At 60.2% G+C, this 53,866-nt stretch carries 52 protein-coding genes (1 of these 52 only partly in view); 35 read left to right on the plus strand and 17 right to left on the minus strand.

Annotation, left to right across the window (positions count from 1 at the left end):
* A protein-coding gene (locus F475_RS30875; protein ID WP_256597246.1) for an NAD-binding protein crosses the window boundary here: on the plus strand, nucleotides 1-216 show its 3' portion. The gene continues 141 nt to the left of window position 1, outside the view; the window shows 216 of its 357 coding nt (coding positions 142-357); its start codon lies off the left edge, out of view; the stop codon is at nucleotides 214-216.
* Here F475_RS30875 and F475_RS25915 read toward each other — a convergent pair.
* Together F475_RS25915 and F475_RS25920 are read right to left on the minus strand one after the other, a co-directional pair.
* The gene (locus tag F475_RS25915) at nucleotides 107-2,383 is read right to left on the minus strand and encodes a bifunctional diguanylate cyclase/phosphodiesterase (RefSeq protein ID WP_111455061.1); all 2,277 of its coding nucleotides are present in this window, start codon (nucleotides 2,381-2,383) and stop codon (nucleotides 107-109) included. The two genes, F475_RS30875 and F475_RS25915, sit on opposite strands and share 110 nt — an antisense overlap.
* 148 nt (nucleotides 2,384-2,531) lie before the next feature.
* Nucleotides 2,532-2,897, minus strand: coding sequence for a YkgJ family cysteine cluster protein (locus F475_RS25920; RefSeq protein ID WP_111455062.1), 366 nt, complete (start codon nucleotides 2,895-2,897; stop codon nucleotides 2,532-2,534).
* Between the two features lie 263 nt (nucleotides 2,898-3,160).
* On the opposite strand from F475_RS25920, the gene F475_RS25925 reads away from it, so the two are divergent.
* A complete protein-coding gene (locus tag F475_RS25925; protein ID WP_256597247.1) occupies nucleotides 3,161-4,528 on the plus strand; it encodes an MFS transporter in 1,368 nt (455 codons plus the stop codon).
* Nucleotides 4,529-4,716: 188 nt separating this feature from the next.
* Here the strand turns inward: F475_RS25925 and rapA are convergent, their stop codons facing one another.
* Nucleotides 4,717-7,563, minus strand: a complete 2,847-nt coding sequence (gene rapA, locus F475_RS25930) for an RNA polymerase-associated protein RapA (RefSeq protein ID WP_018926884.1) — start codon at nucleotides 7,561-7,563, stop codon at nucleotides 4,717-4,719.
* A 229-nt stretch (nucleotides 7,564-7,792) separates the two neighbouring features.
* Between rapA and F475_RS25935 the strand changes: the two genes are divergently transcribed.
* From F475_RS25935 to ccoM, 3 genes are all read left to right on the plus strand, one after another.
* Nucleotides 7,793-8,134 (plus strand): hypothetical protein, encoded by a 342-nt coding sequence (locus F475_RS25935; RefSeq protein ID WP_018926883.1) that lies wholly within the window; start codon nucleotides 7,793-7,795, stop codon nucleotides 8,132-8,134.
* A gap of 104 nt (nucleotides 8,135-8,238) precedes the next feature.
* On the plus strand, nucleotides 8,239-8,400 hold the full coding sequence (locus tag F475_RS30535) for a hypothetical protein (RefSeq protein WP_007935839.1): 162 nt from the start codon (nucleotides 8,239-8,241) through the stop codon (nucleotides 8,398-8,400).
* A 144-nt stretch (nucleotides 8,401-8,544) separates the two neighbouring features.
* On the plus strand, nucleotides 8,545-8,661 hold the full coding sequence (gene ccoM / locus F475_RS30920) for a cytochrome c oxidase subunit CcoM (protein ID WP_018926882.1): 117 nt from the start codon (nucleotides 8,545-8,547) through the stop codon (nucleotides 8,659-8,661).
* A gap of 192 nt (nucleotides 8,662-8,853) precedes the next feature.
* On the opposite strand, the gene F475_RS25940 is transcribed toward ccoM, so the two are convergent.
* Both F475_RS25940 and F475_RS25945 read right to left on the minus strand, forming a co-directional pair.
* Nucleotides 8,854-10,329, minus strand: a complete 1,476-nt coding sequence (locus tag F475_RS25940; protein ID WP_018926881.1) for an inorganic phosphate transporter — start codon at nucleotides 10,327-10,329, stop codon at nucleotides 8,854-8,856.
* Between the two features lie 377 nt (nucleotides 10,330-10,706).
* The gene (locus F475_RS25945) at nucleotides 10,707-10,907 is read right to left on the minus strand and encodes a hypothetical protein (RefSeq protein WP_018926880.1); all 201 of its coding nucleotides are present in this window, start codon (nucleotides 10,905-10,907) and stop codon (nucleotides 10,707-10,709) included.
* A gap of 210 nt (nucleotides 10,908-11,117) precedes the next feature.
* On the opposite strand from F475_RS25945, the gene F475_RS30265 reads away from it, so the two are divergent.
* From F475_RS30265 to pcaC, 12 genes are all read left to right on the plus strand, one after another.
* Nucleotides 11,118-11,303: a hypothetical protein gene (locus tag F475_RS30265; protein ID WP_138866217.1), complete on the plus strand. Its 186-nt coding sequence runs from the start codon at nucleotides 11,118-11,120 to the stop codon at nucleotides 11,301-11,303.
* Between the two features lie 261 nt (nucleotides 11,304-11,564).
* Nucleotides 11,565-12,407, plus strand: a complete 843-nt coding sequence (gene pcaR, locus F475_RS25950; RefSeq protein ID WP_007935836.1) for a pca regulon transcriptional regulator PcaR — start codon at nucleotides 11,565-11,567, stop codon at nucleotides 12,405-12,407.
* A 288-nt stretch (nucleotides 12,408-12,695) separates the two neighbouring features.
* The gene (locus F475_RS25955; protein WP_019647901.1) at nucleotides 12,696-14,042 is read left to right on the plus strand and encodes an MFS transporter; all 1,347 of its coding nucleotides are present in this window, start codon (nucleotides 12,696-12,698) and stop codon (nucleotides 14,040-14,042) included.
* A gap of 220 nt (nucleotides 14,043-14,262) precedes the next feature.
* Nucleotides 14,263-15,120: a CoA transferase subunit A gene (locus tag F475_RS25960; RefSeq protein ID WP_111455064.1), complete on the plus strand. Its 858-nt coding sequence runs from the start codon at nucleotides 14,263-14,265 to the stop codon at nucleotides 15,118-15,120.
* A complete protein-coding gene (locus F475_RS25965) occupies nucleotides 15,120-15,899 on the plus strand; it encodes a CoA-transferase subunit beta (protein ID WP_111455065.1) in 780 nt (259 codons plus the stop codon). The genes F475_RS25960 and F475_RS25965 overlap by 1 nt, the downstream gene beginning before the upstream one ends.
* A complete protein-coding gene (gene pcaF, locus F475_RS25970; RefSeq protein ID WP_173861175.1) occupies nucleotides 15,896-17,101 on the plus strand; it encodes a 3-oxoadipyl-CoA thiolase in 1,206 nt (401 codons plus the stop codon). Before F475_RS25965 ends, pcaF begins: the two co-directional genes overlap by 4 nt.
* Before the next feature lie 37 nt (nucleotides 17,102-17,138).
* On the plus strand, nucleotides 17,139-17,843 hold the full coding sequence (gene pcaH / locus F475_RS25975; protein ID WP_111455066.1) for a protocatechuate 3,4-dioxygenase subunit beta: 705 nt from the start codon (nucleotides 17,139-17,141) through the stop codon (nucleotides 17,841-17,843).
* A 1-nt stretch (nucleotide 17,844) separates the two neighbouring features.
* Nucleotides 17,845-18,411, plus strand: a complete 567-nt coding sequence (pcaG, locus tag F475_RS25980) for a protocatechuate 3,4-dioxygenase subunit alpha (protein WP_018926873.1) — start codon at nucleotides 17,845-17,847, stop codon at nucleotides 18,409-18,411.
* A gap of 136 nt (nucleotides 18,412-18,547) precedes the next feature.
* Nucleotides 18,548-19,843 carry an MFS family transporter gene (locus F475_RS25985; RefSeq protein ID WP_064619884.1) on the plus strand — a complete coding sequence of 432 codons (1,296 nt, stop codon included), beginning with the start codon at nucleotides 18,548-18,550 and terminating at the stop codon, nucleotides 19,841-19,843.
* 45 nt (nucleotides 19,844-19,888) lie between these two features.
* Nucleotides 19,889-21,253: a 3-carboxy-cis,cis-muconate cycloisomerase gene (locus F475_RS25990; RefSeq protein WP_064619881.1), complete on the plus strand. Its 1,365-nt coding sequence runs from the start codon at nucleotides 19,889-19,891 to the stop codon at nucleotides 21,251-21,253.
* An 11-nt stretch (nucleotides 21,254-21,264) separates the two neighbouring features.
* On the plus strand, nucleotides 21,265-22,071 hold the full coding sequence (gene pcaD, locus F475_RS25995) for a 3-oxoadipate enol-lactonase (protein ID WP_111455067.1): 807 nt from the start codon (nucleotides 21,265-21,267) through the stop codon (nucleotides 22,069-22,071).
* Between the two features lie 10 nt (nucleotides 22,072-22,081).
* Nucleotides 22,082-22,474 carry a 4-carboxymuconolactone decarboxylase gene (gene pcaC, locus F475_RS26000; protein WP_028939260.1) on the plus strand — a complete coding sequence of 131 codons (393 nt, stop codon included), beginning with the start codon at nucleotides 22,082-22,084 and terminating at the stop codon, nucleotides 22,472-22,474.
* A 58-nt stretch (nucleotides 22,475-22,532) separates the two neighbouring features.
* Here pcaC and F475_RS26005 read toward each other — a convergent pair whose 3' ends face one another.
* Entirely contained in the window at nucleotides 22,533-23,792 is a 1,260-nt protein-coding gene (locus tag F475_RS26005; protein WP_018926868.1) for an OprD family porin, read from the minus strand.
* 620 nt (nucleotides 23,793-24,412) lie between these two features.
* Between F475_RS26005 and F475_RS26010 the strand changes: the two genes are divergently transcribed.
* The 4 genes from F475_RS26010 (at nucleotide 24,413) to F475_RS26025 (ending at nucleotide 28,425) form a co-directional block, all read left to right on the plus strand.
* Complete coding sequence (locus tag F475_RS26010; protein WP_111455068.1) at nucleotides 24,413-24,676, plus strand: Os1348 family RiPP precursor; 264 nt, start codon at nucleotides 24,413-24,415, stop codon at nucleotides 24,674-24,676.
* Between the two features lie 110 nt (nucleotides 24,677-24,786).
* Nucleotides 24,787-25,263, plus strand: a complete 477-nt coding sequence (locus tag F475_RS26015) for a GNAT family N-acetyltransferase (protein WP_111455069.1) — start codon at nucleotides 24,787-24,789, stop codon at nucleotides 25,261-25,263.
* A gap of 14 nt (nucleotides 25,264-25,277) precedes the next feature.
* Entirely contained in the window at nucleotides 25,278-26,438 is a 1,161-nt protein-coding gene (locus F475_RS26020; RefSeq protein ID WP_111455070.1) for an HEXXH motif-containing putative peptide modification protein, read from the plus strand.
* A 16-nt stretch (nucleotides 26,439-26,454) separates the two neighbouring features.
* The gene (locus F475_RS26025) at nucleotides 26,455-28,425 is read left to right on the plus strand and encodes a DUF692 family multinuclear iron-containing protein (RefSeq protein ID WP_111455071.1); all 1,971 of its coding nucleotides are present in this window, start codon (nucleotides 26,455-26,457) and stop codon (nucleotides 28,423-28,425) included.
* A gap of 72 nt (nucleotides 28,426-28,497) precedes the next feature.
* Here the strand turns inward: F475_RS26025 and emhC are convergent, their stop codons facing one another.
* The 3 genes from emhC to F475_RS26040 are packed head-to-tail and all read right to left on the minus strand — an operon-like array spanning nucleotide 28,498 to nucleotide 34,280.
* Nucleotides 28,498-29,958, minus strand: coding sequence for an efflux RND transporter outer membrane subunit EmhC (gene emhC / locus F475_RS26030; RefSeq protein ID WP_018926863.1), 1,461 nt, complete (start codon nucleotides 29,956-29,958; stop codon nucleotides 28,498-28,500).
* A complete protein-coding gene (gene emhB, locus F475_RS26035) occupies nucleotides 29,958-33,119 on the minus strand; it encodes an efflux RND transporter permease subunit EmhB (RefSeq protein WP_111455072.1) in 3,162 nt (1,053 codons plus the stop codon). Before emhB ends, emhC begins: the two co-directional genes overlap by 1 nt.
* Nucleotides 33,120-33,122: 3 nt before the next feature.
* The gene (locus F475_RS26040) at nucleotides 33,123-34,280 is read right to left on the minus strand and encodes an efflux RND transporter periplasmic adaptor subunit (RefSeq protein WP_018926861.1); all 1,158 of its coding nucleotides are present in this window, start codon (nucleotides 34,278-34,280) and stop codon (nucleotides 33,123-33,125) included.
* A gap of 264 nt (nucleotides 34,281-34,544) precedes the next feature.
* Between F475_RS26040 and emhR the strand changes: the two genes are divergently transcribed.
* A complete protein-coding gene (gene emhR, locus F475_RS26045; RefSeq protein WP_018926860.1) occupies nucleotides 34,545-35,177 on the plus strand; it encodes an efflux system transcriptional repressor EmhR in 633 nt (210 codons plus the stop codon).
* Nucleotides 35,178-35,477: 300 nt separating this feature from the next.
* Here the strand turns inward: emhR and F475_RS26050 are convergent, their stop codons facing one another.
* The 3 genes from F475_RS26050 to F475_RS26060 are packed head-to-tail and all read right to left on the minus strand — an operon-like array spanning nucleotide 35,478 to nucleotide 38,043.
* A complete protein-coding gene (locus tag F475_RS26050) occupies nucleotides 35,478-36,527 on the minus strand; it encodes an alkene reductase (protein ID WP_018926859.1) in 1,050 nt (349 codons plus the stop codon).
* 21 nt (nucleotides 36,528-36,548) lie between these two features.
* A complete protein-coding gene (locus tag F475_RS26055) occupies nucleotides 36,549-37,715 on the minus strand; it encodes an MFS transporter (protein WP_064619867.1) in 1,167 nt (388 codons plus the stop codon).
* Nucleotides 37,716-37,740: 25 nt separating this feature from the next.
* Nucleotides 37,741-38,043 (minus strand): helix-turn-helix transcriptional regulator, encoded by a 303-nt coding sequence (locus tag F475_RS26060; RefSeq protein WP_018926857.1) that lies wholly within the window; start codon nucleotides 38,041-38,043, stop codon nucleotides 37,741-37,743.
* Between the two features lie 155 nt (nucleotides 38,044-38,198).
* On the opposite strand from F475_RS26060, the gene F475_RS26065 reads away from it, so the two are divergent.
* The gene (locus F475_RS26065; RefSeq protein WP_111455073.1) at nucleotides 38,199-38,777 is read left to right on the plus strand and encodes an ACP phosphodiesterase; all 579 of its coding nucleotides are present in this window, start codon (nucleotides 38,199-38,201) and stop codon (nucleotides 38,775-38,777) included.
* Nucleotides 38,778-38,822: 45 nt separating this feature from the next.
* Here the strand turns inward: F475_RS26065 and F475_RS26070 are convergent, their stop codons facing one another.
* Together F475_RS26070 and olsB are read right to left on the minus strand one after the other, a co-directional pair.
* A complete protein-coding gene (locus tag F475_RS26070; RefSeq protein ID WP_111455074.1) occupies nucleotides 38,823-39,614 on the minus strand; it encodes a 1-acyl-sn-glycerol-3-phosphate acyltransferase in 792 nt (263 codons plus the stop codon).
* Nucleotides 39,614-40,369 (minus strand): L-ornithine N(alpha)-acyltransferase, encoded by a 756-nt coding sequence (gene olsB, locus F475_RS26075; RefSeq protein ID WP_019580897.1) that lies wholly within the window; start codon nucleotides 40,367-40,369, stop codon nucleotides 39,614-39,616. Before olsB ends, F475_RS26070 begins: the two co-directional genes overlap by 1 nt.
* 154 nt (nucleotides 40,370-40,523) lie before the next feature.
* On the opposite strand from olsB, the gene F475_RS26080 reads away from it, so the two are divergent.
* From F475_RS26080 to F475_RS26100, 5 genes are all read left to right on the plus strand, one after another.
* On the plus strand, nucleotides 40,524-41,411 hold the full coding sequence (locus F475_RS26080; protein ID WP_111455075.1) for an acyl-CoA dehydrogenase family protein: 888 nt from the start codon (nucleotides 40,524-40,526) through the stop codon (nucleotides 41,409-41,411).
* 65 nt (nucleotides 41,412-41,476) lie between these two features.
* Nucleotides 41,477-42,571, plus strand: coding sequence for a serine hydrolase (locus F475_RS26085; protein WP_111455076.1), 1,095 nt, complete (start codon nucleotides 41,477-41,479; stop codon nucleotides 42,569-42,571).
* A complete protein-coding gene (locus F475_RS26090; protein ID WP_111455077.1) occupies nucleotides 42,568-42,897 on the plus strand; it encodes an amidase in 330 nt (109 codons plus the stop codon). Before F475_RS26085 ends, F475_RS26090 begins: the two co-directional genes overlap by 4 nt.
* Nucleotides 42,898-43,107: 210 nt before the next feature.
* Nucleotides 43,108-43,698, plus strand: coding sequence for a YceI family protein (locus F475_RS26095; RefSeq protein ID WP_096479639.1), 591 nt, complete (start codon nucleotides 43,108-43,110; stop codon nucleotides 43,696-43,698).
* A 1-nt stretch (nucleotide 43,699) separates the two neighbouring features.
* Nucleotides 43,700-44,857 (plus strand): phosphatidylserine/phosphatidylglycerophosphate/cardiolipin synthase family protein, encoded by a 1,158-nt coding sequence (locus tag F475_RS26100; RefSeq protein WP_111455078.1) that lies wholly within the window; start codon nucleotides 43,700-43,702, stop codon nucleotides 44,855-44,857.
* A gap of 57 nt (nucleotides 44,858-44,914) precedes the next feature.
* Here the strand turns inward: F475_RS26100 and bglX are convergent, their stop codons facing one another.
* Nucleotides 44,915-47,206 carry a beta-glucosidase BglX gene (gene bglX / locus F475_RS26105; RefSeq protein ID WP_111455079.1) on the minus strand — a complete coding sequence of 764 codons (2,292 nt, stop codon included), beginning with the start codon at nucleotides 47,204-47,206 and terminating at the stop codon, nucleotides 44,915-44,917.
* 247 nt (nucleotides 47,207-47,453) lie between these two features.
* Between bglX and F475_RS26110 the strand changes: the two genes are divergently transcribed.
* The 4 genes from F475_RS26110 to F475_RS26125 all read left to right on the plus strand — a co-directional run bounded on the left by F475_RS26110 (nucleotide 47,454) and on the right by F475_RS26125 (nucleotide 51,016).
* Nucleotides 47,454-48,065, plus strand: a complete 612-nt coding sequence (locus F475_RS26110; protein WP_026286479.1) for a LemA family protein — start codon at nucleotides 47,454-47,456, stop codon at nucleotides 48,063-48,065.
* A 43-nt stretch (nucleotides 48,066-48,108) separates the two neighbouring features.
* On the plus strand, nucleotides 48,109-48,849 hold the full coding sequence (locus tag F475_RS26115; RefSeq protein ID WP_019580890.1) for a YgcG family protein: 741 nt from the start codon (nucleotides 48,109-48,111) through the stop codon (nucleotides 48,847-48,849).
* Between the two features lie 48 nt (nucleotides 48,850-48,897).
* Nucleotides 48,898-49,515 carry a TPM domain-containing protein gene (locus F475_RS26120; RefSeq protein WP_111455080.1) on the plus strand — a complete coding sequence of 206 codons (618 nt, stop codon included), beginning with the start codon at nucleotides 48,898-48,900 and terminating at the stop codon, nucleotides 49,513-49,515.
* A 274-nt stretch (nucleotides 49,516-49,789) separates the two neighbouring features.
* Nucleotides 49,790-51,016 carry an SAM-dependent methyltransferase gene (locus F475_RS26125; RefSeq protein ID WP_064619840.1) on the plus strand — a complete coding sequence of 409 codons (1,227 nt, stop codon included), beginning with the start codon at nucleotides 49,790-49,792 and terminating at the stop codon, nucleotides 51,014-51,016.
* Here F475_RS26125 and F475_RS26130 read toward each other — a convergent pair.
* Nucleotides 51,006-51,920, minus strand: coding sequence for a DMT family transporter (locus tag F475_RS26130; protein WP_111455081.1), 915 nt, complete (start codon nucleotides 51,918-51,920; stop codon nucleotides 51,006-51,008). The two genes, F475_RS26125 and F475_RS26130, sit on opposite strands and share 11 nt — an antisense overlap.
* Before the next feature lie 333 nt (nucleotides 51,921-52,253).
* On the opposite strand from F475_RS26130, the gene F475_RS26140 reads away from it, so the two are divergent.
* The 3 genes from F475_RS26140 to F475_RS26150 all read left to right on the plus strand — a co-directional run bounded on the left by F475_RS26140 (nucleotide 52,254) and on the right by F475_RS26150 (nucleotide 53,592).
* Complete coding sequence (locus F475_RS26140; protein ID WP_018926842.1) at nucleotides 52,254-52,835, plus strand: DJ-1/PfpI family protein; 582 nt, start codon at nucleotides 52,254-52,256, stop codon at nucleotides 52,833-52,835.
* Between the two features lie 14 nt (nucleotides 52,836-52,849).
* On the plus strand, nucleotides 52,850-53,155 hold the full coding sequence (locus F475_RS26145; RefSeq protein WP_007935755.1) for a ribbon-helix-helix domain-containing protein: 306 nt from the start codon (nucleotides 52,850-52,852) through the stop codon (nucleotides 53,153-53,155).
* A 92-nt stretch (nucleotides 53,156-53,247) separates the two neighbouring features.
* The gene (locus tag F475_RS26150; RefSeq protein ID WP_064619834.1) at nucleotides 53,248-53,592 is read left to right on the plus strand and encodes a YegP family protein; all 345 of its coding nucleotides are present in this window, start codon (nucleotides 53,248-53,250) and stop codon (nucleotides 53,590-53,592) included.
* Nucleotides 53,593-53,640: 48 nt separating this feature from the next.
* Here the strand turns inward: F475_RS26150 and F475_RS26155 are convergent.
* The coding region (locus F475_RS26155) for a transposase (RefSeq protein WP_146602955.1) at nucleotides 53,641-53,866 on the minus strand (226 nt) is incomplete at its 5' end.

Genomic DNA, 53,866 nt, shown 5'->3' on the forward strand with positions numbered 1-53,866 from the left:
ATGGCCGAAAGCCGTTTCGAGCCCGTGAAATGGCACGTACGTACGTTGCTGAAGGATCTCGATACCGCCGTGAAGTTTTCCCGCGAACAGGGTTCGGCCACGCCGATCAGCGGATTGGCCGCACAACTGATGCGCCTCCATGGGGGGCAGGGGTTCCTGGAAAAGGATCCTTCGACGTTAGTGCAGTTGTACCGTGAGCCAGACTCAACGGATTGACGGCATGCGTGTGCTGGTTGATTTCGGCCAGTACCGGCCGCAACTCAGCCAGCGGCACCGGATGGCTAAGCAGGTAGCCCTGGACGAAATCGCAGCCGTGGCGTTGGAGAAAGTCATATTGCTCGAGGGTCTCGACACCTTCGGTGACGACCTGCAAATGCAGGGTATGGGCCATGACGATAATGGCCTGGACGATTTCCATGTCCTGGGTCGTCTTGGGAATGTCCTGAATGAACGAGCGGTCGATCTTCAGCGTGTTTAATGGCAGGCGCCTGAGGTAGGCCAGGGATGAATAGCCGGTGCCGAAGTCGTCGATCGACAATGAAACACCGAGGGCGCGAATCTGCCGCAGCAACACCAGGGTGTTGGAAATATTGCCCATCAGCGCATTCTCGGTCACCTCCAGCTCCAGTCGCTGGGGCGTCACCCCGTAGATGCGCAGGGCGTGTTCGATTTCATCGGCCAGTTCTTCTCGCGCCAGGTTCAGGGGCGAGCAATTCACTGCGATCTTGAGGTCTTCGCAATCGTGGCGGGACAGTTCGCCCAGGTCTGCGCAGGCTTTGCGCAATACCCAATTGTCCAGTTCGGCGATCAGGCCGTTGGCCTCGGCGATGGCGATGAACCGGTCCGGCGTCAGCAGTCCGTGAACCGGGTGTTGCCAGCGGACCAGCGCTTCCAGTTTGGTGACTCGGCCGATTCTCAGGTCATAGATCGGCTGGTAATACAGCATCAACCCGGAGTCTTCGCGCAGGGCGTGACGCAGTTCTTCTTCGAGTTGCAACTCCAGGGTGGCGCGGGCTTTCAGGTTGGAACTGAAAAAGTGCAACCCGTTACGACCGCTGCCCTTGGACTGATACAGCGCCAGGTCGGCGTTCTTCAGCAGTTCTTCGCAGGTTTTGCCGTCTTCCGGAAACAGGCTGATGCCGATGCTGGTGGTCATGACCATGCGCCGTCCGGACAACTCGATGGGGTCCTTCATTTTCAGCATGATGCGCTGGGCCATATGCCGCGCTTCTTCACGGTCGTACAGGTTGATGAGGAGGCAGAATTCGTCGCCTCCGAAACGCGCCACCACGTCTTCGTGGCTGCGCACCGAGGCCTTGATATGACTGGCGAGGACTTTGAGCAGTTCGTCGCCGGCATCATGGCCAAGGCTGTCGTTAATCCGCTTGAAGTGGTCGATGTCGAGGAATATCACCGCGAGCATGCCGCCTTCGTTGGTTTTTTCGATGAGTTTTTCGGCGAAGAGCTGGTTGAAGCCCCGGCGGTTGAGCAGGTTGGTCAAGGGGTCGTAATGCGCCACCTGTTGCAGCGACATGCGTGCCTGATCCAGTTGACCGAGCAGGGCGTTGACCCGCTGCAGGTCGGACTCCTTGTGTTGCAGCTTCTTGTCCGCCAGTGCGGCACTGATGCTGCTGCCGATGATCAACAGCGCCATCACTGCCACTGTCAGCCCCAGTTGCAGGTGATTGTTGTCGCCGGGCAGCGGTTGAAGGCTGTCGTCGGGCAGCACCAGGTTGAGCGATGCCATGCCGGTGAAATGCATGCTGACAATGCCGGCCCCGAGCACCAGGCTGGCGGTGTATTTGAGCAGTAGATGATACGCACCGGTGTCATCGCGCAAGTGACTGGAAATCAACAGGGCAGCCAGGCTGGCACCGATGGCGATCACGACGGAGAGCACGAACAGGGCGGGTTGGTAATAGACCAGCGCATTCGATCGCAGTGCGGCCATGCCCACGTAGTGCATGGTCGCGATGCCCAGGCCGATCCACACCGCGGCCCGCAGGTATTGCAAGAAATTCAGTTGGGGATGGCTCAGGGTGTACATGGCCAGCCACGAGGCGGTCAGGGCGAACAACAGCGAGATCAGGGTAGTGGGCAGGTGGTAATGGATTTCGATCGGCACCTGGAACGCCAGCATGCTGATGAAGTGCATGGACCAGATACCGCCCGCCAGACACCCGGCGCCGACCCAGCGCCAGAGTCGTTGAGAGGCGGACTTTTCCACATGACCCACCCGCTCGGTCATGTCCAGCGTGGCGAAACCGGCCGTGCAGGCGACCAGATAGGCCAGCAACACCAGAAACGGGTTATGGGTGCAATTGAGTATGACCTGCCCGCTTTCCGGCAGCCCGGTCATGAAATGCAAACCAAGCCACTCCATAGCATGTCCCGTCTGTGAGTCATCTTGGCCTGCGTCATGCGCGCTGGCGAATGCTGGCAGTATAGAGGGCTTACACGGAGCGCAAGGGGTGGTGGCGCAATGATGTCAAATATTTTTCGAATGGCTTGATTGCGGTCGCTGCCAAGCCTTAGGCGATCTGCTCAAAAGGCGTTTCGAATTCAGGTTGCAGGGCGGGCAGCCCGAACGCGGCCCGTGCCGCATCGCAATCCACGTTCGCCTCGCCATTGGCCCAAGAGGCGTCGAACTCCCGACAAGTGCTGGAGCGCTGATCGTAAATCGAGCACTGCACGGTGCTGCCCACTTCACCCACCAGACCGACACAGCGAACAGGTTTGCAGTCTGTGCCCAGCATGGCCACCCGGCTGGGGCTGATGGACGTGACCAGTTCGTCAGGCACCGTGCCCCCGGCCGAGGTGCATTCACCCCAGAAAAAAGACACGCGGAAATGAGAACAGCAGGCACCGCAATTCAGACACGGACTGGCTTCGGGCATGGGCAATGATCAAAGGAGGAATGGGAACGGGGGTGGGCAGACAAGGCCGCTATTCTAGGCTTCGCCATGCCGTTGGGAAGGGGGGCGCAGAGGTATTTTTCCAGCCTGCGACTGATGGTGAAAAACCTGGCTTCCTGACAGCACTGATCCCACAGGTTATGTGTGGCGCCATGGGCTGATATCAGCCTTGCGAATAATGACAGACAGCCCTGACGGGCCTGACTAGATTGGAGGTTCCGGGGACAGTGACGGCCCCAACAACAATAAAAAGAGACGGACCCATGCAGAACTCGACCCAAGCGGCGAATGCCTGGCGCATTCTGTTCCTGTTGTTCCTGGCCAACCTGTTCAACTTCTTCGATCGCACCATTCCGGCGATCATCATCGAGCCGATCCGCATGGAATGGCACCTCAGCGACTTTCAGCTGGGGATCATCGGGACTGCATTCACCATCGTCTACGCTATTGCCGGCCTGCCTCTGGGGCGATTGGCCGATACTGGCTCGCGCAGCAAACTGATGGGCTGGGGCCTGGCGGCATGGAGCGGGCTGACCGCGGTCAACGGGTTGGTGGGCAGTTTCTGGAGTTTCCTGATCGTGCGGATGGGCATCGGCATCGGTGAAGCCAGTTACGCGCCGGCTGCCAACTCGCTGATCGGCGACTTGTTCCCGGCGCATCGTCGGGCGCGGGCCATGGGCATTTTCATGCTCGGCTTGCCGCTGGGCCTGCTGCTGGCGTTCTTCACCATTGGTGCGATGGTGAAGGCGTTCGACAGCTGGCGTGCGCCGTTCTTTATCGCGGCGGTGCCGGGGTTGATCCTGGCGGTCTTCATGTTCTTCATCAAAGAGCCGAAACGTGGCGCGGCGGAAAGCGTGCAGGTTTCACAGGAGCGTGTGGACCGGCCGATCCGTCGAGTGCTGGCGGTGCCGACTTTTCTGTGGCTGGTGATGGCGGGGCTTTGTTTCAACTTCGCCACCTATGCCTGCAACTCGTTTCTGGTGCCGATGCTGCAGCGTTATTTTCTGATGCCGTTACAGGACGCGGCGGTGGCGACCGGGGTGATCGTCGGAGTGACCGGGTTGTTCGGCCTGACATTAGGCGGATGGATTGCCGACAAGATTCACCAGCGGGTGGCCAACGGGCGACTGCTGTTCGCCGCATTCAGCCTGGTCGTTTCGACGTTGTGCACGGCTTGGGCGCTGCATGCCGGGCGGATCGAGATCGGGGTATTTGTCGCGGTATTCAGCCTGGGGTGGTTATTCGCCTACAACTTCTACACCTGCGTGTACACGGCGATTCAGGACGTGGTCGAACCACGCCTGCGGGCGACGGCGATGGCGTTGTTCTTTGCCGGGTTGTATCTGTTGGGCGGTGGTTTGGGGCCGGTGGTGGTGGGCGGTCTGTCCGATCACTTCGCCCATACCGCGATGCTCTCGGCGGGTGCCGAGCAGATGACCGAGGCGTTCAAGGCAGTTGGCCTGCATGACGCGATGTACCTGATCCCGGTGGCGCTGTTTTTCACCATGGTGTTTCTGTTTTTGGCGTCGCGGTGTTTTGTCAGGGATGCCAAGCGGATGAAGGAAGGGTTGGTGGCGGTGGTTGAACCCGGGATTGCGGCGCCCGCGGTTTAAGATCAAAAGATCGTCCGATCGCGGCCCGAGCCTTCGGCTGCTCCTACAAGGGCATCGTGATCGACGCGGCCCCTGTAGGAGCTGCCGAAGGCTGCGATCTTGGCTGCGGTTGTTTCACCACAGATCCTCAGAAAGCAAAAAGGCCCGCATCGCTGCGGGCCTTTTTTATAGCGGCGGAGCAGGGCGGTTTAGCCCGCCACCAACACCCGAATCGCTTCCAGTCGCAATGCCGCTTTGTCGAGCATGGCCAGGCCTTGCTCGCGTTGCTTGCGCAGGGCAACCAGTTCGCTGTCGCGCACGGTCGGGTTGACCGCTTGCAAGGCGGTCAGGCGCGCCAGTTCTTCGTCGGTATCGGCCGCCAGGCGACGTTGTGCCTCGGCCACGCGCTCGGCGTGACGCGGGGTGATCTTCTCTTCGCCGGCGTTGATCCGTGGCGTCAGCTGGTCGCGCTGGGCCTGGATGAACTTGTTGGCGCTGGCGCGGGGCACGCTTTCCAGTTGATCGTTCAGGGTTTCGAATGACACCCGGGCCGACAGGTCATTGCCATTGGCGTCGAGCAGGCAGCGCAGGGCGGCCGGCGGCAGGTAACGGCCCAGTTGCAGCGAACGCGGGGCAACCACTTCGCTGACGTAGAGCAGTTCCAGCAACACGGTGCCCGGTTTCAGCGCCTTGTTCTTGATCAGCGCCACGGCGGTGTTGCCCATCGAGCCGGACAACACCAGGTCCATGCCACCCTGAACCATCGGGTGTTCCCAGGTGATGAACTGCATGTCTTCACGAGACAGCGCCTGGTTGCGGTCGTAGGTGATGGTCACGCCTTCGTCGTCGCCCAGCGGGAAGCTGGCGTCGAGCATTTTTTCGCTGGGCTTGAGGATCAGAGCATTTTCCGAATGGTCTTCGCTGTCGATGCCGAAGGCGTCGAACAGGGTTTCCATGTAGATCGGCAGGGCGAACTGATCGTCCTGTTCGAGAATCGCTTCGACCAGCGCATCGCCTTCACCCGCGCCGCCGGAGTTGAGTTCCAGCAAGCGGTCGCGACCGGTGTGCAGTTCGTCTTCCAGACGCTCACGCTCGGCGCGGGCCTCGTCGATCAGTGCTTTCCACTCGCCATCGTCGGTCTCTTCCAGCAGCGGCAGCAGGCGCGGGCCGAACTGATGCTGCAAGGCGTTGCCGGTCGGGCAGGTGTTGAGGAATGCGTTCAGCGCTTCGTGGTACCACTGGAACAGCCGCTCTTGCGGGCTGGTTTCCAGGTATGGCACGTGCAGTTCGATGACGTGCTTCTGGCCGATCCGGTCGAGACGACCGATGCGTTGCTCCAGCAGGTCCGGGTGCGACGGCAGGTCGAACAGCACCAGATGGTGCGAGAACTGGAAGTTACGGCCTTCACTGCCGATTTCCGAGCAGATCAGCACCTGGGCGCCGAATTCTTCGTCCGCGAAGTAGGCGGCGGCGCGGTCACGCTCAAGGATGTTCATGCCTTCGTGGAACACCGTGGCCGGAATGCCGGAACGCACGCGCAGGGCGTCTTCCAGGTCCATGGCTGTTTCGGCGTGGGCACAGATCACCAGCACTTTGGTGCGCTTGAGCATTTTCAGGGTGTCGATCAGCCACTCGACGCGCGGGTCGAATTTCCACCAGCGTTCTTCTTCGTTGGCGTCCGGCTGGGACTGGAAGCTGACTTCCGGGTACAGCTCGATGTGATCGCCCAACGGCAGTTCGAGGTATTCGGCCGGGCACGGCAGCGGGTACGGGTGCAGTTTGCGCTCCGGGAAACCCTGCACGGCAGCGCGGGTATTACGGAACAGCACGCGGCCAGTACCATGGCGGTCCAGCAGTTCGCGGACCAGACGGGCGCAGGCTTCGGTATCGCCATCGTTGACTGCGCTCAGCAGGGCTTCGCCTTCGTTGCCGAGGAAGCCGTGAATGGTCTTGTGCGCTTCAGGCGACAGGCGCCCTTTGTCCAGCAACTCCTGAACGGCTTCGGCCACCGGGCGATAGTTTTCGCTCTCGGCGCGGAAGGCATGCAGGTCATGGAAACGATTCGGGTCGAGCAGGCGCAGACGGGCAAAGTGGCTGTCTTGGCCCAGTTGTTCCGGGGTTGCGGTCAGCAGCAATACGCCCGGGATCGTTTCAGCAAGCTGCTCCACCAGGGAGTACTCAGGGCTGACCTGGTCTTCGTGCCACACCAGGTGGTGCGCTTCGTCGACCACCATCAAATCCCAGCCGGCGGCGAACAGCGCGTCCTGGGCTTTCTCGTCTTCCACCAGCCATTCGAGCGCCACCAGGGCAAGCTGGGTGTCTTCGAACGGGTTGGTGGCATCGCTTTCGATGAAGCGTTCTTCATCGAACAGTGCAACTTGCAGGTTGAAGCGGCGGCGCATCTCCACCAGCCACTGGTGCTGGAGGTTTTCCGGCACCAGGATCAGCACGCGGTTGGCGCGGCCCGAGAGCAGTTGGCGATGGATCACCAGACCGGCTTCGATGGTCTTGCCCAGGCCCACTTCGTCGGCCAGCAGAACCCGCGGCGCGATACGGTCGGCGACTTCACGGGCGATGTGCAACTGGTGTGCGATCGGTTGCGCGCGCACACCGCCCAGGCCCCAGAGCGACGATTGCAACTGGCGGCTGGTGTGTTCCAGGGTGTGATAACGCAGGGAGAACCAGGCCAGCGGGTCGATCTGGCCGGCGAACAGACGGTCGCTCGCCAGTCGGAACTGAATGAAGTTCGACAGTTGGGTTTCCGGCAGGGTGACCACTTCGTTCTGCCCATTGAGGCCGTGGTAGACCAGCAGGCCGTCAATGTCGTCGACTTCCTGTACGGTCAGTTTCCAGCCCTCGAAGTGAGTAATCGAGTCACCCGGCGAAAACCGCACGCGGGTGAGGGGCGCATTCCGTAGCGCGTACTGGCGAGTGTCGCCAGTGGCCGGGTAGAGCACGGTCAACAAGCGGCCGTCCTGTGCCAGAACGGTGCCTAAACCCAGCTCGGCTTCGCTGTCACTGATCCAGCGTTGCCCCGGTTGATACTGCTGCGCCATGCTGCCTGACTCCCACCTTGAAAAAGCGGGCTATCTTAACGGAATGAGCCTTCAGGGCCAAAGGATTACTCAGTAGGAGCTACCGAAGGCTGCGATCTTTTGATCTTCAAGTCCTGAAAAGATCGCAGCCTTCGGCAGCTCCTGTCTGTGCGCTGGGTCACAAGTTTTCGACCGATGGCTCAAGTCGCCATCCCCGCAGCCGACAGCCTGCTGACAGGAGACCAAAAATATGCTGCCACCGATGCTCCCCTTGAGCGCCGTGCCGATCACTTCACAGCAGGATCCGATCCGCCAGCGCCCGGATATTCCCCCCGTGGTGTCGGTGCAGGAAAGCTCCAATGAAAGCACGATCGACCTGCAAAACCGCGACCCGGAAGAGGCGGGCCTGCAGCTGCGCGAGGAGCAGCGTCGGCAACAGGAACGGGAGCGGCGCCGTCGCGAGGCCGATGAGGATCCTGAAGAGCATTTGGCGATCCCCGGTAATGAGCTCAATGCCGACAATACCGTGCCGGTGGTGCCGTTGATGGAGAGTCAGCCACGTCAGGGGTTGTGGGTCGATATCGAGATCTGAAGTGTCGGAGGCTGGTCAGCGCCCGCGCCAGACCGCATTATTGGCGTAATCCTGTCGCCTTTAGCCGGCAGCTGAATTCATTTCCAAGCGATGCACTGAACGCCATGAGCCAAGATGACAAGCTGATCGACCTCAATTCTGAACGTGCCAAACGGGTTCATGACCTTAATGAAAAGCGCCTGAACGAAGTGCGCCAGGCATTTGAGCAGGCCATGCCGTTGGGTAAAGCGAAGAAAAAGCCGAAGAACAAACCGAAAAAGCGTTGAAACACCCTGCATCTGTTGATGCAGGTCAGTTATTTCCCTTCCTTTACGCCCAGTCTCGGGCGGCATTGATCCCGGTCAATTTTCTCTCCTGCCCGATTGGTTAACTTAGCCCCATCGCAACAGAGCATGTGCAGGAGGCCAGTCATGTTTTTCGATAACGTGGTGATCGCCGGAGTGCTGACAGTCGGCCTCATGGTTCTGTTTTTTGCAGGGTTTGGTTTTTTTATCTGGAAGGATTCGCATAAGCGGAGAAAACCGTAGTTCTTTCTGGAGCAATGAGCACGCAAGGCATTTTGGGCGACTTCGGTCGCCCTTTTTTTTGTGCGATCGAAAGGGACGCGGAGCGTCCCGGGCTGCATTCCCACGCAGAGTGTGGGAACGATCTAATACCGAAATGCGGGCAATAAAAAAGGCGCGAACCTCACGGAACGCGCCTTTTTCAGTAGCGGTGTATCAGCTGCCCAGTGCCTTGGAGGCCAGCCAGAACAGGCCGGCCGACAGGGCTACGGTGGCTGGCAGGGTCAGGACCCAGGCCAGCAGGATGGTTCTGACAGTACCGCCTTGCAGGCCGCTTTTGTTCGCGACCATGGTGCCGGCCACGCCTGAGGACAGGACGTGGGTAGTGGAGACGGGCAGGCTGAAGATGTTGGCCAGGCCGATCATGCTCGCGGTGGTGATCTGCGCCGACATGCCTTGGGCATAGGTCATGCCTTGCTTGCCGATTTTCTCGCCGATGGTCAGTACCACGCGCTTCCAGCCGACCATGGTACCCAGGCCGAGGGCCAGTGCGACCGCCAGAATCACCCAGAACGGGGCGTATTCAGTGGTGGTGGTCAGGTCCTTGCGCAGTTTGTCCAGGTCAGCCTTTTCACGGGCAGCGAGGCCAGGCAGCTTGCTGACTTTCTTCGCCGTGTCGTCCAGGCAGAGCAGGTAACGACGCACTTCGATGCGGCTTTCCGCCGGCAGCGAGTGGTAGTCAGCTACACCCTTGAGGGTGTCGAGCAGGGCGGCGATGGTCGGTTCGGTCTGTTGCGGGTTGCAACGGAATTTCTCCGGCAGATCACCTTCCACGCTTTTGCCCAGGGCCAGGAATTCACCCAGCGTATCGGCATTGCGCTTGTAGAACTGGCTCAGGTGCAGGGTTGCATCGCGTGTCCGTTCGATCTGGTAGGTGGTGCTGCCCAGGTCGAGTACGAACTGCGCCGGGACAATACCGATCAGCACCAGCATGATCAGGCCGATACCTTTCTGGCCATCGTTCGAGCCGTGCACGAAGCTGACCGCCATGGCCGAAATCACCAGTACCAGACGGTTCCAGAACGGCGGGTGTTTCTTGTCGTCGATCTTGCGGCGCTGTTCCGGTGTCTTGTGCATCTTGGACAGCGGACGCCACCATTTAAGGCCGATCAGCACCAGGGCGGCAACGAGGAAGCCGGCCATCGGCGAGAACACCAGGGACGCGCCGATGTCGATCGCTTTCTGCCAGTTCACGCCGTCGGCCAACGGAATGTCGTTGATCAGGGCGTTGGCCAGGCCGACACCGAGGATCGAACCGATAAGCGTATGGGAACTGGAGGCCGGAATACCGAAGTACCAGGTGCCCAGGTTCCAGGTGATGGCGGCGGCGAGTAACGAGAACACCATGGCCAGCCCGTGACCGGTGTTCACATTGATCAACAGTTCTACCGGCAGCAGATGGACGATGGCATACGCCACCCCCACACCGCCCAGCAGCACGCCGAGGAAGTTGAACACACCGGAAAAGAACACCGCCAGATGAGGCGGCATGGCTTTGGTGTAGATAACAGTGGCCACCGCGTTTGCGGTGTCATGAAAGCCGTTGATGAACTCGAAGGCGAGGACAAAGGCCAGGGCGAGCAAGAGGCTCACAAGCACCCAAGCATCCAGTCCGCTGAATAAATCGATCATGAAGGTTTTCTGACCCGTTCGTAAGGGGGCGCGATTATGCCAGAAAAGACTGATAATCGATGCACTTGCTGCTCATCGGTTACATTCTTCAATGAATTAGTGGGTGGCAATCCCCTGAATCCCAGGGTTTTTCAGGGGCCTACAAGTCATTGAATTCGCTTGGAAAGGCAGCTGCCACAAGGGTTTCTCTCGTTGGGACGAGAGGCTTGAACGCTTGTGTGAAATATCTGAGAAGAAGGTCAGGCAAGAGCCGTTTGCCTCATCGAATGGATGAGGAAGCCGCTGCCCGCTTGTAGCGGGCGCGAAAAGCACCATCGATACAACCCGTTTTTAACGGGTGCAGACGCAGGCTCTTGAAAGGATTCAAGTCGAGGCGGTCATGGCTCTTCGGCTTTGAGTTCCTTTTCCATCTTCTGCAATTCCTGGGTGAAGGCCTGATCCTGAACGGTGGCGCGTTTACGCCAGGGTTTGCGTTCGGGTTCGGGCTGAGCGGCGTAGGTGGTGATTTCCCCGCCGTAAACTTCCTTGTAACGTTGTTCCTGGCGCTCAAGTTCCGCGCGCAGTTCGTCTTTCGTCACAGTGCTACCTAATTGAGTTGAGATTAATTCTGGTGAAACGCGCTGCATCGATCTATTGACCATGCTCGTCGAAAGGACAATGCCTGATACGACATCGTTCCCACGGCACAATCAATACTTCAATGTTGCAGGCGGCCACGGCACCAGAGAAAAACAGCTGACGCAGCATCAGTCTCCTGTTTCAGCGAGCGCGTTGGCGGAACATATTAAATGAGCGTCAAGCGCTTGCTGCGGACAGCGGCGATGGATATCGCGCTGCCGGCGGGCGGAATCGGTACAAAAAAACCGGTCGCCTCTGAAATGCATTATAGCGGTCGATTCGAAGAACACTATCTCTTGGCAGTTAAAAGTAGTTCCTCATGTGTGATTGTTTTGTTGCTCGCAACTTGCCGGTAACTACGGTGGACTGATGCCAGTTGCAGTGGTGACTTTCTGGCGCCATTAAGCCGGACAAATTATTACATCGTTCTCCTTTAAACCAGTGACCGAAAATAACAACCGTATTGTGGGTGAGTGAAAGCAGGATGGCTGAATGCACGCAGCACGATTGCGATTATCGGTCTGTGGTTCGATAATCGCCCAATCCTGGCAGCCGCTGGCTTGTGTGTCAGACCGGGGCCGCTTGTAATAGTCGCTGATCCGTGTGGGGAACCTGATATGAACGATCAAATGCGCAATTCCTTCGCTTCAGTGGCGCCGCCGATCGTCGCCTCGCCCGCCAAGCGAATCCAGGCCCTGACCGGTGACCCGGATTTCATGACTTCCCTGGCCCGTGGCCTGGCGGTGGTGCAAGCGTTCCAGGAGCGCAAGCGGCACCTGACCATTGCACAGATCAGCCACCGCACGGAAATTCCCCGCGCCGCTGTGCGACGTTGCCTGCATACGCTGATCAAGCTCGGCTACGCCACCACCGACGGGCGCACCTATTCGCTGCTGCCCAAAGTCTTGACCCTGGGCCATGCCTATCTGTCGTCGACTCCACTGGCGGTGTCTGCCCAGCCGTACCTGGACCGCATGAGCGAGCAACTGCACGAGGCCTGCAACATGGCCACGCTGGAGGGCGATGACATTTTGTACATTGCGCGCTCGGCGACTACCCAGCGGCTGATTTCCGTCGACCTCTCGGTGGGTGGGCGCTTGCCGGCCTATTGCACCTCCATGGGCCGGATTCTGCTCGCCGCGCTGGACGACACGTCGCTGCGCGAATACCTCGACCATGCAGACTTGCAAGCCAAGACCAGTCGCACCCTGCATACCCCCGAAGCCTTGCTCGAATGCCTTCAAGAAGTACGGCGACAAGGCTGGTGCATCGTCGATCAGGAACTGGAGCAAGGCCTGCGCTCGATTGCCGTGCCGGTGTATGACGCTTCTGGCCAGGTAGTGGCGGCGCTGAACGTCAGCACCCATGCCGGCCGGGTCAGCCGCAGCGAGCTGGAGCAACGTTTCCTGCCAGGTCTGTTGAGTGCCAGCCGCGACTTGAGTGCGCAGCTGTTCGCCTAAGCTGTTCGATAAACGCACAGAGTCGCGTTTATCGAATTGACGCTGTTTCTCTCGGATCATTAATGTCGCGGCAGCGTCATCCGGCGCTGCTGGCCCTCGGCCGGTTGCCGGACGACGACCCAATAATAATGAGAAGAGGCATCGTCATGTGCACGTTTCCCCACTGTCGCTGTTCCCACCGGCTTAGCTGCCGAAACCGGATCGCCTGATCCCGACCTTCTTTTCTTGTGACAGCGTCAGCCTCGGCTGGCACTTGTTCGACTGCGTTCTTTGCGTGGAATAAAAATAATGAACCAGCCTCAGTCTGCTGTAGGGAACTGCCTCGACGTGCAGTCCTTCATCAACGCTCAACCCATTTCGCGCTACCAATGGCGGGTGGTGATCCTGTGTTTCCTGATTGTCTTCCTCGATGGCCTCGACACCGCGGCCATGGGGTTTATCGCGCCGGCATTGTCCCAGGACTGGGGCATCGATCGTGCCAGCCTCGGCCCGGTGATGAGTGCGGCACTGATCGGCATGGTCTTTGGCGCCTTGGGTTCCGGGCCGTTGGCTGACCGCTTCGGGCGAAAAGTCGTACTGGTAGGCGCGGTGTTGTTGTTCGGTGCGTTCAGCCTGGCATCGGCTTACAGCACCAATGTCGATCAACTGCTGGTGCTGCGTTTCCTCACCGGCCTGGGCCTGGGCGCCGGCATGCCGAACGCGACCACGCTGCTGTCCGAATACACCCCGGAACGCAAGAAATCCCTGCTGGTGACCAGCATGTTTTGCGGCTTCAACCTCGGCATGGCCGGGGGCGGTTTCATCTCGGCCAAACTGATCCCGGCCTTCGGCTGGCACAGCCTGTTGATGATCGGCGGGATTCTGCCGCTGATGCTCACCGTCGTTTTGCTGTTGTGGTTGCCAGAATCGGCGCGTTATCTGGTGGTGCGCAATCGCGGTACCGACAAAGTGCGCAAGGCCCTGGCACCGATCGACCCAGCGCTGGTGGCCCAGGCTTCGAGCTTCAGCGTGCCGGAACAGAAAACCGTGAAGGCACGCAATGTGTTCGCGGTGATCTTCTCCGGCACTTACAGCACCGGCACATTGTTGCTTTGGCTGACGTACTTCATGGGGCTGGTGATTGTTTATCTGCTGACCAGTTGGTTGCCGACGCTGATGCGTGACAGCGGCGCGAGCATGGAGCAGGCCGCATTCATTGGTGCGCTGTTCCAGCTCGGTGGGGTGTTGAGCGCAGTGGGCGTGGGTTGGGCGATGGACCGGTTCAATCCGCACAAGGTCATCGGCACTTTCTACCTATTGGCTGGGGTGTTTGCCTACGCGGTAGGGCAGAGCCTGGGCAACATCGCCGTGCTGGCGACCCTGGTGCTGGTGGCCGGGATGTGTGTCAACGGCGCGCAATCGGCAATGCCGTCGCTGGCGGCGCGTTTTTACCCGACGCAAGGGCGGGCGACCGGTGTGTCGTGGATGCTTGGGATTGGCCGCTTCGGCGCGATCCTCGGGGCGTGGATGGGCGCGACGTTGCTGGGCCTGGGCTGGAACTTCGAGCAGGTGTTGACGGCGCTGGTGATTCCGGCCGCGTTGGCGACCACGGCGGTGGTGATCAAGGGCATGGTCAGCCATGCGGATGCGACCTGATCCGGCTTGAGAGTGATCGTTCCCACGCCGAGCGTGGGAACGATCTGAAATGCTTTTTTGGGATCGGTAGCGAGGTAACAATCTGTTCGATAAACGAACACTCAGTCGATTATCGGATTGTTTGGGTTGTTCCAGGGGCTTAATCTTCAGTCATTCCGGCGCTGCGCATCGGCGCCTTTTTCCCACACTGTCGGTTCATAACAAAACGGGAGCCTGCCCCATGGCTGAAATCCTTTCGCTGCATGACGCGGTGAAGCAGTTCGTCAACGACGGCGATACCGTCGCGCTCGAAGGCTTCACTCACCTGATTCCTACGGCGGCCGGTCACGAAATCATTCGCCAGGGCAGGAAAGATCTGACCCTGGTGCGGATGACGCCTGACCTGATCTACGACCAGTTGATCGGTGCCGGTTGTGCTCGCAAACTGATTTTCTCCTGGGGCGGCAACCCTGGCGTCGGTTCGCTGCACCGTCTGCGCGACGCAGTCGAGCGGCAGTGGCCGCATGCGCTGGAAATCGAAGAGCACAGCCACGCCGACCTGGCCAATGCCTACGTCGCGGGCGCTTCGGGCTTACCGTTCGCGGTGCTGCGAGCCTACGCCGGTTCCGACCTGCCGAAGGTCAACCCGCTGATCAAGACCGTCACGTGCCCGTTCACCGGCGAAGTGCTGGCGGCGGTGCCGTCGGTGCGCCCGGACATCACCGTGATTCACGCGCAGAAAGCCGACCGCCAAGGCAACGTGCTGCTCTGGGGCATTCTCGGGGTGCAGAAAGAAGCGGCGCTGGCGGCCAAGCGTTGCATCGTCACCGTCGAAGAAATCGTCGATGACCTCAATGCACCGATGAACGCTTGCGTGCTGCCGACCTGGGCTCTGAGCGCGGTCTGCCACGTACCGGGCGGCGCGCATCCGTCCTACGCCCACGGTTACACCGAGCGTGACAACCGCTTCTACCAGGCCTGGGACCCGATTGCCCGCGACCGTGAAACCTTCACCGCGTGGATCAACGAGTACATCCACGGCTGCGCTGACTTCAGCGAGTTCCAGGCCAAGCTGGCCGCTGCTTCGGAGGCCAAGTAATGACTTACACCACCAATGAAATGATGACCGTCGCCGCCGCCCGCCGCCTGAAAAACGGTTCGGTGTGCTTCGTTGGTATCGGCCTGCCGTCGAAAGCCGCCAACCTGGCGCGACTGACGTCCTCGCCCGATGTAGTCCTGATCTACGAATCGGGTCCGATCGGTGCCAAGCCAAGCGTACTGCCATTGTCGATCGGTGACGGTGAGCTGGCGGAAACCGCCGACACCGTCGTCCCGACCGGCGAGATTTTTCGCTACTGGCTGCAGGGCGGGCGTATTGACGTCGGCTTCCTCGGCGCCGCGCAAGTCGATCGCTTCGGCAACATCAACACCACGGTAGTCGGCGACTACCATCAGCCAAAAGTTCGCCTGCCGGGTGCAGGTGGCGCGCCGGAGATCGCCGGTTCCGCCAAGAGCGTGCTGATCATCCTCAAGCAGTCGGCGCGTTCGTTCGTCGACAAGCTCGACTTCATTACCTCGGTTGGTCATGGCGAGGGCGGTGATTCGCGCAAACGTCTCGGCCTGCCGGGCGCCGGTCCTGTCGGCATTATTACCGACCTGTGCATCATGGAACCCGAAGCCGGCACCCATGAATTCGTGGTCACCGCGTTGCACCCAGGGGTGACCCGCGAGCAAGTGATCGCGGCCACCGGTTGGGCGATTCGTTTTGCCGACACCGTTGAAAACACTGCCGAGCCAACCGAAGTCGAATTGACCGCGCTGCGTGATCTGGAAGCCCGCACTGCGGCGGCCCACGGCCAAGCACCCGGAGAAGCCTGATGCGTGACGTTTATATCTGTGACGCGATTCGTACCCCCATCGGCCGTTTCGGCGGTGGCCTGTCGGCGGTTCGCGCCGATGACCTGGCCGCGGTGCCGATCAAGGCGCTGATGGCGCGCAACCCGTCGGTGGACTGGAACGCGGTGGACGAGGTGTTCCTCGGTTGCGCCAACCAGGCCGGCGAAGACAACCGCAACGTGGCTCGCATGGCGTTGCTGCTGGCGGGGCTGCCGGAAACCATTCCTGGCGTCACCCTCAATCGCCTCTGCGCTTCGGGCATGGACGCTATCGGCACTGCGTTTCGGGCCATCGCCAGCGGTGAGATGGAGCTGGCGATTGCCGGTGGCGTCGAATCGATGTCCCGCGCGCCATTCGTGATGGGCAAGGCGGACGCGGCGTTTTCGCGCAACATGAAGCTGGAAGACACCACCATCGGCTGGCGATTCATCAACCCGCTGATGAAAGCCCAGTACGGCGTCGATGCAATGCCGCAAACCGCCGATAACGTGGCCGACGATTACCAGGTTTCCCGCGAGGATCAGGACGCTTTCGCACTGCGCAGTCAGCAACGGACAGCCGCCGCGCAAGCCGCAGGATTTTTCGCCGAAGAAATCGTTGAAGTGCGCATTGCCCACAAGAAGGGTGAAACAGTGGTCAGCCAGGACGAACATCCTCGTGCCGACACTACACTCGAGACCCTGGCCAAACTCAAACCGGTCAACGGCCCCGACAAAACCGTCACCGCCGGCAATGCCTCCGGTGTGAACGACGGTGCTGCAGCGCTGATCCTGGCTTCGGCCGAAGCCGTGAAAAAACACGGCCTGACCGCCCGCGCCAAAGTGCTCGGCATGGCCAGCGCCGGCGTCGCACCACGGGTGATGGGTATCGGCCCGGTGCCGGCGGTGCGTAAATTGACTGAGCGCCTGGGCGTGGCGGTCAACGATTTCGACGTGATCGAACTCAACGAAGCCTTCGCCAGCCAGGGTCTGGCGGTGCTGCGTGAACTCGGATTGGCGGATGACGCGGCCCAGGTTAACCCGAACGGTGGCGCCATTGCCTTGGGCCATCCGCTGGGCATGAGCGGTGCGCGTCTGGTACTGACTGCACTGCATCAACTGGAAAAGACGGGCGGCAAGAAAGGCTTGGCGACCATGTGTGTCGGTGTCGGTCAGGGCCTGGCCCTGGCGATCGAACGGGTCTGACGCACAGAAGCGACTAATAAGAATTGAGGAAAGCGCAATGACTGACAAACCAGGTTACCGTCGCCCGCAGGCGGGCACTCAGCCGGAATACCTGCACCCTCCTTATCAATCCACCAACCTTCGCTCGCCGTCCAAGCCGTTGGTGTTTTTGCCTCATTCGCTGTCGGAAATCACCGGCCCGACCATCGGCGCCGAGCGTATTCAGGAGCGGGACAACGACTTGACCGCCCAGCACTCGGGCGAGCCATTGGGTGAACGGATCATCATCCACGGCCGTGTGCTGGATGAAGACGGTCTGCCGGTGCCGGGCATTCTGGTGGAGATCTGGCAGGCTAACGCCGCCGGTCGTTACAACCATGCCCGCGATCTGCACGACGCACCGATGGACCCGAACTTCACCGGTACCGGCCGCACCGTGACCGACGCCGATGGCTGGTATCAATTCCAGACCATCAAGCCTGGCGCCTACCCGTGGGGTAACCACCACAATGCCTGGCGTCCGGCGCACATCCATTTCTCCCTGTTCGGGCCGAGCATTCTGACGCGCCTGGTGACCCAGATGTATTTCCCGGGTGACCCGTTGCTGGCTTACGACCCGATCTACAACTGCGTGCCCGATACCAGCGCCAAAGAGCGCCTGATCGCCAGTTTCGATCTGGAAAAAACCATCCCTTCCTATGCCCTCGCTTATCGTTGGGACATCGTTTTGCGCGGCCGCGACGCCACGCCGATGGAGAAATAAGATGACGCTGAACGCGACCACGTCCCACACCGTCGGACCGTACTACCACATCGGCCTGACCTGGCTGAACCGTGAAGACTTGACCGTTGAACAGACTCTTGGCGAGCGTGTGGCGATCACCGGGCAAGTCGTCGACGGCAATGGCGACTTCGTCAACGACGCCATGCTCGAAGTCTGGCAAGCCAACGCCGCTGGCAAGTACGACCACCCCGAAGACGATCAGGACAAGCCCCTGGACCCGAACTTCGAAGGGTTTGGCCGGGTGCCGGTGGATGCGCAAGGGCGCTTTCGTTTTACCACGATCAAGCCGGGCACTGTGGAAGGCCTGAAGGGCACGACCCAGGCGCCGCACCTGGTGGTGCTGGTGTTTGCTCGCGGGTTGGTGAAGCACTTGCTGACGCGGATTTACTTCGATGGTGAGCCAGCCAACGTGGCGGACCCACTGCTCGAATGCGTGCCCGCCGAACGTCGTGGCACCTTGTTGGCGAAGCAGGATGCTGCGGGTGTTTATCAGTGGAATGTGATTCTGCAGGGGACGGATGCGGAAACGGTGTTCTTCGATTATTGAGTGATCGTTGTTCTTGTGGCGAGGGAGCAAGCTCCCTCGCCACAGAGATTGCATTGCTCTCAGGTCATGCATCTGCGGAACGGGACTATTGCGAAATATGTCTAGACTCTCACGGTCCCCACAGAGTGAAAAAACAATGACAACCTCCACAGCTGTCTACACCGGTGAAGAACGCAGCAAAAGAATCTTTGCGATTGTCGGCGCCTCGTCCGGCAATCTGGTCGAGTGGTTCGACTTCTACGTCTACGCCTTCTGTGCGATCTACTTTGCCCCGGCCTTTTTTCCGTCCGATAACCCCACGGTGCAGTTGGTCAACACCGCGGGCGTGTTTGCCGCCGGGTTTCTGATGCGCCCCATCGGCGGCTGGATTTTCGGTCGGCTGGCGGACAAGCACGGGCGCAAGAATTCGATGCTGATCTCGATTCTGATGATGTGCTTCGGTTCGCTACTCATCGCTTGCCTGCCGACCTACAACAGTATCGGTGTCTGGGCGCCGATCCTGCTGCTGTTCGCGCGCTTGCTGCAGGGCTTGTCGGTGGGCGGCGAATACGGCACCACCGCGACTTACATGAGCGAAGTCGCCCTCAAGGGCCAGCGCGGGTTCTTCGCGTCGTTCCAGTACGTGACGCTGATTGGCGGACAGTTGCTGGCGGTGTCGCTGGTGGTGATCCTGCAGCAGTTCCTCAATGAGGATGAGTTGCGTGCCTACGGCTGGCGGATTCCGTTCGTGGTGGGTGCAGTGGCTGCGTTGATTTCATTGTTCCTGCGTCGTGCGCTCAAGGAAACCAGCAGTAAGGAAATGCGCGAAAGCAAGGATGCCGGCAGCATTGGTGCGCTGTTCCGCGATCACAAGGCAGCCTTCATCACCGTGCTGGGTTACACCGCCGGCGGTTCGCTGATTTTCTACACCTTCACCACGTACATGCAGAAGTACCTGGTGAACACCGCTGGCATGCACGCCAAGACCGCCAGCTACATCATGACCGGTGCACTGTTCCTTTATATGTGCATGCAGCCGCTGTTCGGCATGCTCGCCGACAAGATTGGCCGGCGCAATTCGATGCTCTGGTTCGGCGCCCTCGGGACGTTGTTCACCGTACCGATCCTGTTGAGCCTGAAAAGTGTCAGCAGTCCGTTCCTGGCGTTTGTGCTGATTACCGTGGCGCTGGCGATCGTCAGTTTCTACACCTCGATCAGCGGTCTGGTGAAAGCCGAAATGTTCCCGCCAGAAGTGCGCGCCTTGGGTGTAGGCCTGGCGTATGCGGTGGCCAACGCGATCTTCGGCGGCTCGGCGGAATATGTAGCCCTGAGCCTTAAAGCCGCAGGCATGGAAAACTCGTTCTACTGGTACGTGACGGTGATGATGGCGGTGGCGTTCCTGTTCAGCCTGCGTCTGCCGAAACAGCCGAAGTATCTGGAAAACGACCTTTGATCTTTCTGCGGGGGCCGTACTGGCCCTCGCCTGCAAGGACTGTTTATGAATCAGCGACCGGGCAATCAATTGTTCGATGCCTACTTCACCGCACGCGACATGCGTGAGGTGTTCTGCGATCAGGGCCGGGTTCAGGCCATGCTTGATTTCGAAGCCGCACTGGCCCGGGCCGAAGCGCGGGTTGGCCTGATTCCGCAAGCGGCTGTCGTGTCTATCGAAGCGGCCTGCCGGGCTGAGCATTATGACTTCGCCGCCCTCGGCGAGGCGATTGCCACGGCGGGCAATTCGGCGATCCCTTTGGTCAAGGCCCTGGGCAAGCAGATCGCCAAAAGCGATGCCGAAGCCGAGCGCTACGTGCATCTGGGCGCGACCAGCCAGGACGTGATGGACACTGGCCTGGTGTTGCAATTGCGCCGCGCGCTGCAACTGATCGAAGCTGATCTGGCGCAGTTGGGGGAAACCCTCGCGACCCAGGCCAAGCGATACGTCGCCACGCCGCTGGCCGGACGCACCTGGTTGCAACACGCGACGCCGGTCACCCTCGGCATGAAGATCGCCGGTTGGCTGGGCGCCGTGACTCGTAGCCGCCAGCGTCTGCTGGAACTCAAGCCGCGCCTGCTGGTGCTGCAATTCGGTGGCGCCTCCGGCACCCTCGCAGCCCTTGGCGATCAGGCGATGCCGATTGCCGAAGTCTTGGCCGCGGAACTGCAACTGACCTTGCCGGAACAACCCTGGCACACCCAGCGTGATCGTCTGGTGGAGTTCGGCGCGGTGCTTGGCTTGATCGCCGGCAGCCTCGGCAAACTCGGCCGCGACATCAGCCTGTTGATGCAGACCGAAGCCGGCGAAGTGTTCGAACCGTCGGCGCCGGGCAAGGGCGGTTCCTCGACCATGCCGCACAAACGCAACCCGGTGGGCGCGGCGGTGCTGATCGGTGCGGCGACGCGGGTGCCGGGTTTGCTTTCGACTTTGTTCAGCGCGATGCCCCAGGAACACGAGCGCAGCCTGGGCCTGTGGCATGCCGAATGGGAAACCCTGCCGGAGATCTGCTGCTTGGTGTCGGGCAGCCTGCAGCAAGCGCTGTTGGTGGCCGACGGACTGGAAGTGGACGCGATGCGCATGACCCGCAACCTCGACCTGACCCAGGGCCTGGTGCTCGCCGAAGCCGTGAGCATCGTCCTGGCGCAACGGGTCGGTCGCGACACCGCGCATCATCTGCTGGAGCAATGCTGCAAGCGTGCTGTGGCCGAGCAACGTCATCTGCGCGCGGTACTCGGCGATGAGCCGCAAGTGACCGCCGAGTTGTCGGACGCTGAACTCGATCATCTGCTGGACCCCGCCCATTACCTCGGTCAGGCCCATACCTGGGTCGAGCGAGCGGTGGCTGAACATTTTGCGTTGACTGCCTGAAGGAGACTGCTGTGGCATTCGTACAACTCGCCGATGGCGAACTGCACTACCAAATTCAAGGGCCGCAACTCGATGGACCGGTGGATGCGCCGGTACTGGTGCTGTCCAACTCACTGGGCACCGACCTGCACATGTGGGACGCGCAGATCCCGGCGTTCACCGAGCATTTTCGGGTGCTGCGTTTTGACACCCGTGGTCACGGCAAGTCATTGGTGACGCCAGGGCCGTACAGCATCGAGCAACTGGGCCGCGACGTGCTGGCGCTGCTGGATGCGTTGCACATCGAGCGCGCGCATTTCTGCGGTCTGTCCATGGGCGGGTTGATCGGCCAATGGCTGGGGATCAATGCCGGTCAGCGTTTGAACAAACTGATCGTGTGCAATACCGCGGCGAAAATCGGCGATCCATCAGTGTGGAACCCACGGATTGAAACCGTTCTGCGTGACGGCGCGGCGGCAATGGTGGCATTGCGTGATGCGTCGATTGCACGCTGGTTTACCCCGGATTTTTCCGCTGCCAATCCGGCAGCGGCGAAGCAGATCACCGACATGCTCGCGGCTACCTCGCCTGAAGGTTACGCGGCCAATTGCGCGGCGGTGCGCGATGCCGATTTCCGTGATCAGTTGTCCTCGATCAAGGTGCCGCTACTGGTGATCGCCGGTACTGAAGACGCGGTAACGCCACCGTCCGGCGGGCATTTCATTCAGGAACATGTGCGGGGCGCCGAGTACGCCGAGTTCTACGCCGCGCACCTGTCCAACGTCCAGGCCGGCGCTGCGTTCAGCGAGCGGGTGCTGGCGTTTCTTTCAGGTCATTGAGGAATTTTTTGTGGACGAGAAACAACGTTACGACGAGGGCATGAAAGTCCGTCGCGCAGTGCTCGGTGACGCCCACGTCGACCGCAGCCTGAACGCGCTGACCGAGTTCAACTCGGAGTTCCAGGAGATGATCACCCGCCACGCCTGGGGCGACATCTGGACCCGTCCGGGCCTGCCGCGCCATACCCGCAGCCTGATCACCATCGCCATGCTGATCGGCATGAACCGCAACGAAGAACTCAAACTGCACCTGCGCGCCGCCGCCAACAATGGCGTAACCCGTGGCGAGATCAAGGAAGTGATCATGCAGAGCGCGATCTATTGCGGAATTCCGGCGGCCAACGCGACGTTCCACCTGGCCGAGTCGGTGTGGGATGAATTGGGGGTTGAGTCGCGGGAGTAACTGTCCGCCACAAATCATGCGGGAACGAGCAAGCTCGCTCCCACATTTGGTTTGGGGGTTACAGCAGGCTGATCGGATAGCTGACGATCAGCCGGTTCTCGTCGAACTCGTTGTTGCTGAAGTCACGGCGGATGGTGGAGTTGCGCCATTTGACGTTGAGGTCTTTGAGTGCGCCGCTTTGCACGGTGTAACCCAGTTCGCTTTCGCGGCCCCATTCCTTGCCGTCGCTGGTGGTGGCGGTGTGGACGTTGTCGCCGCTGATGTAGCGGTTCATCAGGGTCAGGCCCGGCACGCCCAGAGCGGCGAAGTTGTAGTCGTGGCGCACTTGCCAGGATTTTTCCCTGGCGTTGTCATAGCTGGAGTTGTAGCTGTCGTTGGCCAGGGTGCCGCCGCTGGTTCCGTTGACTCGCATCCAGGCGTTGTCGCCGGTGAGTTTTTGCAGGCCGACGTAAAAGGTGTTGCCACCGTATTTGGCCGAGAACAGACCCGACCAGGTCTTGTTGTCCAGCTCGCCCGCCCGGGCGCTGCCGTCATCCTTGCCGTAGAAGAACCCGAGATTGGCGCCCAGCGTCCAGTCGCCCAGCGGTTGGGTGTGGATCAGGTTGACGTATTGCTGGCTGTAGATGTCTTTGAGTTCAGCATTCCACAGGCCGATCTGAGTACGCTTGTCGTTGAAGACGTATTCACCGCCCTGGAAGTTGAAGCGGTCTGAGGTGAACGCCGCTTTGCCGGTCATCGACATGTCATTCATGCTGCTGTCGTCGCGCGGGCTGTTGGCGCGGAACTGGCCGCCGTAGAGCGTCAGGCCATTGATTTCCTTCGAGGTGATCTGGCCGCCACGGAAGGTTTGTGGCAGCGAGCGACCGTCGTCCGAACGCAGGATCGGCAGCACCGGCATCCATTCGCCGACCTTCACTTCGGTCTGGGACAACTTCGCCTTGAACGCCACGTTGGCGCGACCGAAGTTGTCCGCCGGGCGGCCATCGTGATCCAGCGGCAGCAACTGCGTACCGCCGGTGCCTTTACCGCCGTCGAGCTTGACCGAATACAACCCCAGCACGTCCATGCCGAACCCGACGGTGCCCTGGGTGAACCCGGATTTGGCGTCGAGGATAAAGCTTTGCGTCCACTCTTCAGCCTTGCCCTGGCTCTTGGTCGGATTGGTGAAGTTACGGTTGATGTAGAAGTTACGCAGGTTCAGGTTGACCTTGGCACCTTCGACAAAGCCTGCTTCCTCGGCCAAGGCGGGCAGGGCCGCGCCGGCCAGTGCGATGGCGATCAGACTGGGGAACAAATACTGCGTGGTGGAGGAAGTCATGGACTCGGGTCTCTCTAATTGTCAGGGATAAGGCAGTACACAGCCGCAACCAAGGGGTCGCAGACAAAAAATCGAATTCGGATAAGGGGGCGGGCGAGATCAGCCGGAGCGCAGAGGGCGCGTAGTCATGGTGTCGGACCTTGTTGTTATTGATTTATGCAGGTGCGGACAATGGTGCGAGGGATGGGCGGGGGGATTCAATTGGGGGGGATGGGGTTTTGGGCGATTAACGAACACTAATCGACGCCAGCCTGGGCGCGGACGGTACGAGGTATTCCTAATAAAATCCCATAGTTATTCGGGTTGATAAGGCGCATCCGCAGGTGTGTTCTATTAATGGCGCCTTGTTGTTTTGTTGATGTTAGATGGAAGTGTTTATTGCTTTAGTTGTAAGACGTTTCCTACAGTGTTGGCTGTTATTAAAGGTAGATCAATAATCGCCGGTTAAACTTAAGAATTGGTGTTGTCGGTTATCGTAAAAAGATTTAAAGAGAGCCATGGGCGTGGCTGGAAAAGAAAAGAGGCCTTGCTATATTCAAAATCCTCAGGCGGGCAAAAGACACTCTCATGCTTCGTCAGGGGATATTTTTCGTCATGCCGAAATAACAAGGAGAAGTACCATGGGTAATAAAGTCAATCAGGAACGTTTGGCCTCGGTTCTGGGACGGGCCGTGCTGGACGAAAAATTTGCCACCGCCTTACACAGTGATCCGGCAGGGGCGGCTAGAAATATTGGCGTGCACTTAAGTACTGACGAGATCGCAGCGGTTAAAGGTATTGATGCTGCAAAACTGACGGCAGCTTCCTCCAGCATTCGGAGCAACCTGGGGATACGCGCGGTATTTGATACACAGAACCAGCAGCAACAAGCGCGCATGGATTAACGGTGGGTGATGCCATTTGGCGTGCCACGAAAGGTGGGCTTTATGGTGGTACGCCGAATGGCCTTATCAGACTCATGACCTGAAGCGCTCGGGCACGGAGTGAATGACGCATGTCTGTCACCTTGGCTCCAATGAATGACGCGGACTTTGTTACGTTCGCCGACAGAGCGCTTGCTGAATATGGCGACGGGATGGTCGCTGCCGGCGAGTGGGGCCAGGAGGAGGCGTCGCAAAGGGCACGGAGCGTCTTCGAGCAATTGTTGCCGCAAGGGCGATTGACTGAAAAGAATCAACTATGGGTAATCCAGGATCAAGCGCGGCGCATCGGTGAATTATGGGTTGCCGAACGACACGCTGGAGCCGGTCGGATCGCCTTCATTCTGGATATTTACATTGACCCCGGCGAGCGCCGCCAGGGGTATGCAAAGCAATCGCTGCTGGCCCTGGAATCATGGGCGAGCCAGGCGGGATGCAAGGAAGTGCGGTTGCATGTCTTTGGTCGCAACGATGCGGCGCGTCGTCTTTATGAACAACTGGGTTATGGCATTGCCAGTCTGACAATGGCGAAGCCGTTGCCGCCAACCTAAGGGAAGGTTGAGAAATGGACATCGGTAACAGTGGTCAACGTGAGCTCTCGGTCGAGGATTTATTTCAGGGCACGACCTTCCTTGCGGATTCGGAGCCTTCGCGATTTGAAGTCTTGCTGGAGCGTGTCAGTCGAAATCGATACACCAGCTTTGTTGCGCTGTACACCGAACTTTTTCAGTTGTTTCCCAACGCGCCACATCTGGCAGAGTTTTTTGAGCAGGCATTTGATCTTATCGTCCCTCCGACCCGTGAACAGCGCTTGATTATTAATGATCCGGTGTTTCAAGTGTGGAATGTACTGACCGCTCATTATGCCAATCTGGTCATCACGAAAAAGACCGAAGACAGTAGTGAACTGGAAAAAATGCTGTGCGAATTTCCTGAGATGTTAGTGCGTGTCAAAGCATCCGACAGTTCCCGCGTGAATCATTATTGCCCCCCTGTGCATCGGTTTGATGTCGATCCGCTGGTAGCGATAGTAATGCCGCCCAGTTATGAGTTTCCGGAGGATGAAGCCGTCCGCAAACAGTTGGAGCGTAGCGGTTACTCCGTACGGTTTTTTTGCGATGTGGTGAATATTGCCCTGTTGCGCATAGAGCACACATGGCCCGCCTGCCGTGAGCAAATCAAAAAACTGGTCAAGTCGATTTTCTATTTACCCGATGGTTCATTTCGAAGCTGTTCGGCGTCCCGTTTCACCGGAATCATCCTGTTGTCGAGCCGGGATGATTCGATACTCGATCTGGAAGAGTCCCTGGTGCATGAGGCCACCCATCAGTTGCTCTATCACATTGTCGAGGCGTGCCCGGTCGTTAAGGAAGAGACCTCGCGGGAGCCGTTGTACACCTTGCCGTGGTCGGGGCAGAAGCGTGACTTTTATGGCTACTTCCACGCGTTTTACGTGTACATCGCGTTGGTCAAATACCTGGGGCGGGTTCGTTCGCGTTCGACCGATGAGCTGCAACGGGCGCAAAACCGTCTTCTGTACATTCTGCGAGGCTTGATCAAGGCATTGCCGGACTTTGAGGCCAGCACTGAATTCACCCCACAAGGACGTCAACTTCTGGAAAACCTCGCCAAAGAGGTCAGAGCGCAGGAAAACCAATATGCCGGGCTGTTGGCGATATCGGGGACTGATACTGAGCAACAACGCTTGCTGGGTCTGACCGCCTGAAGCCGGGGAGGCTCACATGGGGATGTTTGATGCCTCGTCCTATCCCGAGGCCGGAGTAGGGCTGGAATACCATTTGCCACGGCGCAGGGCACAGGATGACCGGTCGGAGGATGGACTTGACCCGACGGTCGAGCGAATTCTCGCTGAGGGTTTGCCCCATTTCGATTACGTCGAGTTTCAGCCGACCCACTGCATCCTGCAGCCTCGTTTACTTGACGTCAGCGCTCGAGTACCGAGCCTGCTGCACTCGTCCAGTTTGTCCCTGGGCAGTGTGGGCATCGCGATGGATCGCGAATTTCTGAACATGACGCGGAGACTGTGCGACAAAACCCGCTCGCCGTGGCTGGCCGAGCATATTTCCTGGTCGCGTTTCCACGGTGGCGACACGCAGCATTTCATTTTGCCGACCCTGGCCCAAGAGGTGGCTGACACGGTGGTGGCCAATGCCATCGAATTGCGCGAGCTCACGGCCACACTGCTGGTGCTGGAAAACGCGCCGCGGTTGTTTTCATTGCCGGGTGGAGAAGAACTGCCCGAAGGTGAATTCATCTCCAGTGTGGTGGAGCGCAGCGGGGCGGGTTTCCTGCTGGATCTGGACAGCGCGATGGCGACCGCCAGAACCCAGGGGTATGACCTGAACGACTATTTGCGTTCGTTGCCGCTGGACCGATTGATTGAGGTTCACACCGGCCATCCGCAGCGGGATTGGGATATCTTGCGCCAACTGTTCGCCTCATCCCCGGTGAAAGCGATCACCCTGGAGTGGGATATTTCCCGCAGAACCGATGACGCGGAGCTGCTGACGTTGATCAAAGCCATCAAATCCTTGAAGCCCAAGGCCCTGTTCTGGCGGGGCCGTGATCAACAGGGCGCGCAAGAGGCCCTGGCGGAGGATGCGCAGACTCCTTTGCGACTCAGGGAGAGCACCTGGCTCAGCATCGGGACGGAGTCGTTTTTTATTCGGGATCGGCAACGAGACCTGAGCCTGGAGTTTGGCGTGACGTTGCTGCCGTTACTGCGCCATTTCCTGAGCCCGCAAACGCTGGAAAGTGCCTTGTTGCTGCCGGGTGTTTTGCAAAGTCCTGCACAGGACGACAACCTGGCGTTTCTGAGAACACTGGTCAGCCATGGTGTTTTGCTGCCCGTGGTGAATCAATCGGGTTCGGTCACGTATAACCAGGGTAAGCATTCGCTCAACCTTTGGACCCGTTGGGATGCAGCGCTGGAGTTTTACCTGAGTACCCGGACCGGCTCGCACACGCCCTACATCAGCGTTGCCGAGCTGGAAACGGAGCTGGAGCAAAAGGCCTCGGCGCAACCTCAGCCGTCGGCGTTCAAGGACTATTGGTCCCATCCGTTCATCGCCCTGGAAAACCCGCTGCTGCCTGCCTGTGCGATTGCTCAGCCGACGCTGCTGGACTCGCTGTGCAATCGCCGTACGTCGCGAACCTTCAGTGATCAGCCGTTGAGTTCGGAACAACTGTCTTTGTTGCTCTACTACACCTGGGGCGCGACCGTCGTGCAGCACAACCGCATGGGTGACTATTTCCTGAAGAAAACCTCGCCGGCCGGCGGTTCGCTGCAGGGCACCGAGGTGTATGCGGTGCTGATGAACGTGCAGGGTTTCGAGCGGGGGCTTTACCACTATTCGGTACGCCGTCATGGGCTTGAGCTGATTTCCTTGGAAGATCCGCGAGCCTGGATCAGCGAGGCTTGTGGTGGACAGGCGTGGATCAAGGATGCGGCAGCGGTGTTCGTTTCCACGGCGCGGGTCGAGCGAATGGCCTGGAAATACGAATTCAGCCGCGCACTGCGGGTGGCGCTGATGGATGCCGGGCATCTGAGTCAGACCTTTTCCCTGCTGGCCACCGCGCTGGGCCTGGGCAGTTTCACGACCGCAGCGTTACGCGACGAAATGTTCGAAAACCGCTTGGGGCTCGATTATCTGGAAGAGCCGGTGTTTCTGGTCAATGGAGTCGGAGGGTGAAGCGAACAGGCTGGTTTTTTTCACGACCAACAAAAAGCCCACCAAACGGTGGGCTTCGTGTTTACGGCGCTATCAGAACAACTTCATCTTCGGCGCTTCTTCTTTCAACGGCTCGTTCTTCGCCGTCTGTTCATTCCAGCCACCGCCCAATGCCTTGTACAGGTTGACCGCGCTGGTCAGCTGCGCCAGGCGGTCGGTGATCAGCGCCTGTTGGGCACTGAACAGCTGGCGCTGGGCGTCGAGGAAGGTCAGGTTGCTGTCGACCCCGATGCGATAACGACGCTCGGCCAGACGGTAGTAGTCCTGGTTGGCGCTGACGAAATCACGCTGAGCCTGCAACTGCTCGGTGTAGGTCTGACGTGCGGCCAGGCCATCGGCGACTTCCTGGAAGGCCGTTTGAATGGACTTCTCGTAGTTCGCCACGCTGATGTCTTTCTGGATCTTGGAGTAATCCAGGCTGGCACGCAGGCTGCCGGCGTTGAAGATCGGCAGGTTGATTTGCGGCTGGAACAACCAGGTGCCCGAACCACCCTTGAACAGACCGGACAGGTCCGGGCTCAGGGAGCCGGCATTGGCGGTCAGGCTGATGCTCGGGAAGAATGCAGCCCGCGCCGCGCCGATGTTGGCGTTGGCGGCCTTGAGGTTGTATTCGGCCTGGAGGATGTCCGGGCGACGTTGCAGCAAGTCCGACGGCAGGCCGGCCGGCACGTCGCTCAGCAGGTCGTCCGACAGTGGCTTGGCTGCTTGCAGATTGGCCGGGATGCCGGTGCCGAGCAGCAACACCAGGCTGTTTTCATCCTGGGCGACCTGACGGGTGTACTTGGCCTGTTGCGCACGGGCGTTTTCCACCGAGGTACGTGACTGGGCCAGATCCAGCGCCGAGGCTACGCCCACTTCGTTGCTGCGCGAGGTGAGCTTGTAGCTCTCCTCGAAGGCACCGAGGGTTTCCTGGGTCAGTTTCAGCAGTTCCTTGTCGGCCTGCCAGGTCAGATAGGCATTGGCCACGCTGGCCACCAGACTGATCTGCGTGCTGCGCCGTGCTTCTTCAGTGGCGAAGTACTTCTGCAGGGCCTCTTCGCTCAGGCTGCGCACCCGACCGAACAGGTCGAGTTCGTAGGCGCTGATGCCGACGGTGGCCGAGTAGGAACTGTTGATGTTCGCTTCGCCGGTTTGCGAGGCCCGTGCCGGAACCCGCTGACGACTGCCGCTGCCGGTGGCCGAAACCGCCGGGAACAGGTCGGCGCGCTGGATGCGGTATTGAGCCGCATAAGCGTCGATGTTCAGCGCCGCGACACGCAGGTCACGGTTGTTCTCGAGCGCGGTCTGAATCACCTGTTGCAGCGCCGGGTCGTGGAAAAACTGCTTCCAGCCCTGTTCGGCGGCGGCCTGGTTGGGCGCCTGGGCCGGCGAATACGCCGGGCCTTGCGGGTATTGGCCCGCCACCGGTGCTTCAGGCCGCTGATAATCGGGTATCAGCGAGCAGCCACTCAGCACGAAAGCGGTGACTGCCAGGGAGAGTAGCGACTTGCTCATTAGCCAGCCTCTTGAGGAGTTTCAATGGCGTCATCCTGGTTGGCGACTTTGCGCTGGCCCATGGACGACACGGTGACGAAGAACAACGGAACCCAGAAGATCGCCAGGATCGTGGCCGTGAGCATACCGCCAATCACCCCGGTACCGATCGCATGTTGGCTACCCGAACCTGCGCCCGTGGAAATGGCCAGCGGTACCACGCCGAGCACGAATGCGAGCGAGGTCATGATGATCGGTCGCAGACGCATCCGGCAGGCTTCGATCGCTGCATCGCGCAGGCTACGCCCTTGCTCATGCAGTTCCTTGGCGAACTCGACGATCAGAATGGCGTTTTTCGCCGCCAGACCGATGGTGGTCAACAGCCCCACCTGGAAATACACGTCGTTGGACAGGCCGCGCAGGCTGGTCGCCATCAGCGCACCGATGATCCCCAGCGGCACGACCAGCATGACCGCGATCGGGATCGACCAGCTTTCATACAACGCCGCCAGACACAGGAACACCATCAACAGCGACAAGGCGTACAGCGCTGGTGCTTGCGAGCCGGACAGACGTTCCTCGTACGACAGACCGGTCCAGGAAATACCGACACCGGCCGGCAGTTTCTTGGCCAGGGCTTCGACTTCGGCCATGGCCTCACCGGTGGAATAGCCGGGCGCCGGGGCACCGAGGATTTCTATCGCTTCCACGCCGTTGTAACGGGCCAGTTTCGGTGAACCGTAGATCCATTCACCCCTGGCGAACGCCGAGAACGGAACCATGGTGCCGGCGCTGTTGCGCACGTACCACTTCTTCAGGTCTTCAGGGCTCATGCGAGCGCCGGGCAGGCCTTGCACGTAAACCTTCTTCACACGACCGCGGTCGATGAAGTCGTTCACATAGCTACTGCCCAGGGCAATCGACAGGGTGTTGTTGATGTCGGTGAGGGTCACGCCCAGGGCGCTGGCCTTCTCATCGTCGATTTCCAGCTGGTACTGCGGCTCGTCATTCAGGCCGTTCGGACGGACTTGCGACAGGACCTTGCTTTGCGCCGCCATGCCGAGGAACTGGTTACGGGCTTCCATCAGCTTGTTGTGACCGATGCCGGCACGGTCCTGAAGGAATACGTCGAAACCGGTGGCGTTACCCAGTTCCAGTACCGCTGGTGGCGCAAAGGCAAACACCATGGCGTCGCGGAAGGTAAAGAAGTGCTGTTGGGCACGGGCCGCCAGTTTGAACACGCTGTTGTCGGCGTTACGTTCGTCCCATGGTTTGAGCATGATGAACGCCATGCCCGAACTCTGGCCACGGCCGGCGAAGTTGAAGCCGGTCACGGTAAACACCGAGGCCACTGCATCGCCTTCGCCGCCATCCTTGCTCGGACGCAGCAGGAACTCGCGCATTTCATCCACGACCACTTGCGTGCGCTGGGAGCTGGAACCGGCCGGGGTTTGCACCTGGGCAAACAGTACGCCCTGGTCTTCTTCCGGCAGGAACGCCGTTGGAATGCGGGTGAACAGCCAGATCATGCCGACCACGATAATCAGGTACGCCAGCAGGTACGGAGCCTTGTAAGCGAGCATGTTGCCGACGCCGCGCTCGTAGCTTTTGACGCCACGGTCGAAGTTGCGGTTGAACCAGCCGAAGAAGCCGCGTTTCGGCGTGCCGTGCTCGCCTTTCGGAATCGCTTTGAGCATGGTGGCGCAAAGCGCCGGGGTGAAGATCAATGCAACCAGCACCGACAAGGCCATGGCCGAAACGATGGTGATCGAGAACTGCTTGTAGATCACACCGGTGGAGCCACTGAAGAACGCCATCGGCAGCAGTACCGCGGACAGCACCAGAGCAATACCGACCAGCGCACCCTGGATCTGCCCCATGGATTTCTTGGTGGCCTCCTTGGGTGACAGGCCTTCTTCGCTCATGACCCGTTCGACGTTTTCCACCACGACGATGGCATCGTCCACCAACAAGCCGATGGCCAGCACCATGCCGAACATGGTCAGGGTGTTGATGCTGAAGCCGAATGCCGCGAGGATCCCGAATGTACCCAGCAATACCACCGGCACGGTCATCGTGGTGATGACGGTGGCGCGGAAGTTCTGCAGGAACAGGAACATCACCAGGAACACCAGCACGATCGCTTCGACCAGGGTTTCAACCACACCCTTGATCGACTCGGTCACCACCGGGGTGGTGTCGTACGGGAACACCACTTCCATCCCTTGCGGGAAGAACGGCTTCAGGTCATCGATGGTTTTGCGCAGGGCCTTGGCGGTGTCGAGGGCGTTGGCACCGTTGGCCAGCTTCACCGCCAGACCGGAAGCCGGGCTGCCGTTGAACTGGGCGCTGACGCTATAGTTCTCGCCACCCAGGCCTACTTCGGCGACGTCTTTGAGGCGAACCTGCGAGCCGTCCTTGTTGACCTTGAGCAGGATTTCCTTGAACTGCTCGGCAGTCTGCAGGCGGGTCTTGCCGATGATCGTAGCGTTCAGTTGCTGGCCGGGCAGGGCGGGCAAGCCGCCGAGTTGACCGGACGAGATCTGGACGTTCTGCGCCGCGATGGCGGTTTTCACGTCCACCGGGGTCAGGTTGAAGTTGTTCAACTTGGCCGGGTCGAGCCAGATCCGCATCGCGTACTGGGCACCGAAGACCTGGAAGTCACCGACACCGGCGGTCCGCGAGATCGGATCCTGCATGTTCGACACGATGTAGTTGGACAGGTCGTCCTTGGTCATGCTGCCGTCACGCGACACCACACCGATGACCATCAGGAAGTTTTTCACCGACTTGGTCACGCGGATACCCTGCTGCTGCACTTCTTGCGGCAGCAGTGGGGTGGCCAGGTTCAGTTTGTTCTGGACCTGAACCTGCGCGGTATCGGAGCTGGTGCCCTGCTCGAAGGTCGCGGTAATGGTCATGCTGCCGTCGGAGTTACTTTCCGACGAGACATAACGCAGGTTGTCGATACCGTTGAGCTGTTGCTCGATCACCTGCACCACGGTGTCCTGCACGGTTTGTGCAGACGCGCCAGGGTAAGTCACGGAGATCGCAATGGCCGGAGGCGCAATGCTCGGGTATTGGTTGATGGGCAGCTTGAGGATCGATAAAGCCCCGACCAGCATGATCACCAGGGCAATTACCCAGGCGAAAATCGGACGGTCGATAAAAAATTTCGACATGGTTTACTCCCCTTTGCCGCCGACAGCGACTTTGGCTGCCTGTGCGGGGACCGGGCTCTTGGCGTTGACGTTGGTGGCTTCAGTGGCCTTGACTTCAACACCAGGTCTGACGAATTGCAGCCCTTCAGTGATCAGGCGATCGCCTGCCTTCAAGCCGTCTTCAATCAACCATTGGTTGCCGACAGTACGGCTGGCCTTGAGCTGGCGCAGTTCGACCTTGTTGTCTGGACCGACGACCAGCGCGGTCGGGGTGCCTTTGAGGTCGCGGGTCACGCCTTGTTGCGGCGCCAGAATCGCCGCGCTGTTCACGCCGGATTGCAACTGAGCGTGAACGAACATGCCCGGCAGCAGGGTGTGATCAGGGTTCGGGAACACCGCGCGCAGAGTCACGGAACCAGTGGTCTGGTCTACCGAGACTTCAGAGAACTCGAGCTTGCCGTCCACGGCGTACTGGCTGCCGTCTTCCAGGGTCAGCTTGACCGCGGCGGCATTGTCGCCGGCTTTTTGCAGACGACCGCTTTCCAGTTCGCGGCGCAGCTCAAGCAGCTCCACCGAGGACTGGGTCACGTCGACATAGATCGGGTCCAGTTGCTGGATGACCGCCATGGCGTCGCTCTGGCCGCTGCTGACCAGCGCGCCTTCCGTCACCGACGAACGGCCGATTCGACCGGAGATCGGTGCGTAGACCTTGGTGTAGCGCACGTTGATCTGGGCGGTCTGCAGGGAGGCTTCCGATTGCAGGCGGTTGGCCAGTGCCGTGTCGTATTCCTGACGGCTGACGGCCTGTTCGTCGACCAGTTGCTTGTAGCGATCGGAGATCGACTTGGTCGAACGCAGGTTGGCTTCGGCGCTTTTCAGGGTCGCGTCATAGACCGACGGGTCGATCTGATACAGCTGCTGACCGGCCTTGACGTCGCCGCCTTCCTTGAACAGTCGTTTGAGAATGATGCCGTTGACCTGTGGGCGAACTTCGGCAATGCGGAACGCACTGGTGCGCCCCGGAAGTTCGGACGTCAGGGTGAAGGCTTGTGGTTGCAGGGTTACGACGCCGACCTGAGGGGTGGGTGCGGCAGGTGCCGCCTCTTCCTTTTTACATCCACTGAGCAGCGATGCCAGGGCGAGGGCAGTAACCAGAGCGGTAACAGCTGGCTTGAATTGCATGAAGATCCTCGGGTCAGGCGCGCAAGTTGCGCACAAGAAAGGTGGAAGGTTAAAAAATTTTACCGGGTGGATAAGTAGCTTGCTAAGGAATATACTTACATTCATGCTTGTTTGTAAATACCTTGGCGGCGTACCCACACCGTTACAAAAGCCGTCCAAAGATTTGAATTGTAGGCCTGAGACGAAGCCCGAAAGCGCTCGCCTCACTTCTATTCAGCGGATGCTCAGACATCGCTGAGGCACCCTGATTGAGGTTTTACTGCCATGGTCCGTCGCACCAAAGAGGAAGCTCAAGAAACCCGAAGCCAGATACTCGAAGCGGCAGAAAAAGCCTTTTTCGAGCGGGGCGTGGCACGCACGACGCTGGCGGATATCGCTACCCTGGCCGGGGTGACTCGCGGGGCTATCTACTGGCATTTCAGTAACAAGGCGGATCTGCTGCAGGCGATGCTCGATACCCTGCACGAGCCGCTGAATGAAATGGCCAAGGCCAGTGAAAGCCAAGACGAACTCGACCCGCTGGGCTGCATGCGCAAACTGCTGATTCATTTGTTTCATCAAGTTGCACTGGACCCGAAAACCCGACGCATCAACGAGATTCTGTTTCATAAGTGCGAATTCACCGATGAAATGTGCGACCTGCGCCAGCAGCGCCGAACGGTCAGCCTCGATTGCAATGTGCGAATCGCGCTGGCCCTGAGTAATGCGGTGAATCGCGGGCAGTTACCGGAAAACCTCGACGCTGCCCGCGCGGCCATCAGCTTGCATGCCTACATCGATGGCATCCTGTATCAGTGGCTGTTGGCTCCCGACAGTTTTCAACTGCACATCGAAGCCGAGCGTTGGGTCGACACAGGTTTGGATATGCTGCGCTTGAGTCCCAGCCTGCGCAATTGAAACAAAATGCGTAATTGGATCCGTTTTTGTCAAGGCATGACGCGGGGAATGTCCCTGCTTCGCGCGCCTTTTTGCAATGGGATGCTTTTATATACGTACGTTCGCCAGGTTGATAGGTAGCGAGCTACGTATTTTGTAGGGATTTTGTGTCGAGTATGTGAATGAGTGTGAACGCCCCGGCTACAAGGGCGCCGAATAGCCGACCAAAGGCATCGCATTTGCCTCAGTGACCTTTGATCTTCCTTACGCAAAAGCCCCGGCTCTTTCGAGTCGGGGCTTTTGCATTTCAACGGTCGAGGCTTACAGCGTCGGATAGTCGATATAACCGACCGGGCCCTTGCCGTAGAACAGTTCAGGACGCGGCTCGTTCAGCGGTGCATCGGCCTTCAAGCGCGCTGGCAGGTCCGGGTTGGCGATGAACGGCACACCAAACGCCACCGCGTCGGCCTTGCCGCTGGCCAGCCACTCGTTGGCGCTGTCCTTGGTGAAGCGTTCGTTGGCGATGTACGGGCCGCCGAAGGCTTCTTTCAATTGCGGGCCGAGGCTGTCGGCGCCTTCTTTTTCGCGCGAGCAGATGAACGCGATGCCGCGTTTTCCCAGTTCGCGAGCGACGTAGGTGAAGGTCTCGGACAGGTTGTCGTCGCCCATGTCATGGGAGTCGGCGCGCGGTGCCAGGTGCATGCCGACGCGGCCAGCGCCCCAGACTTCGATCACGGCGTCAGTCACTTCCAGCAACAGCCGCGCACGGTTTTCCAGGGAGCCACCGTAGTTGTCGGTGCGCTGGTTGGTGCTGCTTTGCAGGAACTGGTCGAGCAGGTAACCGTTGGCACCGTGGATTTCCACGCCGTCGAAACCGGCGGCCTTGGCATTCTCGGCCCCCACGCGGTAAGCGTCGACGATGTCGGCGATTTCAGCGGTTTCCAGGGCGCGCGGAGTTGGGTAGTCGGCCAATGGACGAACCAGGCTGACATGGCCTTTAGGCTGGATGGCACTCGGTGCGACCGGTGCTTCGCCGTTCAGGTACGAAGGGTGGGAAACCCGACCCACGTGCCACAGTTGCAGGAAGATCTTGCCGCCCGCGCCGTGGATCGCTTTGGTCACGTTGCTCCAGCCGCGCACCTGGTCGTTGGACCAGATGCCGGGAGTGTCCGGGTAACCGACGCCCATCGGCGTGACCGACGTGGCCTCGCTGAGGATCAGGCCGGCAGAGGCGCGCTGCACGTAATACTCGGCCATCAGCGCGTTCGGCACACGGCCTTCGTCGGCGCGGCAGCGGGTCAACGGTGCCATGATGATGCGGTTGGCCAACTCGAGGTCGCCCAGTTTGATCGGATCGAAAATTGTCGTCATTTAATAGCTCTCTTTTAGCGATTAATGGGTAGCGGGGGCCAGCTCGGCATCGCCGCTCTGACGGAAAGTAATCAGGGTCACCAGCAGGGCGAGCACCGCCAGTGCGGCTGCCGCGAGTGGCACGCGGGTCAGGCCGAAGCCGTGGGCGATGACGCTGCCGCCGACCCAGGCACCGAGTGCGTTGCCGACGTTGAAGGCGCCGATGTTCAGGGTCGACACCAGGTTCGGTGCAGCCTTGCCGAAGGTCACCACGTTGACTTGCAGTGCCGGCACGGCGGCAAAGCACGCGGTGGCCCAGAGGAACAGGGTGATTTCGGTCGGGATCAGGGCCACGCTGGTCCAGGTCAGCACGGTGGAGACCACCGCCATGGTGATGAACACGCCGATCAGCGTCGCCGCCATGCCTTTGTCAGCCAGCTTGCCGCCGATGATGTTGCCGACTGTCAGGCCCAGGCCGATGAGCACCAGGGTCCAGGTCACGCCACGCGGGGAAACACCAGTGACTTCGCCCAACAGCGGCGCGACATAGGTGAACAAGGTGAAGACCGACGCGGCGAACAAGGCGGTCATGCTCAGGGATAACCAGATACCGGCCCCCTTGAGGGCGCGCAGTTCGGCGCGCATGTCGAGTTTCTCTTCATCGCGCTTGGCCGGCAGGAAGCGGATCAGGCCGATCAGCGCAACCACACCGATCACGGTCACTGCCCAGAAGGTCGAACGCCAGCCGGCTTCCTGGCCGAGCGCGGTGCCCAGCGGTACGCCGAGGACGTTGGCCAGTGTCAGGCCGGTGAACATCAGGGCCACGGCCGACGCACGTTTGTTGGCCGGCACCAGGCCTGCCGCCACCACCGAACCGATGCCGAAGAACGCGCCATGGCACAAGGCGGTGACCACACGGGCAAACATCAGGACGTTGTAGTCACTGGCCAGGGCGCAGAGCAGGTTGCCGATGATGAAAATCCCCATCAACGCTACCAGCGCGGCCTTGCGCGGCAGCCTGGCGGTGGCCAGTGCCATGAACGGCGCGCCGATGGCCACGCCCAGGGCGTAACCGGTCACGAGCCAGCCGGCGCCGGGGATCGACACGCCGAGGTCCGCCGCCACATCGGGCAGCAAGCCCATGATGACGAACTCGGTGGTGCCGATGGCGAAGGCGCTCAAGGCCAGAATGAGTAGCGAGAGGGGCATGATTGATTCCTTATCGGCCAAAGGGTCAGAGCTCTTTGCTGAAGGTGCGAAGGAACTCCTGGATGGTTTCCTCGTTGCGTTTGAAAAAATGCCACTGGCCGACTTTGCGGCTGCTGATCAGGCCGGCGCGTTGCAGGGTCGCCAGGTGTGCGGACACCGTGGACTGCGACAAACCGCAACGTTGATCGATCTGCCCGGCGCAGACGCCGTGCTCGTTGCTGTGGGTCTGGTCGGGAAATTCGACGGCCGGGTCTTTGAGCCAGTGCAGGATTTCTCGCCGTACCGGGTGTGCCAGGGCTTTTATTATTTCGTCGAGGTCGAGGTTCATGGCTTGGGGCTCGTGATGAGTAAAACGTTATATCGCGATGGGGCGAACTTTAAATCGGTATTTCGCGATATACCAATATGATTTCGGTCTGATGACTGCGTAAATCGGTATATCGGGTTATAACGATATTGGTGAGGCAGTGCTAAGCTGCGCCCATGAACTATCTCGCACATCTGCACCTCGGTGGCCAACGCCCCGGTCAAATGCTCGGCAGTCTGTATGGCGACTTCGTCAAAGGGCAGCTGCAAGGGCAGTTCGATCCGGAGATCGAGGCGGCCATCCAGCTGCACCGCAGCATCGATGTCTTCACCGACCGTCATCCGTTGGTGGATGTCTCGTTGTCACGGTTTTCCATGACGCGTCGACGTTATGCGGGGATCGTGCTCGATGTGTTTTTCGACCATTGCCTGGCCCGGGACTGGACGCATTACGCGGAACAGCCGCTGGCGCAGTTCACCTCCGACGTTTACCGGGTGCTGTTGGCCGAGCCACAGTTGCCGGAGCGCCTAGCGAAGATTGCGCCGCACATGGTGGCCAATGACTGGTTGGGGGCTTATCAGGAGTTCGAAGTGCTTGAGCAGGTGCTGCGGGGGATTTCACGCAGACTGACGCGACCCGAGGAGCTGGCCGCGGCAATGCAAGAGTTGCGGCGGTTGTATGAACCGTTGAGCGAGGATTTTCGGTTGTTTTATCCGCAGCTTCAGGATTTTGTGCAGAGTCGGCCGGCGACATAAAACCACTGTGGGAGAGAGCAAGCCCGCTCCCACAGAAAAGTGTGTTTAAGCGGCGATGGCGGGGTGAATCGGGACTTGCCGGGGTTCCGGAATCGTCCCAAACAAGGCCTTCTGCACCGCCTGCTGTGCCTCGAACGCCAGCGCCGCGCGTTCCCGATCCTGGCACTCGATCGGCTTGAGCAGATGAATCTCCACCTCACCCCGATCATTGGCGAACAAGCGCATCAGGTGCGACAGCAAATCATCATCGCCAATGAACGGTGCCAGGGTATCCAGCTCGCCGTTGCGCAGATAACGAATCGCCACCGGTTGCAGCGCCACTTCGGAATCGATCGCCGCAGACAGCAAACGACCGTGGAAGGTGCGCAGCGAACGGCCATCGGTGGTGGTGCCTTCCGGGAACATCAGCAGCGGGTGTTCCTGTTCCAGATGGCGAGTCATCTGTTTGCGGATTAACTGACTGTCGCCTGAACCACGGCGAATGAACAGGCTGCCAGCCTTGGCCGCCAACCAGCCCGCCACCGGCCAGGTGCGCACTTCAGCCTTGGACAGGAACGACAGCGGCGTGAGCATGCCCAGCAGCGGAATGTCGGTCCAGGACACATGGTTGCTGACCCAGAGCATCGGCGCCTTCGGCAATTGACCATGGACGGTGACATGAAAGGGCAGGGCATTGCTCAGCCGCGCCATGAAAAACCGCGACCAGCGCTGGCGACGGACCATCGAATGGGCAATCCCCAGTCGTTCGAACGCGCCGAACACACTGGCCATGGTCAAGCCCAGCGCCACCACCATCAGCACTCGCGCAATTCGCGCGTACACCCGCAAGCGGCTCATTACACAGCCGCCTTGAAGTGCTTGGCGTAACGCGGGCAGAGCTCGTCGCGCTTGAGCAGGATGAACACGTCGGCCACCTGGAAGTCTTCGTCCCAGCACGGCTCGCCGCAGATCTTTGCGCCCAGGCGCATGTAGGCCTTGAGCAGCGGCGGCATTTCGGCGATGACGTTCGATGGAATGTCCAGCGTCGGCAATGGCTTCTTCGGCTCGGCCCGCAGGTGTTCGGTGCACAGGTAGCGTTCGCGCAGGCGTTGCATGATCGCGTGGGCCTGGATGCCGCCGTCCTGCATCGGAATGCTCGCGCAACCCATCAGATAGCTGTAGCCGCCCTGGTTCAGCACTTCGGCCAGTTCACCCCAGAGCACGGCGATGGTGCCGCCGTTGCGGTAGGCCGGGTCGACGCAGGTGCGACCGATTTCCAGGATCGGGCCTTTCAGATGAACCAGGCCATGCAGGCTGAATTCTTCTTCGCTGTAGAACTTTCCCAGGCTGCTGGCGGCCGTGTGGTCGAGCAAACGAGTGGTCGCCACCAGGCGCCCGGTGTTCAAGTCACGTACGCCGATGTGGGCGCAGTGAACATCATAGTCATCCATGTCCAGACCCAATTCCGCGCCTTTCAGCCTGGCGTTGAATTCGCCGCTGAACACGTTGAAGCGCAAGGCCTGGGCTTCCTGCAGTGCCTCGGCGCCCACCAGGCGTTCGGCTTGCAGGCGGCGTTCATTGCCGGTGTCGCTGATGCGGGCGATCTGAGTCATTGCGAATCTCCGTACGGGCTGGCCACCCGTCTTGGGTTGCAGCCGATCGACTTTCTTTATGCAGCCGTGTTGTGCAAAGTCAGGCTATGTAGCCCCGGTGTCATCGCCATGAAGCTTTGGTGATGCTTATATGACAGCCCACAAGGAGCCTCTTATGCCCTGGCAAACCCTGTTGAACCGCAGCGATCGCCTGCCCGCCGACCCCGACCTTGGCGAAGGCTTCGCGACCTTGTTGCACCGCTTGGGCACGGTCACCCCGTTCGAATTGGCGGTGAACGGCGGACGCCTGATGGCGACTCCGGGGTTGGCGTTTCTGGTGGGGTATCAAGCGGCGTTGCGGATGCTCTGGCCGAGCGCGCCGCTGAGCCTCGGTGCGTTGTGCGCGACCGAGCAGCGCAGCTTGCGGGTGGCGGACATGCAGACCCGGCTGCGGGATCTGCGCTTGAGTGGGCGCAAGGATTTCGTCACCGCCGGCGATGCCGCCGACTGGCTGCTGGTCGCCGCTCGCAGCGAAGAGCCAGGCAGCGATCCGCGCCTGAGTCTGGCGGTGGTTTACCCCGGCGAACCGGGCGTGCGTCTGGAGAAACTCGCGCCGTTGCCGTTGATGCCCGAGATTAGCCACGGTCGGCTGTTTCTCGACAACGCGCTGTGCGAATTGCTGGCGGGGGACGGCTGGGATGCTTACGTCAAACCGTTCCGCACCCTGGAAGACATTTATGTGCTGAGCGCCATGACCGCGTGGCTGTTCGGCATTGGCCAGGACAACGACTGGCCGCCCACCTTGCAACTGCGTTTACTGGCGCTGCTGGCCGGGTGCGCGGAAGTCAGCCGCCAGGCGCCGAACAATCCGGCCGGGCATGTGTTGCTGGGTGGGTTGTTTGCGCAATTCGACGGGCTCAAGGCTGAAGTGAATCAGGCCATGACCGACGGCCCGCCGCAGTGGGCGGCGATGTGGCAGCGCGATCAGGCCGTGATGGATCTGGCGGCAGGGGCGCGGGGCAAGCGGTTGGCCAAGGCGTTGGCGGGATCTTCGTTAGGGTGACGGGCCTCCCAAAACTGTCATCAACCTCGACTAGGCTCAGCAGGTTCATCCTCCGAGCGTCCTCCATGTTCAAAGGCTTGTCGCTGATTTCCATCCTGCTGTTCAGCTTCACGGCCCAGGCCGAAAACTGGCCGGCCGAGCAATGGTTGCCCGGCCCGACAGTCACCGGTCCGGCCCTTCAAGCCTTGGAGAACTACGCTTTCCCACCCCGCAACGACACCACCCGCGAGGGCATCCGCACCGATGCCTTGGTGGTGATCCATGACGGCCAACTCGTCTACGAGCGCTACGCCGACCCGACCCGTGCCGACACCCCGCACCTGACCTGGTCGATCAGCAAAAGCCTGTTGGCCACGGTGCTCGGCGTGGCCTATGGCGAAGGTCTGTTCAACTTGCAGGACCCGGTGGTGCAGTTCTATCCAGCGCTGGAAAAACACCCCGCCATGACCATGGCCGACTTGCTGCACTGGGCCTCGGGCCTGGATTGGCAGGAAGACTATGAGTACGCACCGTTGAAGTCCTCGGTGGTGGCGATGCTCTACACCCGAGGTCATCGCGACATGGCTGCGTTTACCGCCGACCACGACGCGTACGCCAGGCCCGGTCAGGCCTTCCGCTACTCCAGCGGCGACAGCAATCTGCTTTCCGCCGCGTTGAAAGCCATTGTTGGCCCGGCCCGATATCCGGATTATCCGTGGACCGCATTGTTAGAACCCTTGGGCATTCGCGGCGCGGTTTGGGAAGTGGATGCCACGGGGACATTTGTCGCCTCGTCCTATGCCTACCTCACCGCCCGGGATCTGGCACGGGTTGGCCTGTTGATGGCGCGCCACGGTCGCTGGCGCGAGCGGCAGCTGCTGCCCAAGGCGTGGGTCGACTTCAGCCGCGAGCCGTTCGCCCACTACCGAGCCAACCAGGATGAAGCGGTGCCCGGCGGCCATTGGTGGCTCAATCGCGCGGTGGACGGCGCGGCACAACCCTGGCCCGATGCGCCCGTCGACACCTTCGCCGCGCTGGGCCATTGGGGCCAGGCGATGTACGTGATTCCCAGCGAAAAGCTGGTGATCGTCCGCTACGGCGATGATCGCGATGGAAGTTACCGGCACAACGAACTGCTCAAACTCGCGCTCAAGGCGTTTGCCATGAAGGTGCAGCCATGAGCCGTCGCAGTTTTATTCGCCGTCGGCCGATCAGCACATTGTTGCTGGTGCTGCTGATCGCTTTGCTCGGCTGGGGCTGGCAGGAACGCGTGGCGCTGTGGGCTTTTCCCGACATCATCAGCGCTTACACCGCCAAGGAATACTGCTCGTGCCAGTATGTGATGAACAATCCGGCGGCGTATTGCCAGGGTTATGTGAAGCAGTATTTACCCATCAGCGGTTTCGTCGATGATGCCGCGAGCAAGCGGGTGACGGTCGGCGGATTGGGGCGCAGCAACAGCGCCGCTTGGGTTGGCGAACGGCAGGGATGTCGGTTGATCCCTTGAAAAGATCGCAGCCCATGTAGCAGCTGCCGAAGGCTGCGTTCGGCGGCGCAGCCGTCGCCAGGACCGGTCACCGCTATCTATTTGAAACACCACAATGCATGGTTTTACGACGGCTTCGCCGCCGAACGCAGCCTTCGGCAGCTGCTACAGGTTTGCAACTGACTCGCGGACAGTTAAGGTTCGCTCAGGTTTATCTGCCCCCGAGTTTCTATGTTCAAGCGGTTCATCTACAAAACCCTCGCTTCCCTGCTGCTGGCCGGTGTCACCGTGTCGGCCCAGGCCAATTGGTATCTGGACGGCGAGTCCTCGCGGCTGTCGTTTGTCAGCACCAAAAACGCCAACATCTCCGAAGTGCAGCGCTTTCTGGTGCTGCATGGCAAGGTCGACCCCAAGGGGCTGGCCGAGGTGGAAGTCGAGCTGGAGTCGGTTAATAGCGGCATTCCGCTGCGTGACGAACGCATGCGCAAGGAACTGTTCCAGATCCAGACGTTTCCCGAGGCGCTGATTACCACGCAAATCGATTTGCGGCCAATCAACGACCTGGCGCCCGGTGCGCAACTGGAACTGCGCTTGCCGGTGACCGTCAACCTGCATGGCAAGCAACACCAATATAACGCCGAACTGCTGGCGACCCGTCTCGATGACCGGCGCTTTCAAGTAGTGACCCTCGAGCCTTTGGTGATCAGCGCCGAAGATTTCGACCTGGCCCCAGGCCTGGAAAGCTTGCGCAAGCTCGCCGGTTTGTCGGCCATCAGTCTGTCGGTACCGGTGGGTGCGGTGCTGATTTTCACGGCGCGCTGAAATGCGTGGTGCAATTTTTCCATGGCGCGAAGGCAATCGCTTCGAACTGCTGATCGACGGCCCGCAGTTTTTCCCGCGCATGCTGGTGGCGATTGCCCGCGCCGAAGAACAAGTCGAGCTGGAGCTGTACCTGGTAGAGGCAGGGGCCTGCGCCGAGGCGATGGTTCAGGCGCTGGTCCAGGCGGCCGAGCGTGGCGTGCGGGTACGCTGTCTGTTCGATGACTATGGCAGCCTGGCCTTCACCCTGACTTTGCGTCAGCGCCTGATGGCCGCCGGGGTCGAGTTGCGTTTTTACAATCGGCTGAGCTGGCGACGCTGGGTGGGCAACTTCTATCGCGATCACCGCAAGTTGCTGCTGGTGGATCAATCCCTGGCGGCCGTCGGTGGCACCGGGGTCACCGATGAGTTCTGGTCACCGGGCGAAGACACCTGCGAATGGCACGAAGTGATGGTGGAAATCACCGGTCCCCTGGTCATCGACTGGCAATTGCTGTTCGACCGCCAATGGATCGCCAACCGCTATCGGCGTGCCTGGAAACCCGTTTCACACTTCGGTCTACCGCGCCTGCCGCGAGTGCCGGTGATGGGCGAGGGCATGGGCCGGGTCGCTTATGCCGACGCCCGCCAGCACCGGGACATTCTGCAATCGCTGATTCGCGCGCTGAACAGCGGCAAGCAGCGAATCTGGCTGGCCACGCCCTATTTCCTGCCAACCTGGAAAGTCCGCCGCTCGCTGCGCCGGGCGGCGAATCGTGGCGTCGATGTGCGTCTGCTGCTGACCGGGCCGCGTACCGATCACCCGTCGGTGCGCTACGCCGGGCATCGCTACTACCCGCGACTGCTCAGGGCCGGGGTGAAGATCTTCGAATACCAGCCGTGTTTCCTGCACCTGAAAATGGTGTTGATCGACGATTGGGTGAGTATCGGCTCATGTAATTTCGATCACTGGAATCTGCGCTTCAATCTGGAGGCCAACCTCGAAGCCCTGGACCCAGGGCTGACCCGAGCGGTGGCGGCGAGTTTCGAGAATGACTTTGCCTTGAGCCAGGAAGTCAGTCTTGAGGCGTGGAAGCGCCGACCGTTGTGGCGGCGGGTCAAGCAAAGGGTTTGGGGATGGGTGGATCGGGTGGTGGTGAATCTGCTGGATCGGCGGGGGTAGGTTTTTTAGATCCAGATCATTCCCACGCAGAGCGTGGGAATGATCAATTAAGCGGGGTTACAGCAACTCAAAGCTCTGCTGCGTCACGTCCTGTGAGTCCAGGCCGATCTCCACGTTGAACTTGCCCGGTTCCGCGGCGTACTTGAGCTGGGCGTTGTAGAACTTCAGGTCATCCTCGGTGATGGTGAAGTGCACGACTTTCTGTTCGCCGGCCTTGAGCAGCACTTTCTGGAAGTTCTTCAGTTCCTTGACCGGGCGGATCATCGAGCCGGTCACGTCCTGGATGTACAACTGCACCACGGTTTCGCCGTCACGCTTGCCGGTGTTCTTCACCACGACGCTGGCGTCGAGCTTGCCGGTCTTGTTCAGCGTGGTCGACGACAATGCCATGTCGGTCAGGCTGAACTGGGTGTAGCTCAGGCCGAAGCCGAACGGGAACAGTGGCCCGGTGGTGTCTTCGAAATACTGCGAGGTGTAGTTGCCCGGTTTGCCGGGAGTGAACGGCCGGCCAATGCTCAGGTGGTTGTAGTAGGTCGGAATCTGACCCACCGAGCGCGGAACGGTGATCGGCAGCTTGCCCGACGGGTTGTAGTCGCCGAACAGCACGTCAGCGATGGCGTTACCGCCTTCGGTGCCGCTGAACCAGGTTTCCAGAATCGCGTCAGCCTGCTCTTTCTCTTCGAGAATCGACAGCGGACGGCCGTTCATCAACACCAGCACCAGCGGTTTGCCGGTGGCTTTCAACGCCCTGATCAGCTCGCGCTGGTTGCCCGGGATGTTCAGGTCGGTGCGGCTCGACGATTCGTGGGACATGCCACGGGATTCGCCAACCGCAGCCACTACCACATCAGCATCCTTGGCGGCTTTTACCGCTTCGTCGATCAACACGTTGGCCGGGCGCGGATCGTCCACTACTTCCGGGGCATCGAAGTTGAGGAAGTTCAGGTAATCGAGGATTTTCTTGTCGTCGGTGATGTTCGCGCCACGGGCGTAGATCAGCGTCGACTGCGCGCCGAGGGCATTTGTCATGCCGTCGAACAGGGTGACCGATTGCGCAGGTTTACCGGCGGCAGCCCAACTGCCCATCATGTCGATCGGTGCTTTCGCCAAAGGGCCGACCAGGGCGATTTTCGCGGTTTTCTTCAGGGGCAGGGTATCGCCCTGGTTCTTCAGCAACACCAGGCTGCGACGCGCGACATCACGGGCCCCGGCGCGGTGCAGGCGGCTTTCGGCGTAGGTGTCGGCCGGGTCATCCTCGGCCTTGCCGATGCGCAGGTACGGGTCTTTGAACAGACCCATGTCGTACTTGGCGGCGAGCACTTCGCGCACGGCGTTGTCGATGTCTTTCTGTTCGATCTCGCCGGATTTGAGCAGCCCCGGCAGCTCTTTGCCATAGAGCGTGTCGTTCATGCTCATGTCGATGCCGGCCTTGATTGCCAGCTTCGCCGCTTCACGACCGTCGCGGGCGACGCCGTGTTTGATCAGCTCGAAAATCGCCCCGTGGTCGCTGACTGCCAGGCCCTTGAAGCCCCATTCCTTGCGCAGCAGGTCGTTCATCAGCCAGGTGTTGGCGGTGGCCGGTACGCCGTTGATCGAGTTCAGCGCAACCATCACCCCGCCGGCACCGGCGTCGATGGCGGCGCGGTAGGGCGGCAGGTAATCCTGGTACATCTTGACCGGGCTCATGTCGACGACGTTGTAGTCACGACCGCCCTCGACCGCGCCGTACAAGGCAAAATGCTTGACGCTGGCCATGATGCTGTCGGCCGCGTTCGCACCGCTGCCCTGCAAGGCTTTGACCATCACGCCGGCGATCCGCGAAACCAGGTAGGTGTCTTCGCCGAAGCCTTCGGAGGTGCGGCCCCAGCGTGGGTCGCGGGAGATATCGACCATCGGCGCGAAAGTGATGTCGAGGCTGTCCGCCGCGGCTTCCTGGGCGGCGATGCGCCCGGACCGGCCAATGGCGTCCATGTCCCAGCTCGAGGCCAGGGCCAGGGGAATCGGGAAAATCGTGCGGTGGCCGTGGATCACGTCATAGGCGAAGAACATCGGGATCTTCAACCGGCTGCGCATGGCTGCGTCCTGCATCGGACGGTTTTCGGCGCGGGTGATCGAGTTGAAGGTGCCACCGATATTACCGGCCGCGATTTCCTTGCGGATCAGTTCCCGAGGCATTTCCGGGCCGATGCTGATCAGGCGCAACTGGCCGATCTTTTCATCGAGGGTCATTTGTTTCATCAGATGGCTGATGAAGGCGTCCTTGTTCTCTATCGGTGCGGGCGTCGTGGCGGCCAATACGGTATGACTGGCCAGGCTGACGAACAGGCCCAGCAAACACAGCTTCTTCATGAATGTTCTTCTCAAAAGGCCCAAGCGGCAGTGAATACGCGCCGGTCAGCCAAAATTTGGGGAGCGACTATTGTTGTTTGGGTATTGCTCAGAAAAATGCAGCACACTTCTTACTGTTTTTTCGCTGGGCATCTTTTAGCCCATTGGCTCGATGCAATCCAGTAGCGGCGCAGATTATGCCCCAAGAGCCGGGGTCAAAGTTCGCCGGTTGTTTTATCAACGCAATGTGCAAGGGAGCATCAACCAGATGAATGTACGACACCCCTATCGGTCGAGCCTGCAGGTTGCAGCCTTGATGTTGCTGACCGCTCTGCTGGCCGGTTGCGGCATCAACACTATCCCGACCCTCGACGAACAGGCCAAGGCCGCGTGGGGCCAGGTGCAGAACCAGTACCAACGCCGCGCCGACCTGATCCCCAACCTGGTGGAAACCGTCAAGGGCTACGCCAAACACGAGGAAGAAACCCTGACCGCAGTGGTCGAAGCCCGGGCCAAGGCGACGTCGATCCAGGTGGATGCCAGCACGCTGGATAATCCGGAAAAACTCAAACAGTTCCAGCAGGCGCAGGATCAGCTGACCGGCGCGCTGAGTCGGTTGATGGTGGTGTCCGAGCGTTATCCTGACCTCAAGGCCAACCAGAACTTCCTGGCGCTGCAATCGCAACTTGAAGGCACCGAGAACCGCATCGCCGTGGCGCGTCGCGACTTCATCCTCGCGGTGCAGAAGTACAATACCGAGCTTCGTACCTTCCCCGGTCGCTTGTGGCACACCGTGTTGTACAGCGACTTGCCGATCCGCGAAACTTTCGAGGCCACCAGCCCCGGTGCCGAAAAAGCGCCTGAAGTGAAGTTCCAGTAGGCGCCGGACCGGGTTTGAAGTGCCACCAAGGAAGAGGTTGCCAATGCGCGTGATGAAAGTGGGCCTGATGCTGTTGTTCTGGGTCTTTGCCCTGACGGCCCAGGCCGGGTTGAAGTTTCCGGAACTGACCGGACGGGTGGTGGACAACGCCCAAATGATCGAGCCAGCGGTGCGCGAGCAGCTGGTTCAGCAGCTTAATGCCCACGAGAAGTCCACCGGCGAGCAGTTGGTGGTGGTCACGTTGCCGGACCTGCAGGGCGCCGACATCGCGGATTTCGGTTATCAGCTGGGACGCTACTGGGGCATTGGCCAGAAGGACAAGAACAACGGCGCGCTGCTGATTGTCGCGCGTGCCGAGCGAAAATTGCGGATCGAAGTCGGTTATGGCCTGGAAGATCGCCTGACCGATGCGCAGAGTTCGGTGATCATCAATCAGGTGATCACGCCGGCGTTCAAGGCCGGCAATTTCAGCAAGGGCATCAGCGATGGCGTTTCGGCGATGCTGGTGGTGCTGGGGGGCAATCCGCTGAACGAGCCGTCGACGGTGTATGAGCCGCGTGGCAATCAGGAAAGCGATTTCGTTGCGCGGCATCCGGGGGTATTCGTGTTCCTGGTGCTGCTGTTTATCCTGACGATCTTCGTCGGCCAGATGTTCGGTATTCTGCCAAGTGGAGGGGGTAGAGGCCGGGGTGGTTTCGGTGGCGGAGGTTTTGGCGGCGGTGGCGGGGGCTTCAGTGGCGGCGGGGGCAGTTTCGGCGGCGGTGGTTCGTCGGGCGGCTGGTGATGACACGGCGGGAAACACAACAACAATAGCGAGCAGGCATTCATAAACATGGCATTACTGACTGAACACGAACAACGCAAAGTCGCCGAGGCGATTGCCCGGGTCGAGCGCGACACCGACGCCGAACTGGTGACAGTGCTCGCGGCCCGCGCCGACGACTATGCGTATATCCCGCTGCTCTGGGCCAGCCTGTTGGCGCTGGTGGTGCCGGGTATCGTGCATTACCTGACCGGTTGGCTGACCATGCACAGTCTGTTGCTGGTGCAATGGGTCAGCTTCATCGTGTTGTGCCTGGTGTTCCGGATTCCGAAAGTCACCACGCGCCTGATCCCGCGCTCGGTCCGTCACTGGCGTGCGTCGAACCTGGCGCGTCGGCAGTTCCTGGAGCAGAACCTGCACCACACCGTGGGCGGCACCGGCATGCTGATTTTTGTCTCCGAGGCCGAGCGTTACGTGGAAATTCTGGTGGATGAAGGGATTTCCAAACGGCTGGACAACAAGAATTGGGACGCGATTGTGGAGACGTTTACCCAGCAGGTGAAGCAGGGGCAGACGTTGCAGGGGTTTGTGACGTGCATCGAGGCGTGCGGCGAGTTGCTCAAGGTGCACGTGCCGGTGACCCAGGTGCGCAATGAATTGCCGAATCGGTTGGTGGTGTTGAGCTAAAAACCAGATCCCGGCAATGACGCGTTCTTGTAGCAGCTGGCGCAGCCTGCGTTCGGCTCGGGCCGCGTTCGGACGAAGCAGTCGCTAATTCGCTTGGATACGGTCTATCTGATACACCGCGTATTTTGATTTTACGACTGCTGCGCAGCCGAACGCAGGCTGCGCCAGCTGCTACGGATCGCACCGTTTGGTAAATAACTGCGTGTCCCGAACGGCCATCCCCCCTAAAATACCCGCCATTCCCCGATTCGCACCGCCCGAGGCCGTTTTTTCCATGTCTGTCACCGCCACTCCCGCCAGCCTCGCGCCGGATCACCACGCCCAGTTCATCGACCTGCTGCAAACCAGCCTGGACGCCAATGCCTTCATCAAACTGGTGCTGGCCAAGTACGTTGGTGGCGAAGCGGACTTGCAGCGGCTGATCATCAAGCAGCTGACGGTCAAGGATCAGCCGTGCCTGTCCTTCGTCTACCGCTACAAGACCCGCGACATCACCAAGAACCTGCCGATTGCCGAAGGTGTGGCGACCATTGCCGCGCTGTTGCCGGCATCGTTCAAAAATGCGCATTTACTGTCACTGACCGACGAAGCCCAGCTCGAATACAGCAAAAAGGGCAAATCTTCGCTGTTCAAGAGCAAACCTCAGCAATTGCGTGAAGTGCCGTCCGCCGAGCACAACCGCGAGAAGAACCGCTTCCTCGACCTGAACCGGCCGTTCCTCAAAGACCTCGGCGTGACCAACGCCCAGCATGAACTGATCCCGGCGATGTCGCGCAAGTGGAAGCAGATCAACAAGTTCATCGAAGTCTTCAGCCATGCGCTGACCTCCTCGCCGCTGGCGCTGGACAAACCGGTGCGAGTGGCGGATTTCGGCTCGGGCAAGGGTTACCTGACGTTCGCGATCCATGACTACCTGCGCAACACCCTGAAAGCCGAGGGCGAGGTGACCGGTGTCGAGCTGCGTGAAGACATGGTCAAGCTGTGCAACAGCGCGGCGGCGAAGCTGGAACATCCGGGGCTGGTGTTCAAATGCGGTGACGTGCGCAGCGTGGCGCCGAGCGAGCTGGACGTGATGATCGCGTTGCATGCCTGCGACATCGCCACCGACTATGCGATTCACACCGGCATCCGTTCCGGCGCTGCGATCATCATGTGCTCGCCGTGCTGCCACAAGCAGATACGCCTGCAGATCCAGAGCCCGGCATTGCTCAAGCCGATGCTGCAATACGGCCTGCACCTGGGCCAGCAGGCGGAAATGGTCACCGACAGTTTACGTGCGTTGTTTCTGGAAGCCTGCGGCTACGAGACCAAGGTGTTCGAGTTCATCTCACTGGACCACACCAACAAGAACAAGATGATTCTGGCGGTCAAACGCGCCGAGCCGGTGGACCCGGCTCAGCTGTTGGTGAAGATTCAGGAGCTGAAGGATTTCTACCACATCAGCGAACATTGTCTGGAAACCCTGCTGCGGGCTGACGGGTTCCTGGTCGCTAAGGCTTGAGCTGAACTCCCGCCGGTAACGTGCCCGGTTGCGCCGGGCGCACTGCGGTCTTGCGCCCGAGCATCACCGTCACGATCACCCCGGCCGCAAACAGCCAGGTAATCGGCTCGACGTGCTCACCGAAGAACAACGCCGAGAACGCGATGGTGAAGAAGATCTGCAGCAACTGGATCTGACTGACCCGGGCGATGCCGCCCATGGCCAGCCCGGCGTACCAGGCAAAGAAGCCGATGAACTGCGAAAACAGCGAGACATAACCGAAGGCCCACCAGGTCCTGGCCGAAATCTCGCCCTGATGTTGCAAACCCAGGTACAGCACCGGCCCGATCAGCAGCGGCGTCGACAATACCAGCGCCCAGCAGATCACCTGCCAGCCGCCCATCTCCCTGGCCAACCGGCCGCCTTCGGCATAGCCCAACCCACCCACGGCAATCGCCCCGAGCATCAGCAAGTCACCGGCCTGAATACTGCCGGCTCCGCTGATCAGCGCATAACCGAGCACCAGAGCACTGCCCAGCGCGGCGCAGGCCCAGAAGGCTTTCGATGGACGCTCATGGGACAGCCACGCGGCATATAGCGCCACGCACAGCGGTTGCAAGCCGTTGACCAGTGCGCCGTGGGAGGCGGGTAACGTCTGCATGGCCCAGGCCGACAGCACCGGGAAGCCGAGGATGACCCCGGCGATCACCAGTGTCAGGCCTTTGACCTGTTTCCAGGTGGGCCACTTTTCCCGGCGCCACAGCAACAAGAGCGCTGCTGGAATCGCCGCGAACAGCGCCCGGCCGAGGCCGTTGAGCAGCGGATGGAGTTCTTGCACGACGATCCGTGTGAAGGGCAGGGTCAGGCTGAAGATAACGACGCCGAGCAGGCCGAGGGCCATGCCGGTGTTTTCGCGCGAGGACATGATGGCAACCAGAGTCGAGGGTGGCGGGAAGAGTCATAAACCGGGGGCGTTGCTCTGTTACAGCTAGGCGCAGAGTTATGCGTACAGTTGGGGGTAATGCCTGTGGCGAGGGGGCTTGTCGGAACGCCGCACCGCCCCGTTCGACTGCGCAGCAGTCGCAAAACCAGAGAGCCTGGTTGACCGGATTAGGGCCGCTTCACGACCCAACGGGGGCAAGCCCCCTCGCCACAAAAACCATTGCGTCCGTAGTAACTGGTTATTACCCGACCCGCCGGATAAGGACTACCTTGAATACTCCTGCAGGCCCACGCATTTTCCAGAGGAGTCCTCCCCATGGCTGCTAAAAAAATCCTGATGCTGGTTGGCGATTACGTCGAAGACTACGAAGTGATGGTGCCCTTCCAGGCGCTGCTGATGGTCGGCCACACGGTGCATGCCGTTTGCCCGGACAAAACCGCCGGCCAGACCGTGCGCACGGCGATCCATGACTTCGAAGGCGACCAGACCTACAGCGAAAAACCCGGTCATCTGTTTGCCCTGAACTTTGATTTCACCAAGGTCGATGCGGCGGACTACGACGCGCTGCTGATCCCGGGCGGTCGTGCGCCGGAGTACCTGCGCCTGAACGAAAAAGTCCTGGCGCTGGTGCAAGCGTTCGACAAGGCTGGCAAACCGATCGCCGCCGTGTGTCACGGCGCGCAATTGCTGGCCGCCGCCGGTATTCTTGAAGGTCGCGAGTGCAGCGCCTACCCGGCCTGTGCCCCGGAAGTGCGCCTGGCTGGCGGCACGTACATCGATATCCCGGTGACGGAAGGCCACGTTCAAGGCAATCTGGCCACAGCCCCGGCCTGGCCGGCGCACCCGAGCTGGCTGGCCGGTTTCCTCGGGTTGCTGGGCACCAAAATCACGCTGTAACGAGGGACCTGTTCATGTGCGAGCTCTACGTCAAGGCCGATCCGATTCTCTACGAATCGCGCTCCCGCTCGCTGCGCATCTGCGGGGTGGTGACCACCCTGCGGCTGGAGAATCAGTTCTGGGACATCCTCAGTGAAATCGCCGAGGTCGACGGCATGACCACCAATCAGTTGATCGCCAAATTGTATGAAGAGGTGATGGACTACCGCGGCGAGGTGGTGAATTTCGCCTCGTTCTTGCGGGTCAGTTGCATGCGCTATTTGAGTCAGCGCCGAGTGCAGGCGCCTGAGTTGTCGGTGGTGCGGGCGGTGGTGAAGTAGGGCGGTTTTGTTTGGACCTTACCGGCGACAGAAAACCTGGCTTGGTCTTTACTCTGAAGCGCGAAACCTCTCAATCGCCAAGGAGAACAAGCATGTCTGGATGGTACGAAGTGAGCAAAACCAGCAATGGTCAGTTCAAGTTTGTGTTGAAAGCGGCCAACGCCGAAACCATTCTGGTCAGTGAGCTGTACACCACGCGCGGTGCGGTCGATAGCGGAATCGCCTCGGTTCAGGCCAATAGCCCGCTGGACGAACGCTACGAGAAAAAAAACACCAAGGACGGCCATCCTTACTTCAATCTGAAGGCCGGTAACCACGAGATCATTGGCAGCAGCGAGTCTTATTCATCCGATGCCGCGAGGGAAAAAGGCATCGCCAGCGTCAAGGCCAACGGTCCGACCACGGTGATCAAGGACAAGACCTTGCCGGTGTTCTAAATACACCGCATACCCACTGTGAGAGATTCTATGGTTGAGGGGAAACCCTCAACTTGCTTTCGGCTGGTATTCGCTCTGCCCCTTCAGTAGCGCGAATACGACCCGAGCAAGTTTACGGGCCAGAATCACCAGTGCCTGAGTGGTGCTGAACCCTTTAGCTCGTTGCTCTTCATAAAAACCTTTCCAGGCTGCTGTTCGGCTGGCCGACATGGCTGCATTGTGCAAAAGTCGGCGCGCCTCCGGATCACCTCGTTTTGTCAGACTGCGACGACCG

This window comes from Pseudomonas sp. URMO17WK12:I6 (assembly GCF_003253625.1).
Lineage (GTDB): Bacteria > Pseudomonadota > Gammaproteobacteria > Pseudomonadales > Pseudomonadaceae > Aquipseudomonas.

Coding starts and splice junctions, on each gene's coding strand:
- F475_RS25915 (WP_111455061.1), bottom strand. CDS start 2,383: ATGGAGTGGCTTGGTTTGCATTTCATGACCGGGCTGCCGGAAAGCGGG.
- F475_RS25920 (WP_111455062.1), bottom strand. CDS start 2,897: ATGCCCGAAGCCAGTCCGTGTCTGAATTGCGGTGCCTGCTGTTCTCAT.
- rapA (WP_018926884.1), bottom strand. CDS start 7,563: ATGGCGCAGCAGTATCAACCGGGGCAACGCTGGATCAGTGACAGCGAA.
- F475_RS25935 (WP_018926883.1), top strand. CDS start 7,793: ATGCTGCCACCGATGCTCCCCTTGAGCGCCGTGCCGATCACTTCACAG.
- F475_RS30535 (WP_007935839.1), top strand. CDS start 8,239: ATGAGCCAAGATGACAAGCTGATCGACCTCAATTCTGAACGTGCCAAA.
- ccoM (WP_018926882.1), top strand. CDS start 8,545: ATGTTTTTCGATAACGTGGTGATCGCCGGAGTGCTGACAGTCGGCCTC.
- F475_RS25940 (WP_018926881.1), bottom strand. CDS start 10,329: ATGATCGATTTATTCAGCGGACTGGATGCTTGGGTGCTTGTGAGCCTC.
- F475_RS30265 (WP_138866217.1), top strand. CDS start 11,118: ATGAGCGTCAAGCGCTTGCTGCGGACAGCGGCGATGGATATCGCGCTG.
- pcaR (WP_007935836.1), top strand. CDS start 11,565: ATGAACGATCAAATGCGCAATTCCTTCGCTTCAGTGGCGCCGCCGATC.
- F475_RS25955 (WP_019647901.1), top strand. CDS start 12,696: ATGAACCAGCCTCAGTCTGCTGTAGGGAACTGCCTCGACGTGCAGTCC.
- F475_RS25960 (WP_111455064.1), top strand. CDS start 14,263: ATGGCTGAAATCCTTTCGCTGCATGACGCGGTGAAGCAGTTCGTCAAC.
- F475_RS25965 (WP_111455065.1), top strand. CDS start 15,120: ATGACTTACACCACCAATGAAATGATGACCGTCGCCGCCGCCCGCCGC.
- pcaH (WP_111455066.1), top strand. CDS start 17,139: ATGACTGACAAACCAGGTTACCGTCGCCCGCAGGCGGGCACTCAGCCG.
- pcaG (WP_018926873.1), top strand. CDS start 17,845: ATGACGCTGAACGCGACCACGTCCCACACCGTCGGACCGTACTACCAC.
- F475_RS25985 (WP_064619884.1), top strand. CDS start 18,548: ATGACAACCTCCACAGCTGTCTACACCGGTGAAGAACGCAGCAAAAGA.
- F475_RS25990 (WP_064619881.1), top strand. CDS start 19,889: ATGAATCAGCGACCGGGCAATCAATTGTTCGATGCCTACTTCACCGCA.
- F475_RS26005 (WP_018926868.1), bottom strand. CDS start 23,792: ATGACTTCCTCCACCACGCAGTATTTGTTCCCCAGTCTGATCGCCATC.
- F475_RS26010 (WP_111455068.1), top strand. CDS start 24,413: ATGGGTAATAAAGTCAATCAGGAACGTTTGGCCTCGGTTCTGGGACGG.
- F475_RS26015 (WP_111455069.1), top strand. CDS start 24,787: ATGTCTGTCACCTTGGCTCCAATGAATGACGCGGACTTTGTTACGTTC.
- F475_RS26020 (WP_111455070.1), top strand. CDS start 25,278: ATGGACATCGGTAACAGTGGTCAACGTGAGCTCTCGGTCGAGGATTTA.
- F475_RS26025 (WP_111455071.1), top strand. CDS start 26,455: ATGGGGATGTTTGATGCCTCGTCCTATCCCGAGGCCGGAGTAGGGCTG.
- emhC (WP_018926863.1), bottom strand. CDS start 29,958: ATGAGCAAGTCGCTACTCTCCCTGGCAGTCACCGCTTTCGTGCTGAGT.
- emhB (WP_111455072.1), bottom strand. CDS start 33,119: ATGTCGAAATTTTTTATCGACCGTCCGATTTTCGCCTGGGTAATTGCC.
- F475_RS26040 (WP_018926861.1), bottom strand. CDS start 34,280: ATGCAATTCAAGCCAGCTGTTACCGCTCTGGTTACTGCCCTCGCCCTG.
- emhR (WP_018926860.1), top strand. CDS start 34,545: ATGGTCCGTCGCACCAAAGAGGAAGCTCAAGAAACCCGAAGCCAGATA.
- F475_RS26050 (WP_018926859.1), bottom strand. CDS start 36,527: ATGACGACAATTTTCGATCCGATCAAACTGGGCGACCTCGAGTTGGCC.
- F475_RS26055 (WP_064619867.1), bottom strand. CDS start 37,715: ATGCCCCTCTCGCTACTCATTCTGGCCTTGAGCGCCTTCGCCATCGGC.
- F475_RS26060 (WP_018926857.1), bottom strand. CDS start 38,043: ATGAACCTCGACCTCGACGAAATAATAAAAGCCCTGGCACACCCGGTA.
- F475_RS26065 (WP_111455073.1), top strand. CDS start 38,199: ATGAACTATCTCGCACATCTGCACCTCGGTGGCCAACGCCCCGGTCAA.
- F475_RS26070 (WP_111455074.1), bottom strand. CDS start 39,614: ATGAGCCGCTTGCGGGTGTACGCGCGAATTGCGCGAGTGCTGATGGTG.
- olsB (WP_019580897.1), bottom strand. CDS start 40,369: ATGACTCAGATCGCCCGCATCAGCGACACCGGCAATGAACGCCGCCTG.
- F475_RS26080 (WP_111455075.1), top strand. CDS start 40,524: ATGCCCTGGCAAACCCTGTTGAACCGCAGCGATCGCCTGCCCGCCGAC.
- F475_RS26085 (WP_111455076.1), top strand. CDS start 41,477: ATGTTCAAAGGCTTGTCGCTGATTTCCATCCTGCTGTTCAGCTTCACG.
- F475_RS26090 (WP_111455077.1), top strand. CDS start 42,568: ATGAGCCGTCGCAGTTTTATTCGCCGTCGGCCGATCAGCACATTGTTG.
- F475_RS26095 (WP_096479639.1), top strand. CDS start 43,108: ATGTTCAAGCGGTTCATCTACAAAACCCTCGCTTCCCTGCTGCTGGCC.
- F475_RS26100 (WP_111455078.1), top strand. CDS start 43,700: ATGCGTGGTGCAATTTTTCCATGGCGCGAAGGCAATCGCTTCGAACTG.
- bglX (WP_111455079.1), bottom strand. CDS start 47,206: ATGAAGAAGCTGTGTTTGCTGGGCCTGTTCGTCAGCCTGGCCAGTCAT.
- F475_RS26110 (WP_026286479.1), top strand. CDS start 47,454: ATGAATGTACGACACCCCTATCGGTCGAGCCTGCAGGTTGCAGCCTTG.
- F475_RS26115 (WP_019580890.1), top strand. CDS start 48,109: ATGCGCGTGATGAAAGTGGGCCTGATGCTGTTGTTCTGGGTCTTTGCC.
- F475_RS26120 (WP_111455080.1), top strand. CDS start 48,898: ATGGCATTACTGACTGAACACGAACAACGCAAAGTCGCCGAGGCGATT.
- F475_RS26125 (WP_064619840.1), top strand. CDS start 49,790: ATGTCTGTCACCGCCACTCCCGCCAGCCTCGCGCCGGATCACCACGCC.
- F475_RS26130 (WP_111455081.1), bottom strand. CDS start 51,920: ATGTCCTCGCGCGAAAACACCGGCATGGCCCTCGGCCTGCTCGGCGTC.
- F475_RS26140 (WP_018926842.1), top strand. CDS start 52,254: ATGGCTGCTAAAAAAATCCTGATGCTGGTTGGCGATTACGTCGAAGAC.
- F475_RS26145 (WP_007935755.1), top strand. CDS start 52,850: ATGTGCGAGCTCTACGTCAAGGCCGATCCGATTCTCTACGAATCGCGC.
- F475_RS26150 (WP_064619834.1), top strand. CDS start 53,248: ATGTCTGGATGGTACGAAGTGAGCAAAACCAGCAATGGTCAGTTCAAG.